The following is a 56842-nucleotide window of genomic DNA, read 5'->3' on the forward strand; positions in this document are numbered from 1 at the left end:
GCGACCTGAATATTCGTCAGGCCTTTGCCGAGCTGGGCAATCTGCCGGACTTCACCGGCGCGCTGAGGGGCAGCACCTTCTGGGCGGGTAAACGCTTCGATCGCGATAATTTCGACATTCACTGGCTGGATTCCGACGTGGTGTTTCTCGCCGGAACCGGCGGCGGCGTGTACGACGTGAAGTGGAACGACACGCTGCGCAGTAACTTCTCTCTCTATGGCCGCAACTTCGGCAGCGAGGAGGAGATCGACAACAACGTACAGAACTACATCCTCAGCATGAATCACTTCGCCGGGCCGTTGCAGGTGATGGTCAGCGGCCTGCGGGCAAAAGATAATGACGACCGTAAGGACAGCAACGGCGATGCGATTAAAACCGACGCGGCGAATAACGGCGTGCATGCCCTGGTCGGTCTGCATAACGACAGTTTCTACGGCCTTCGCGAAGGTTCCGCCAAAACGGCGCTGCTCTACGGCCACGGTCTGGGTGCAGAGGTGAAGAGCATCGGCGCTGACGGCGCGCTGCTGTCGGAAGCCGATACGTGGCGCTTTGCAAGTTACGGTGTCACGCCGCTGGGCGGTGGCTGGCACGTTGCGCCCGCCGTGCTGGCGCAGAGCAGCAAGGACCGCTACGTGAAGGGCGACAGCTACGAGTGGGTCACGCTTAACGCCCGCCTCATCAAGGAGGTTACCCAGAATTTCGCCCTCGCGTTTGAGGGCAGCTATCAGTACATGGATTTATCCCCTGAAGGCTACAAGGATCGCAGCGCGGTAAACGGCAGCTTCTACAAGCTAACCTTTGCCCCGACGCTCAAGGCGGGCAAGATTGGCGATTTCTTCAGCCGTCCGGAGCTGCGCCTGTTCGCCACGTGGATGGACTGGAGCAGCAGGTTGGATAACTATGCCAGCGATGACGCCTTTGGCAGCAGCGGCTTCAACGCAGGCGGGGAATGGAACTTTGGGGTACAGATGGAAACCTGGTTTTAACCCTGTACGCTCCCGCACCGCGGGGGCGTTTTGAACATCATAAAAAGAGGTCAGGAAGAGGTATCTATGGATTTTAATCAAATTGCCCGCGAGCTTATTCCGCTGCTCGGCGGCAAAGAGAACATCGCCAGCGCGGCGCACTGCGCGACGCGACTTCGTCTGGTCCTGGTCGATGATGCGCTTGCCGACCAGCAGGCCATCGGCAAGGTTGAAGGCGTAAAGGGCTGTTTTCGTAACGCCGGACAGATGCAGGTGATCTTCGGTACGGGGGTGGTGAATAAAGTTTACGCGGCGTTTATTCAGGCGGCAGGGATTAGCGAATCCAGCAAGTCGGAGGCGGCGGATATAGCGGCACGCAAGCTGAATCCGTTCCAGCGCATCGCCCGTTTGCTCTCCAATATCTTCGTGCCGATTATTCCGGCGATTGTGGCCTCCGGCCTGCTGATGGGCCTGCTCGGGATGGTGAAAACCTACGGCTGGGTGGATCCGGACAACGCGCTTTATATCATGCTGGACATGTGCAGCTCGGCGGCGTTTATCATTCTGCCGATCCTGATTGGCTTCACCGCCGCGCGCGAGTTTGGCGGCAACCCGTATCTGGGGGCTACGCTGGGCGGCATTCTGACGCACCCGGCGCTGACTAACGCCTGGGGTGTGGCGTCCGGCTTCCAGACCATGAACTTTTTCGGCCTTGAAATCGCCATGATTGGCTATCAGGGGACCGTGTTCCCGGTGCTGCTGGCGGTGTGGTTTATGAGCATCGTGGAGAAGCAGCTGCGCCGGGCGATCCCGGACGCGTTAGATCTGATCCTGACGCCGTTCCTGACCGTTATTATCTCCGGCTTTATCGCGCTGTTGATTATCGGCCCGGCGGGACGCGCGCTGGGCGACGGCATCTCCTTCATCCTCAGCACCCTGATTGCGCACGCGGGCTGGCTGGCGGGACTGCTGTTTGGCGGCCTGTATTCGGTCATCGTCATCACCGGTATTCACCACAGCTTCCACGCCATCGAGGCCGGGCTGCTGGGCAACCCGTCGATAGGCGTTAACTTCCTGCTGCCGATCTGGGCGATGGCGAACGTGGCGCAGGGCGGGGCGTGTCTGGCGGTGTGGTTCAAAACTCGCGATGCCAAAATCAAAGCCATCACGCTACCGTCGGCGTTCTCGGCGATGCTGGGCATTACCGAGGCGGCGATTTTCGGCATCAACCTGCGCTTCGTGAAGCCGTTTATCGCGGCGCTGATTGGCGGCGCGGCGGGCGGCGCCTGGGTGGTTTCGGTGCACGTTTACATGACCGCCGTCGGGCTCACCGCCATTCCCGGCATGGCGATCGTACAGGGCAGCTCGCTGCTCAACTATATTATCGGCATGGTGATTGCCTTTGGCGTGGCGTTTACCGTCTCCCTGCTGCTGAAGTATAAAACGGACTCTGAATAATGACCTCTGCTTCCCGCTGGCCTGCCGTGCTGCAGGCCGTAATGAAAGGCCAGCCGCGCGCGCTGGCGGACAGCCACTATCCCCAGTGGCATCCTGCGCCGGTGACGGGGCTAATGAACGATCCGAACGGCTTTATCTGGTTTGCCGGACGTTACCACCTGTTCTATCAGTGGAACCCGCTTGACAGCGATCATCGCTACAAGTGCTGGGGCCACTGGAGTTCAGCGGATATGGTGCACTGGCGGCATGAGCCCATGGCGCTGATGCCCGACGAAGACTATGACCGTAACGGCTGTTACTCCGGCAGCGCCGTGGATGATAACGGCGCGCTGACCCTGTGCTATACCGGCAACGTCAAGTTTGACGATGGCGGCCGTACCGCCTGGCAGTGTCTGGCGGTGCAAAATGACGATGGCACTTTTAGCAAGCTGGGGCCGGTGCTGCCGCTGCCGGAAGGGTATACCGGACACGTCCGGGATCCGAAGGTCTGGCGCCAGAACGGGCTGTGGTACATGGTGCTCGGCGCGCAGGATCTGCAGAAGCGGGGCAAGGTGCTGCTGTACAAATCCGGGGATTTACGCTGCTGGCAGCCCTGCGGTGAAATTGCCGGACACGGGGTGAACGGGCTTACGGATGCCGGGTATATGTGGGAGTGCCCGGATCTGTTTGCGCTCGACGGCACGCACGTCCTGATCTGCTGCCCGCAGGGGCTGGCGCGCGAGGCGCACCGCTATCTCAACACCTATCCGGCCGTCTGGATGAGCGGGACGTTTGATGAGGAAACGGCTGCCTTTGCGCACGGCGAGCTGCACGAGCTTGATGCCGGTTTCGAATTTTACGCGCCGCAAACCGCGGAGGCAGAGGACGGCCGACGTATTCTTATCGGCTGGATGGGCGTGCCGGACGGGGAGGAGATGCTCCAGCCGACCCGCGCGCACGGCTGGATCCATCAGATGACCTGTCCTCGAGAGCTACGCTTTCGCGACCGTAAGCTCCTGCAAACTCCGGTGCGCGAGCTGGAAACGCTGCGCGAGGAGGAAAATTACTGGCAGGGTCGCGCCGACGATGCGCCGGAACTGGACGGAGCCCGCCTGGAGTTCGAGCTGAGCGCCTCGCGCGTAAGCGTGGATTTTGCCGGGACGTTGCGGCTCGCTGTCGATGACGAGGGTATACGCCTGGAGCGGGCCAGCCTGAAAACCGGAGAAACGTTAACCCGCTACTGGCGGGGAGAGGTGCACCATCTGCGCGTGCTGTGCGACCGTTCCAGCGTTGAAATTTTCATCAATCACGGTGAAGGGGTCATGAGCAGCCGCTATTTTCCCGACCATCCGGCACGGGTGCGCGTCGAAGGTGCGTCCGACATCACATTACGCTACTGGTCGCTGCGCAGCTGCATGATAGAATAGCGGTTTTGGCAGCCGGAACCAGGTCGTTGTGAGAAAAACAAAACGCGTTACCATTAAAGACATTGCGGAGCTGGCGGGGGTGTCAAAAGCCACCGCCAGCCTGGTGCTGAACGGCCGCAGCAAAGAGCTTCGGGTGGCGGAGGAGACGCGCGAGCGCGTGCTGGCGATTGCCAAAGAGCACCATTACCAGCCCAGCATTCACGCCCGTTCGCTGCGGGATAACCGCAGCCACACCATTGGTCTGGTGGTGCCGGAAATCACCAACTACGGTTTTGCCGTCTTTTCTCACGAACTGGAGACCCTGTGCCGCGAGGCGGGCGTTCAGCTGCTGATCTCGTGTAGCGATGAAAATCCGGGCCAGGAGACGGTGGTGGTCAATAACATGGTGGCGCGCCAGGTGGACGGGCTGATCGTCGCCTCCAGCATGCTTAACGACGCGGACTATCAGAAGCTGAGCGAACAGCTGCCGGTGGTGCTCTTTGACCGCCATATGAACGACAGCTCTCTGCCGCTGGTCATCACCGATTCGATTACCCCTACCGCTGAACTGGTAGCCGAAATTGCTCGCCAGCATCCAGATGAGTTCTATTTCCTCGGCGGACAGCCGCGGTTATCCCCGACGCGAGACCGCCTGGAAGGGTTTAAGCAGGGGCTGCGCGACGCCGGCGTTGAGTTACGCCCGGAGTGGATCATTCATGGCAATTACCACCCGAGCTCCGGCTACGAAATGTTTGCTGAACTGTGCGCGCGCCTTGGCCGCCCGCCTGAAGCCCTCTTTACCGCCGCCTGCGGTCTGCTGGAAGGGGTGTTACGCTACATGGGCCAGCATAACCTGCTGCAAAGCGAAATACGCCTGGCCAGCTTTGACGACCACTATCTGTATGATTCTTTAACCCTTCCCGTTGATACCATCCGCCAGGACAATCGCCAGCTCGCCTGGCACTGCTTCGATCTGATTGGCAAACTGATTGAAGGAGAAACGCCGGAGCCGATCCAGCGGAAGCTGGACGCCACGCTGCGGCGGCGATACAGCGGCACGAAATAAAAGCGACTTACGGATACATCAATAACTTTAATTAATTAAAGATCTGATTCAGCCGATAACCAAAGGGAAATTATATCTCTGAGGTGTGTTATGTCGTTGAAAAAATCATCACTGATTGTCCTGTTTTCCCTGCTTTTCTTCTTTGTGGCCAGCACCATTACCAGCGTTGGGCTCATCATAAAAAGTAATAATTCGCTGGATAACGTGAACAAAGAAATTCAGGTCGTGCTGTCCATCATCGACCCCATCAACCACAGCCGGACCCTGCGCGTCAGGGTTATGGAGTATGTGAAAATGGTGGAGGCAGGGGATACCTCGGATCGGTCTGCGAAGCTGGCATCGGTGAAAGAGGCGCTGACCAAAGCCGACGGCGCCTTTTCGGCATTTATGGCCGCGCCGCGTTTGCAGGATGAAGCCTCACTGATTACCGCCTACCGGGACGCGTGGCAAAACTACCGTAACCAGGGGCTGGAGCCGCTGATCGCCGCAGCCGCTTCTCAGGACGTGGCGCGATTCAACGCGCTCATTCCCGTGGTGTCTCAGCTCGATCGCCAGTATGAGATCGTGCTCGACCAGATCCTCTCCGTTCACCAGACGTACGCCAAAAGCCTGAACGAGGATGCGAGCAGCAATTTCGTGTCAGGGCTGGTTATCATCGCCAGCATTGCCCTGCTGTTTGTGGTGGTGATTATCGCCGTCAGCGTCCTGATGAAACGGGTCGTCTTCGCGCCGGTCAACCTGGCGCGCGAGCACTGTAGCCAGATTGCAGCCGGGAAGCTGGACGTTCCGGTACCCGTTAAGCCTCACTCAGACAATGAAATCGAACGCCTGATGGGATCGATGGAGCAGATGCGCCAGGCGCTGCTCGCGACCATTTCTCAGGTGCGCGATGCCAGCCATACCGTAACGCACGCGGCGCAGGAAATTGCCTCGGGCAATATCGACCTGGCCTCGCGCACTGAACAGCAGGCTTCCGCCTTAACCCAGACGGCCGCCAGCATGGAAGAGCTGAGCGCGACGGTGGCGAACAATACTGAAAACGTATTCCAGGCGGGTAAGCTGGTGCAGGACGCGGTGAAAAATGCGCGTACCGGAGAAGCGGTAACCCGCGACGTTATCGAAACGATGAATACCATCGCCTCTAACTCGAAGCGCATTGAGGATATCACCAGCGTGATTAACAGCATTGCGTTCCAGACCAACATTCTGGCGCTGAACGCGGCAGTTGAAGCGGCGCGCGCCGGCACGCAGGGGCGTGGCTTCGCGGTGGTGGCAAGTGAAGTTCGCACCCTGGCGCAGAAAAGCGCGGTGGCAGCGAAGGATATCGAACATCTCATCGCCCAGTCCGTTTCCAGCGTGAAGAGCGGCGCGGAGCTGGTTAACCGCTCGGGAGAGGTAATCGATTCTATTATTTCATCGGTGAATAAGGTTAATAGCCTGATGGAGCAAATTTCGGTCGCCTCCGAGGAGCAGAGCCGCGGGATTGGTCAGGTCGGGCAGGCCGTGACCGAGATGGATGGAGTAACTCAGCAGAACGCGGCGCTGGTGCAGCAGTCCGCCGCCGCCGCGGCCTCGCTGGAGGAGCAGGCGCAGCAGCTGTCGCAGAGTATTTCGAGTTTCAGCCTGCCCAGGACGGCATGACGGACAGGCGTTGACAGGGCAATAAACTTCGACCACTCTAAAAACAATATCTTAGAGAGGTCGTTATGCTTCAACGGTTTGCAAAGAAAAAGGCGCTGTTACTTTCTGCTCTGCTGGTTTCCGGGCTGGTCAGGGCAGAAGAGTCGCTTCCTGACGTGGTGAAGACATTCAGCGAGCAGCAGGACATCAAAATCATCAAGAAAATTGACGCCCCCGGCGGCGCGCCAGCGTGGCTGGGGCAATATCAGGATATGGGCGTCACCCTCTTTTTGACCCCTGACGGGAAGCATGTGGTGTCGGGCTATCTGTATGATGAGAAGGGAACAAACCTTAGCGAGGCCCTGTTCCAGAAAGAAATCTACGCGCCGTTGGGCCGCGAAATGTGGAAAAAGCTTAACGCGGCGCACCCGCTGAAAGAGGGCGCAGATACGGCGCCGCGTAAGGTCTTTGTCTTTGCCGACCCGTTCTGCCCGTACTGCAAGCAGTTCTGGGCTGAAGCGCAGCCGTGGGTGAAGGCCGGCAAGGTCCAGCTCAACACGCTGCTGGTCGCGTTCCTTAACCCGAAAAGCGGGCGTAACGCCTCTGCGATCCTGAATGCCAAAGATCCGGTATCGGCATGGAAAGCGTACGAACTGTCCGGCGGCAAAAAGTTGCCTAAACCTGACGGGGCGGCATCCCGGGAAACCGTTGAGATCCTGCAAAACCACCAGACGCTAATGGACAGCCTCGGTGCGAACGCGACGCCGGCTATTTATTATCTGAACGAGCAAAACGAACTGCAGCAGGTCGTGGGCATGCCGGACGCAAAACAGCTTGAGGCGATGTTCGGGCCGAAGCCGTAAGCGCGCAAAAGAGAGGCAGAAACGGGGCGTTTCTGCCTGTTCTCCTTCAGCTTCCCCAGCGCCCGCGAAGGTAATTCACCGCCTCCTGGGTCTGGGGCTGGTTAAGATAGTCTTCGCGAAACAGGATCGTGCCCTTCACGTCCGGCAGTGAATCATTCAGATCCAGCTGTTTTTTCAGCTCCGGCACGCCGCCGTTCACCGTCCAGTCCGGTTCGTTTCGGGAAGGCGCGCCGACTTTATAAAACGCAATACCGATATAGAGGCGGGTATGGGTCGGCTTCACCACGTCGGCCCACCATTTTGTCAGCACATCGTAGCGCGCGGCATCCCGGGCGAACGGCCAGTAGATCTGCGGCGCGATGTAGTCCAGTAAGCCCTGCTGTACCCACTTGCGGGTGTCCGCGTAGGATTCATCATAGGCTGCCGCGCCGCGCGTGTCCGAGCCCGCCGGGTCGAACGAGCGGTTGCGCCAGACGCCTGCCGGGCTGACGCCAAATTCAACCTCAGGTTTAGCCTGCTTAATCGCCCGCGAAACCTGCACAATCAGCTCCTGCGTGTTGTGCCGCCGCCAGTCCGCTTTTGACGCAAACCCCTCGCCGTAGCGCCTGAAGGTGTAAGCATCGTTCAGGGTGGAGCCGGGCGTCTCCGTGTAGAAATAATCATCGAACTGTACGCCGTCAATGGCGTAGCGATCCACCACCTCCATCACCACACGGGTTATCCAGTCCCGCACTTCCGGAATGCCCGGATCGAGGACAAAGCGATCCCCTGAGGTGCGTATCCATTCGGGATGCTGCACGTAGACGCTGGAAGGGCGAAGCGACGAGGTCCGGTTAAGCGCGGCGATGGTCGAGGGCCTGGTGTTAGTGGAAACGCGATACGGGTTAAACCAGGCGTGAACCTTCATGCCGCGCCGGTGGGCCTCATCCAGCATAAACTGGAGCGGATCGTAGCCCGGGTATTCCCCGATAGTCCCCGTCAGGGTATCTGACCACGGCAGTATGTCGGAGGACCACAGCGCCGTACTGTCCGGTTTGACCTGGAAGAAGACGGTGTTAATTCCCAGGCTTTTCAGCTTGTCCAGTTTGTCCGTCAGCGCACGCTGCTGTTGGGCGATACGCTGCTCCGCGCTGCGGCCATTTACCGACGATACAGGCGGCCAGTCGAGGCGGGAGACGGTCGCCAGCCAGATCCCGCGCATAGGCTGGTTGGCCTGCGGTAGAGGTTTATTTGCCTGCGGCAGTGGCGTAACGAGCGACTTCGGCGGCGTGGAGGTGCAGCTTACAAGTAAAAGCGCGCAGCCAAGCAGCGCGCCGGTCCGTTTTACATGTCGCATCATTGGCGTATCAGCTCCTGGGTGTCCGGCTTTCCGTCCAGGGATTAAAGGCCGGTTCGTCCTGTTCTGCGGGACCGTCATCATGAAGGGAGTCAAGATAGAGGGCTTCAACTTCCGCGCGCGCCCACGGGGTGCGGCGCAGGAACTTCAGGCTCGACTTAACGCTCGGGTCTTTTCGAAAACAGTTAATTTTGATGCGGTTGCCCAGCTCGTTCCAGCCGTAGCGCGCAACAAGCGCGTTAACCTGCATCTCGAGCGTTACGCCATGCAAAGGATCGTTGGAAACAGGTGCAGTCATAGGCGTCCGGTAGTCTCATTTATTATGGGGAATGGAATAATCGATGAAAGGTTACAAGAAAGCAGGGGAAGCGGCAATTTAAGCGTGAGGTTCTTCACCCCGCAGGGCTGAGGGTTCCCCACAAATTAATGCGAGCACTAAGCAATCCCCTCGCCCCTCCGGGGAGAGGGTTAGGGTGAGGGGAACATACGGCGGTGGTGGTGATTCCGTTCACGTTATGTTCCTTGCTACTCTGTAACGACATGACCGGTGAACGTGCCAGGGTGGCTCAGTCGCCACCATCCTGGCGACCCGGGCTCCCGGCGGTAAATCGCCGCTTCGCGGTGCCCTCGGCTTATTCCTTCCGGCTTATCGGGTACGGGCGGATGTAACGTCCCTGTAAAGCCGCCCTCTCGGCGCATCCCTGCGCCTCGCCCCGGCCTGCAGGAAACGCCTCAGCGATTTACAGCCGGACCAGGGCATCGCTGACAGCCCTCAGTCATTCAGAAAGCAACATTATTGCTTCTGCTTAAAAATAACTGGGGAACCCTCAGCCCCGCAGGGGGGGGAAGAGAGGAGATTGCAGGGATAACCTTATTTTTTAAATAGCTCTGGGGCCCATGGCGTAGGATCTACCTCCATAAATGGCGCGCGTTCGAAGCGGGACTTCAGCGCCCAGGGCACCGTACAGTCAAAGATGGTTTTGCAGGTGATGCCGTTTCCACGAATGGAGGTGCTGTAGTCCGGAGCCTGAGACGGATCCAGCTGGTGGCCGCGGATCCCCGGCAGGTTGGTGATGCTTACATCTCCCTGCATGCGGGTGGTCATGGCCCACAGGAGGTCATCGCTGTCGAAAATATCCACATCCTCGTCTACGAGAATAATGTTCTTAAGCTCGGAGTAGGTGGCTAACGCGATCAGTGCCGCCTGGCCCTGGCGTCCTTCGTCTGAGGGCTGACGTTTTTTCACCTGCAGCACGCCAAGGAATTTGCCGCCGCCTGCGGTATGCGCATAGACGTTTTGCAGAAAACCGGGGATGGCTTCTTCCACCGCGTTGCGGATGCTGGCTTCGGTCGGTAAGCCCGCGAGCGTGGTATGCTCTTCGCCCGGCCCGACCAGCGTTTGCAGGATCGCCCGATGGCGCATGGTAACGGCTTTTACCTTAATCACCGGTAAGGAAGGGTTGGCCTCGCCGCAGTAGCCGGGGAATTCCGGCATCGCATGGCCGGTATGGGTGTGCTGGTCCTCTTTAACGCGCACGCCCGGCAGCAGCTCGCCTTCAATAACGATCTCCGCCCGGGCAATCGCTTTTTCCCGCACGGCCACGCCCTGAACCAGCTCAACCGGGGACTGACGCAGCGCGCCGGCGACGCCCAGCTCGTTATAGCCGAAGGGCGTGGTAGGGGCCTCAAAGCACGCGCCAATGTAGATAGCCGGATCCAGGCCCATATTGATGGTGACAGGCAGCGGTTTCCCGGCCTCTTCAGCTTTTTTGCGGAACACTTCGATATGGCGGCCCGCGGCAAGGAACATGGAGAGTTCGTCGCGCTCCTGAACGCAGAGGCGGTGAATGGTGACGTCGGTGAGCGACGCGTCTTCCGGGTCGCTTGCCAGCACCAGGCCCAGGCAGAAGAACGGGCCCGCGTCTATCGGGGTGTTCGTCGGTGCCGGCAGCAGCCTGCGCAGATCGAAGTCAGGATCGTCGGCATAAAACACCTGCTCCTGACACGGGGCCTGCGCCGCCGGAACGACAACCGGCGCCAGCGGATTTTTTACCGCATGACCGACGTGCTTCGCCAGCTCAGAAGGTTCGCAGCCCAGCAGCAGCGCCGCACGTTCACGGCTGGCGTGCATCCCCACCAGGATCCGGGAGCCGGGATAGCCTTTCACGCTATTAAACATCATGGCGGGCCCGGTGCGGGTTGGGCGTTTGACCGTGCCGCCGGCACCGATATGCCGGTATACCCCCGCCAGCTCCGCGTTGGGATCGACCGGATGGTTAGTTTCGATGTACTGGCCGTCGTGGCGCTGGAGCAGTTCGATGGCGCTTCTGAGATCGTTGATTGGGTTTTCCATATTTTCCTCCCTCGGATGAATTCGTCCATTGTCGGTGGAAGCAAATTCACCATCAATTGCATCATTCATGCTATTTTGATACGTATTTTCATATCAATTATTGGGGCACGTTATGCAGTTTCGCCTGATGCGCAATTTTATTGTGGTGGCTGAGGAGCTTCACATGCACCGGGCGGCGGAGCGTCTGAATATGGCGCAGCCGGCGCTGAGCCAGCAGATCAAAACCCTGGAAGAACGTCTGGGCGTGACGCTCTTCAGCCGGGCAAACCGTCGTCTGACCCTGACGCCCGCCGGTGAGGCTTTTCTTAACAAAGCCCGGGTCGCAATAATGATGACCGAGCAGGCTATCCTGGACGCCAGGCAAACCGCCAGAGGCGAGCAGGGGGTATTAAACCTTGGCTGCGTTTCGAGCGCGATGTTCGACAGCAAACTGCCCGCGGCCCTTCGCCAGCTTCACGCGAAATGGCCGGACATCACGCTGTCGGTCATGACCGGGAATGTGCAAACCCTCTACGGCGCCGTACAAAGCAACCAGCTGGATATCGCCATCATCCGCTCGCCGCTTCCGCCGCTGCCTGAGGATCTGCAAAGCCGTCCGTTTACCACAGAGAAGACGGTGCTGGCGCTGCCGGGCCAGCACCCGCTGGCGGGTTCGGCAGCGCTTACGCTTTCATCGCTGAAGGAGGAAAAATGGATTGCCCTGCGCGATCCGGAAGGCATGGGGCTGGAGCAGTACTTCTATGACGCCTGCCGCGGCGCGGGCATCCGGCCCAGCGTCGTGCAAAGCGCCACTGACGTCCCCACGGTGATAAGCCTTGTCTCCGCGGGGTTTGGGATTGCCATGCTGCCCGCCTCGGCAAAGGCTATCCGCATCGAGAACGTGGTCTGCGTGGAGATCCTCGACCGGCTCCGGGAGAGCGAGTTGACGCTGGTATGCCACCGGATCATACGCTCCGAGGTGCTGAAAAAGTTTCTCAGCCTCCTCGATCACGTCGGCCGTCCGGCGGCCTGAAGGAGCTGTTCGCGCAGCCAGACGTTAGCCGGATCCTGGCCGTTTTTCGGGTGCCAGTACATGCCTATGACGATCGGCTGGAGAGGCAGCGGCGGCGGAAACAGATCGAGCGTTTGCGCGAAGCGTTGCAGCATGCGCTTTGGCAGGGTACAGAGCAAATCAGTCCCGGCCACAATCGCAGGCGCCACGGCGTAGCTTTGCGTGGACATTACCACGCTTCGCTGGCGTCCAAGCCCGGCCAGATTCTGGTCGACAAAGCCTGCGAAAGGATCGCCTTCGGATGACACCACCAGGTGGGAAAGGGCGCAATAGCTGTCCAGATCCAGCTCCCCCGTTCCGCGCGGATGGCCCTTGCGCTGTGCCGTGGCGTACTCATCGTCAAACAGCCTGCGCCTGACCCACGCATCGTGCGCCCCCGCGTCAACGCCAACGTAAATATCCACCTCTCCGCTTTCCATTTGCGCGGGCAGTTTCTGGATTTCTCAGGCAGCGCAAAACGCAGGCGAACGCCCGGCGCCAGCGTGCCGATCTGATTCTGTAGCTCAGCCCCAAGCATCAGCGCCGGGTTTTCGTGCAGGCCGATAACGCCGGCTGGCTGATGCCCAGCCGCGCGGCCGCATGGGTAATGTTCCTGTCCCGGAGTAAGGCATCCAGCGCCAGGATCAGGTCCATATCCATATCGGAGGATGTCATCTTACTTTGCATCACGGTTGGTATAGGTAACGGGAACCCACGCGTAGCCTTCACGCTCGCCCCTGGTGACGTAACCAATACCCGGGAAAGGCAGATGCGGAGCCGCAATCAGCGCGCGGTTTTTGACAAACTCCGCGAACGCAGCGTTGCGAACCCGGGAGGCGCCGTCCTGATCTTCATCGTAGGCGATGGTTACATCAGGCTGAGGAAACTGAACCGCGGCGACGTGAATGATATCGCCGACAAAGGTTATTTTTTCACCCTGACGCTCAAGCGTATAGAACGCGGAGCCGGGAGTGTGGCCCGGGTGAACCGTGCCGCTGATCCCCGGCAGAAGCTGCTCCGTCCCGGAGAATGGCGTCACCTTTCCGGCGTCCAGATAGGGCTTCAGGGTCTTCTGTGCAATATCAAAGTAGTTCTGGTCATAGCCTGATTTTTTCTGATTCTCGTCGTTAAAGAAAAAATCGATGTCCGGCTTGCCGACGTACACCTGCGCATTGGCAAATACGCGCTGGCCGTCCTTCACCAGGCCGCCGGCATGGTCGGAGTGCGCATGCGTGATCAGAATGTCGGTAATATCCTGCGGCCTGATGCCCTGCGTCGCCAGGCTTTCAATCAGCCGTCCACCGTTTCCGGGGCCAAAGAGCTGGCCTGAGCCGGTGTCCACCAGGATCCGGTGGCCGGGCAGGGCGATATAAAACGCGTTGATGGACGCTTCAACCGGATTGGCCTGGAAGTTTTTAGCCAGTAGCGCATCGGTATTTTCCGCCGTCGTCCGGCGCAGCAGAGTATGAAGATCCTGCGGAACGCTGCCGTCCGTAAAGGCGGTGACGATCGTGTCGCCAACCTGCACGCTGTAGCCGCCAGCCTGCTGTTTAACCACATGCTGCGGGACATTCGCCGCCGCGTGGAACGCCGGAAAGAAAAGCGCAGAACCGGTCAACAGGGTTGATATAGCAAGTTTTTTCACAGTAAACATGATGGGCTCCTCAATAGTAAGTTCATCATAGTTCAACTGCGATTTTTGAGAACGGCCGGGAAGTGAATGTGACCTATCCATGGAATGGATAGGTCTGGGGAAGGGAATTACAGCACGCCCGTACCGCCGTCGGAACACCATACCTGACCGGAAGCGTATGAGCAGGTATCGGAGGCAAACAACACGTACAGCGGTGCGATTTCAACCGGCTGGCCCGGCCTGCCCAGCGGCGTATCTCCGCCGAACTGCTGTACCTTGGACTGAGGCTGACCGCCGCTGGACTGTAGCGGTGTCCAGTACGGCCCCGGTGCGACAGCGTTCACCCGAATGCCGCGCGGCCCCAGCTGCTTGGCCAGAGACTTGGTAAAGGCCACGTTACAGGCTTTGGTCTGGGCGTAGTCCACGAGGATCCCGCTCGGTTTGTACGCCTGAACGGAAGAGGTGTTGATGATTACCGCCCCTTCCTGCAGGTGGCGCAGCGCCGCTTTGGTGATCCAGAAAGGCGCATACACGTTGGTTTTGAACGTCGCGTCAAAATCAGCCGTGGTGAGGTTATCGATCGACTCGCAGTACTGCTGGCGACCGGCGTTATTCACCAGGATATCCAGGCCGCCCAGTTCGGCAACGGCTTTTTCCACCAGCGTATCGCAGAACGATTCCACGCGAATGTCGCCGGGAATGGCGACCGCTTTACGGCCTTCGGCCTGAATCAGCGCGATAACCGATGCGGCATCGGACTCTTCTTCCGGCAGATAGCCGATGGCAACATCCGCACCTTCGCGGGCGTAGGCGATGGCCACCGCGCGGCCAATACCGGAATCACCGCCGGTAATGAGCGCTTTTTTTCCTGCCAGCTTTCCCGACCCGATATAGCTTGTTTCACCATGATCCGGTAATGGCTTCATTTCCGATGCCAGCCCGGGGGCCATTTGCGGTTGTTCTGCAAACGGCGGACGAGGGTAATGCAGCGTGTGATTATTTCCTGTAGACATACCGGCCTCCTTAAATAGTGAATTCCAAGATTAGTCGCTAATTAAGCGCAAGCGGGCAAAACTGACAAATTCAGACAAATCTATATTCCATTACCTGCGGTAAATAATTCTTCAGGCCAGCATGTAATACCAGAAAAGCGCGACCTCATCTTTTTCCGGCAGCGCGTTGTAAAGATAGCGATCGTAACCGCCCAGAATAAAACCGTATTGCCGGTAAAACAGGCAGGCTGAAACGTTGACGTTCTGCGTCTCCAGCCGTAACCCGGGCGCGTTGATGCTGCGTGCCCACACGTGCGTGGCGGCCATCAGCTTGTGCGCCGCGCCCGTTCTGCGCTTTGAACGTTCTACCGCAACGTAATCCACGGAAATAAATTTATTCCAGTTGCAGGATGCGGTAATAAATCCGGCTATTTCTCCGTCATCCGTTTCGGCAATCAGAAATATGGCATCGGGATTAACGCGATGATTTTCCAGCGTCTGGAGATCGAGCTCATAGATTTTAAGATAAGGCTCGGCAAGCGCTTCGATATGCAAATCGCCATGGATAAACGGCTCTCTGGCAATGCGATCGACCGTGAAGGAAAAATCACAACATTCAAGACGGGGGAGGTCCGTACTTAATCCTTTTCGAATCTGCATGGTATTCCTTAAGTAAGAGTTATAAACAGATAATAGACGAAGCGGCATAACCTGCTGGCATAACACTCTGTTCATCCTGGTCTAAGCTTGTATCTCGTTCCGCGTAAAATGTGGTCATTCGAGGACAGTGAATGGAATTCAGAACATGTCGCAGGCACTGGGGTGCTGAATATATTTCCGATGACGTTGTACGTTTTCGCGTCTGGGCTGAAGGGCAAAGAGATCTCACGTTGCGTTTAACCGACACCGACATTCCGATGGCGGCGGTGGGCGACGGCTGGTTTCAGGTTGACGTGCCCGGCGTCACGCACGGTACGACGTATCAGTTTGTTTTACAGGACGGTATGGCGGTGCCGGATCCCGCCTCACGCGCGCAGCAGGGCGACGTCAACGGCCCGTCGGTCGTGATCGACCCGCGTCGCTACACCCCCGCTCAGGGCGAATGGAAAGGGCGCCCGTGGGAAGAGACGGTGATCTACGAGCTGCATATCGGCACCTTTACGGAGGAAGGGACGTTCAGGGCGGCCATCGAAAAACTGCCGTATCTCGCTGAACTCGGCATTACGCAGCTGGAGGTGATGCCCGTGTCCCAGTTCGGCGGATCGCGCGGCTGGGGCTATGACGGGGTGCTGCTGTATGCCCCGCACTCCGCCTACGGCACGCCGGATGACTTTCACGCCTTCATCGATGCCGCCCACGCGCTCGGGCTTTCGGTGGTGCTGGATATTGTGCTCAACCACTTCGGCCCCGAGGGCAACTATCTGCCGTTACTCTCGCCGGCGTTTTTCCATCAGGATCGTATGACCCCGTGGGGCAACGGGATTGCCTACGAGGTTGACGCCGTCCGGCAATACATTACCGAGGCGCCGCTGTACTGGCTGTCGGAGTACCATCTTGACGGCCTGCGCTTTGACGCCATCGACCAGATTAACGACGACGCAGAACCCCATATTCTTCCCTACATTGCGCAGCGGATCCGCGACGCGTTTCCGGATCGCCATATCCATCTCACCACCGAGGACAGCCGCAACGTGATTTTCCTGCATCCGCGCGATGCGAAGGGCAATACGCCGCTGTTTACCGCCGAATGGAATGATGATTTTCACAATGCCGCGCACGTTTTCGCGACCGGGGAATCGCACGCCTATTACCAGGACTTTGCCTTTGAGCCCGAGAAAAAGCTGGCGCGGGCGCTGGCCGAGGGGTTTGTCTATCAGGGGGAGATTTCGCTTCAGACCGGCAGGTCGCGCGGGGTTGAGTGTCGCGAGCAGCCTCCGCAGTTTTTTGTCGATTTTATTCAAAATCACGATCAGATCGGCAACCGTGCTCAGGGAGAAAGGCTCATTACCCTGGCGGGAGAGGATAAAACGCGCGTCCTGTTCGCCGCGCTGCTGCTCTCCCCGCATATTCCGCTGCTGTTTATGGGCGAGGAGTATGGCGAAACCCGTCCGTTCCTCTTTTTCACCGACTTCCACGGGGACCTGGCGAAGGCCGTGCGGGAAGGGCGCGCGAAGGAGTTTACGGGCCATACCGGCCACGATGAAGCCGTTCCGGATCCCAACGACGTCGATACGTTTATCCGCTCGAAGCCCGGCTGGGATAAGGCGCAAACCGAGGAAGGCAGAGCGTGGCTGCAGCTAACGCGCAAGCTTATCGCGCTGCGTCAGCGCCATGTCGTCCCGTTACTGAAACAGCCGGGCGCCGCAGAGGGTAACGTCCTGCAAACGGCGCTCGGCATGGTCGCGGTGAGCTGGCGTTTTCCAGCCGGGACGCTGTCGCTGGCGCTGAATATCGGTAAAAAGCCGCTCGCCTTACCGGACCTGCCGGGAAAAACGATCTTTAGCTGGCCGGAGGCAGAGGAAAACCTGCCGCCGAACAGCATTGTTGTTCGCTTTGCTGATGGAGAAGCAGCGCTATGATCCCGTCCTCAACCTATCGCATTCAGTTTCGCAACGGCATGACCTTCGATCGCGTAGTGGACCTGATACCGTACATGAAAGATCTCGGTATCAGCCATCTCTATGCGTCGCCGGTCTTCACGGCCACCACGGACTCCACTCACGGCTATGACGTGACCGACCCCAATAAAATCGACCCGGCAATTGGCGGGCGCGCAGGGTTCGACCGCATGGCGGCGGCCCTCCGGCAGGCGGGCATGGGGCTGATTCTGGATATCGTTCCTAACCATATGTCCACCTCGCTGGAAAACCGCTGGTGGCGCGACGTTATCGAAAACGGCAAACAGAGCCGCTACGCCGCCTTCTTTGACATCGACTGGTCCCGACCGCTAACGCTGCCGTTTCTTGGCGACACCTTTGAAGCGGAGCTGGAGCGGGGCGCTATCACAATAAAACGTGACAGTGTCACCGATAAGGCGGCGCTGGTGTATTACGACACCGCCTATCCGCTCAATCCCGGCACGTATAGTGAGGATAAGAGCATCGCTGAGATCCACGAGGCGCAAAGCTGGCGCCTGATGTCCTGGCGTGAAGCGCCGAAGCAGCTGTCGTGGCGACGCTTTTTTGAAATCACCGGGCTGGTGGGCGTGCGGGTTGAGGATGAAGCGGTCTTCGCGGATACCCACCGCCTGATCCTGGAGCTTGTTCACGCCGGGGTGGTGGACGGCCTGCGCATCGACCACGTGGACGGGCTTGCCGATCAGCTGGCGTATCTGCAGCGCCTGCGCGCGGCGACCGGGCCGGACTGCTACATCACGGTTGAGAAGATCCTCGCCAAAGGGGAGCAGCTTCCCACCGAGTGGCCCGTGTCGGGCACGACGGGCTATGAGTTTATCGCCTCCCTTGCCGAAGTGCTGGTGGACGATAACAACCTCTCGCGGCTGGAGGCCATCCACGCCGAAACGCTGGGCGCGCCCGTGGACACGCATGTAGAGCTGCGCAAGGCCAAAGGCCTGATGACCGATCGTAATTTCGAAGGCGAATTTACCACGCTGCTTGCTATTGCCTGCGAGCTGGCCCGGCACAACGGCGCCGAGGTGCAGCGCGACGATATCCGGCATGCCCTGCGCGAGCTGCTTATCGCCTTTCCGGTGTACCGCACCTACGGCACCGGCGAGGGGCTGACGCCTGCGGACGTGGCGCTGCTCGGCCGCGTGGTCGCCAGCGTTAACGCGTCGGAGCCCGCCCTGAGCCTGATCGTGCGTATTCTCACCGGCGATCTGCCGGAGCAGTATCGCGCGCTGGCCTCGCTTTTCCGCACCCGTTTTCAGCAGCTGACCGGGCCGCTGATGGCGAAATCGGTAGAGGATACGTTGTTCTTCCGCCACAACCTGGAGCTGGCCCTGAACGAGGTCGGCGCCGACCCCGCGCCGCGCGCGTTTTCACTCTCCCGCTTTCACCAGGAGATGCGCATTCGGCTCGCCCGTCAGCCCGACGCGCTGCTGGGCACCTCGACCCACGACACCAAACGCGGCGAGGATGCGCGGGCGCGGCTGTACACGCTGACGGAAGCGCCGGATCTGTGGGGGGAGAGCCTGGCGCGCTGGCGGCAGATGAACCAGACCCAGGTCCGGTTCCTGAATGACGGCACCGCGCCGAACGCCGCCGATACCTGGATGATCTTCCAGGCGCTGGCGGGCGTCTGGCCGGCATCGCTGTCGCCTGACGATCGCGACGGGCTTCAGTCGCTGGAGACGCGCTTCCTCGGCTTTCTTGAGAAAGCGCTGCGCGAGGCCAAGCAGCGCACCGACTGGATCGACAGCAACGAAAGCTACGAGAGCGTGGTGCTGGACTATGCGCGCCATCTGCTCTCCCCGGATAACACCCTGTTCCTGCACGATTTCAGCCAGGCGCTCCAGCCGTTTATTCGCGCCGGACTGATGAACAGCCTGAGCCAGACGGTCATCAAGCTGACCGCGCCCGGCGTGCCGGATATTTACCAGGGCAGCGAAGCGCTGAACTTTAGCCTGGTTGACCCGGACAACCGCCGGGAACCGGATTTCACCGCGCTGGCGGAGAACCTCAGCGCGGCGGATGGACACATCTTTAACGACGAGCAGCGCTGGCGAGACGGCAGCGTGAAGCAGTACGTCACCGCCACGCTGTTACGGCTTCGCCCGCATTACCCCGAGCTTTTCCGCTACGGCGACTGGCTGCCGCTGAAGGTAACCGGCGAGCGCGAGGAGAATCTAATCGCTTATGCCCGCCTGAAAGACGGCGAGGCGCTCATCGTCGCCGTTCCGCGGCTGGCGTTTGGCGTTAACGACAACGAGAAGCTGTGGGTTAATACCACATTGGCCATACCTCAGGAGCTGGCCGGGAAGCGCTACCGGGATCTGTTTACCGGTGAGAGTCGCGTACTGCACGAGACGCTGGATTTAACGTCTGAAAAGGGATGTTTGTTGGTTCTGCTTACCTGCGAATAATCGAGGAGAACAAAAATGCCAAAGGATACAACGTTTGAAATTCGGGCCGGTCACGGCCAGCAGCTGGGCGCAAACTATGACGGCAAGGGGGTTAACTTTGCGCTGTTTTCCGCGCACGCGGAGCGGGTGGAGCTGTGCCTGTTTGACCCTTCCGGGAAAACAGAAATCGCCCGCCTGCAGCTGCCGGAATACACCCATGAGGTGTGGCACGGCTATGTGCCCGACCTGAAGCCGGGGGCGCTGTACGGTTACCGCGTTTACGGGCCATACGATCCGGAGAACGGTCACCGCTTTAACCCGCATAAGCTGCTAATCGACCCGTATGCCCGCGAGCTGGCAGGGGATATCGAGTGGAACGATGCCCACTTCGGCTATGAGCTGGGGCACGACGAGCTCGATCTCAGCTTCGATACGCGAGACAGCGCGGCGTTTACGCCGAAATGCAAGGTCATCGACCCGAACGCCGTCGACTGGCAGGACTCGCGCCGGCCTGACGTTCCGTGGCCGCGCACCGTCGTCTACGAAAGCCACGTGAAGGGCTTTACCCAGCTTAACCCGGCCATTCCGCCCGAGCTGCGCGGTACGTTTGAGGGGATGGGGCATAAAGCCTCCGTGGACTACATCAAAAGCCTGGGCATTACCTCGGTGGAGCTGCTGCCGGTCCACTGGTTCCCGGACGATCGGCACCTGCTCGATCGCGGTCTTAAAAACTTCTGGGGCTATAACTCGCTCGCCTTCTTTGCGCCAGCGTCCCGCTATTACGGCCCGGCGGGGATCCAGGGCTTCCGCGATATGGTGCGCGCGTACCACGACGCGGGCATCGAGGTGATCCTCGACGTGGTCTATAACCACACGGCGGAGGGCAACGAGCTGGGGCCAACCCTGTCGTTTAAGGGGATTGATAACTTCTGCTATTACCGCACCATGCCGGATCGGCACCGGTACTACATCAACGACACCGGCACCGGCAATACCGTCAATACCTCGCATCCGCGCGTATTGCAGATGGTCATGGACTCGCTGCGCTACTGGGCGGAATCGATGCAGATTGACGGCTTCCGCTTCGATCTCGGCACTATTCTCGGGCGCGAGCCGGAAGGGTTCGATCCGCGCGGCGGATTTTTCGATGCAGTCACCCAGGATCCGGTGCTGTCGAAGCTGAAGCTCATCGGTGAGCCGTGGGATATCGGCCCCGGCGGGTATCAGGTGGGCGGCTTCCCGCCGGGCTGGGGGGAGTGGAACGACAAATACCGCGATACGGTACGGGAATACTGGAAGGGCGATAACGTCTCCACCGATTTTGCCGCACGCCTGCTTGGCTCCGGTGATTTGTACGATCTGCGCGGGCGTCGCCCGTGGGCCAGCGTCAACTTCATCACCGCGCATGACGGCTTCACGCTCAACGACCTGGTGTCGTACAACGAGAAGCACAATGCCGATAACGGGGAAGATAATAACGACGGCCATAACGATAACCGGTCATACAACTACGGCGAAGAAGGCCCGACGGAAAACCCGGAGATCATCGCGACCCGCGAGCGGCAAAAGCGCAACTTCCTCACCACGCTCTTGTTCTCCCACGGCACGCCGATGCTGCTGGCGGGAGATGAGTTTGGCCGCTCGCAGAAGGGCAATAATAACGGATACTGTCAGGACAGCGAGATCTCCTGGATAAACTGGGAAGGGCTTTCTGAAAACGACGATAGGCTGCGCGAATTTACCCGTCGGCTGATTGCCCTGCGCGCGGAGCAGCCATTGCTGCGGCGTGAAAACTGGCGCGACGGGCTGGAGATCCGCTGGTTTAACGCCGGCGGGGGGCTGCAGCAGTCGGAACAGTGGGACGAGGGCTCCACCCTTGGCCTTGCCATCAGCCGACCGGATCTCGAAAAGGAAGAGGGCGTCTGGCACGACGTGCTGATGCTGTTTAACCCGTTTGAAGGCACGGTCCCGTTCCAGATCCCGCAGTTCGGGGAAGGCGGCTGGGTGCTGGAGCTGTCAACGGCGGATGATGCCCCCATCGGGGAGATCATCACGGAATCCGTCGATTATGAGCTGGCCGGGCGGAGTATCACCCTGTTCCGCCGTCCTTAAAGCGAGGCCGCCGCGCGTGCGGCGGTATCATACAGGGACGAGATCGCGCGAAGCAGCTGCGCGGTCTCGCCAATCGACGTTCCCGGAATGCCGCTTTCCGCATGAATGGCGATCAGGCAGGCCTCCCGCACGTCCCGGTACTTCATGCACAGCGCTTTGCCTTCCTCCGTCGTCGAGAAAAAGAGCTCTTTCCCCGCTTTTTCACTGGTGACGTAACCCGCCTTTACCAGCTTTTTCAGCGCATACGTCACCACGTGGGTATCTTCCATGTTCAGCACAAAGCAGATGTCCGCCAGCTTTTTCTTGCGGTTGCGGTGGTTTACGTGGTGCAGAAGCGAGACGTCAAAGGCGCCCATATCCGGCTCGCCCGCCGCCGTCATGCAGCGCACCATCCACTTGTTGAAGGCGTTGCTGGTCATGATCAGCGCGTATTCCAGCTCCGATAGTTCGGCACACCGCTCTGAGACCAGATGACGGGAGGAGACGATACGCCCGTCCGCAATATCGTCGTGGCCTGGCGCCGTCTTCGTTTTGTCTTTTGTCATACCGATCCTTCTCCCGAAATGTAAACCCGTCGATAAAATAAGAACATTTTATTGATAAATTGTTTACATGTTTTTGACGTTCAGATATAGCTTTTTAGTGCAGGTTCTGTGGAGCCTGACGCAAAACACAACATCGCGCGCCGTAATGCACCGGCTTCGCTCTGCTGCGAAGTATAAAAAATAGCCGTCGGCGCGCAACGCTCACTTTGGATAGGGTAACGTTTATGGACAGTTCTACACTGTTGCCGCTTATCGGGATACCGGTGGTGGTTATTGGTTTTGCACTGCGCTTCAACCCGCTGCTGGTTGTCGTGGTGGCGGGGCTGGCGACGGGCCTGCTGGTTGGCATGGATTTCGGTATGCTGCTGGAAACCTTTGGCGAAAAGTTCGTGAATAGCCGATCGCTTGCCACCTTCATTCTGATCCTGCCGGTCATTGGCCTGCTGGAGTATTACGGGCTGAAGGAGCGGGCCCAGGCCTGGGTGGCGAAGATCGCCAGCGCGACCTCGGCGCGTATCCTGATGCTCTACTTTGTCGCCCGCGAGGGGACGGCGGCGCTGGGGCTGATGTCGCTGGGCGGCCACGCGCAGACGGTGCGCCCGCTGCTGGCGCCGATGGCGGAAGGGGCGGCGCTGAACGAATATGGCGAGCTGCCGCAGACTATCCGCGACAAAATTAAGGCGCACGCCGCCGCCTGCGACAATATCGCGGTGTTCTTTGGGGAAGATATCTTTATCGCCTTCGGCGCGGTGCTGCTGATTGACGCGTTTCTTAAAGAGAACGGGATCGAGGGGATCGAGCCGCTGCACATCGGCCTGTGGGCCATTCCGACCGCCATCGCTGCCCTGATTATTCACATGACGCGCCTGCTGCGCCTCGACGCCAGCATTCGTCGCGACGTGATGGCCTGGAAAGCAGAGCAGGGCACGCAGGAGATCGCATCATGATGACGCTCATCACCATTAACCGCGTGTACTACCTGATTGGCTTTGTTGTGATGCTGCTGGTCGTTATGACCCTTCGCGACCGCGCCAACCCGAAACGTTTTACCACCGCGCTGTTCTGGTTCCTGTTTGGCGGGATCTTCCTGTTTGGCGATCTGATGGTGCAGGAGCTGGGCAAGTCGCTGGCGTATCGCATCATTGGCGGCGCCGTTATTGTGATTGCGCTGCTGGCGGGTTTTGGGATGGTCGGGAAGGGGCATTATAAAATGTCCACCGAGGAGGAGCGCGTCGCCTCGTCGAACCGGCTGAAAAACTGGCTGTTCCTGCCGGCGCTGATGATCCCCGTGGTGACGGTCATCGGGACGCTGTTCCTGAAGGGCGTGTCGATTGGCGGCGTTTATCTGCTCGACCAGAAGCAGCTTACCCTGGCGGCGCTGTGCGTGGCCTGCGTGGCGGCAATCCTCACCGGCTGGTGGCTGACGAAAGGCACGCCGCTGCATGCGGTCCGTCAGTCTCGTCGGCTGGTGGATACCATCGGCTGGGCGGTGATCCTGCCGCAGATGCTCGCCATGCTCGGCGGGGTATTTGTGGTGGCCAATACCGGCGAATCGGTCCAGAAGGTGGTCAGCCTGTTCGTCAACCCGGACAGCCGCTTTATGCTGGTGGTGATTTACTGCGTGGGGATGGCGCTGTTTACCATGATCATGGGCAACGCCTTCGCCGCGTTCCCGGTGCTGAGCGCCGGTATCGCCCTGCCGTTCCTGATTAACGTTCATCACGGCAACCCGGCGCCGCTGCTGGCTATCGGGATGTACGCGGGCTATTGCGGCACGCTGATGACGCCCATGGCCGCCAACTTCAACATCGTGCCCGCCGCGCTGCTGGAGCTGAAGGACAAATATCAGGTCATCAAGATCCAGATCCCGACCGCGTTAACCCTGCTGGTGGTAAACGTGTTCTTAATGTATTTCCTCGTGTTTCGCTAAGGAGCCGCTATGGAATTAACGCAACAACAGGCCGACGCGTTCGCCAGAATGCCGTTGACCTATTTACGTCAGGAATACCCGAACCACATCATGCATCTGCTGAACGATGACGGCGACGTTCTGCCGCCCCGCGAGCTGCACCCGATTTTTTACGGCTGCTTTGACTGGCACTCGGCGGTGCACGGCTACTGGCTCCTGCTGCGCTGCCTGCGCCTGTATCCCGAGCTGCCGTGCCGGGAAGAGATCGTCGCCCTGTTTGAGGAACACCTGACCGACGAGAAGGTGGCGAAAGAGCTGGCCTATTTCAACGCGCCGTTCCGCGCGTCGTTTGAGCGACCTTACGGCTACGGCTGGCTGCTGGCGCTGGCGCAGGAGCTGCAACAGTCCTCGCTGCCGCAGGCGGCGCGCTGGTACCAGACGCTGCAACCGCTCACGCTGGATATTCGTCAGCGGCTGGTGGATTACCTCAGCAAGTTAACCTACCCAATCCGCGTCGGGACGCATTACAACACCGCGTTTGCGCTCGCGCTGGGGCTGGATTACGCCCGGGCGGTGCAGGATAACGCGCTTGAGCAGGCTATCCTGGACGCGGCAACGCGGTTTTATCTCGCGGACACCCGTTATCCCGCGCACTATGAGCCGGGGGGCGACGAGTATGTTTCCGGGGCGCTTACCGAAGCCCTGCTGATGAGCAAGGTGACGGACAATTTCCCGGCCTGGTTCGATGCGTTTCTGCCGGACGCGGGCGCCGTGTCGGCGCTGATGTACCCGGCAGAGGTGAGCGATCGCACCGATCCGAAAATTGCGCACCTGGACGGGCTCAACCTCAGCCGCGCCTGGTGCATGAAGCACATTGCGCGCGCCCTGCCGGAAAGCCATCCGGCGCAGCAGGCACTGCGCGATGCCGCCGCGCGCCATCTGGCGGCAAGCGTGGAGCATGTTGTCGGCAGCCACTACAGCGGCGGGCACTGGCTGGCGAGCTTTGCGCTGCTGGCGCTGGAGTAGCCCAGGCTAGCGCTTATTTTATCAGCCTCAGCGACCGTAACCGGCTTACGCTAACGAATACGGATCCCGCTGAGGCTGCCGTGGCGATCCACAGCGCAGCATGAACCGGTCTTCCCTCTGCCGTCAGCATAACCCCCACAACCGCTGCACCGAGACACTGCCCGAACGTCCGCATGATGGACAAAACGCCTGAAGCGAAGCTCGCATGGTCACGGGCAACGTTTGAGAGCATCTCCCGGTTATTGGGGCTCTGGAAGCAGCCAAACCCAATACCGCACACCAGGCACCGCAGGCAGATATCCCACATGGCTGGGCTGGCAGGGAGCGTCGCCAGCAGCCCCAGCCCCACAGCGAAAATCATCAGCCCGAGAGTTGAGATCGGCGGAGCCGAAATCGTGTCCGCCCACCGGCCGGCATGGGGAGCAATGAGCACGATCCCCAACGGCCACGGCGTAAACAGCAGGGCAGAGACGAGCGGGCTATAGCCATAGACGCTCTGAAACAGGAACGGCAGAGCAATGAAGGCGATCCCCTGGCTGACGAACGCAGTCATCGACGTAAGGGCCGCGAGGGTAAAACGCGCATTTTTAAACATTGCTGGCGGCAGCAGCGGGTTTACCGTACGGCGGATCTGCCAGATAAAGGCGATGCCGCTCATCGCAGCGATCGCCGCCCAGCAAAGGCAGATTGTGTGATGTGCTGCGCTCTGGAAACTGTTCGTCGCCACGATCGTTGAGCCCAACATCAGCACCGATAAAATGGCCCCGAGCGAATCGAAGGGCGCCCGAACGCAGACAGCCTTGCGCGGCAGCGCTCCGGTTGCCAGCAGCAGGGCCACCGCACCGGGAATAACGTTTACGGCAAACAGCCATTGCCAGCTCAGGGTGTGTAGAAGGGCGCCGCCCAATACCGGCCCGAGCGCCGAGCTGGAGGCGATGAGCAGGGCGTGTAAACCCAGAACGCGGCCAAGCAATCGCTCGGGAAACACGGACCGCAGTATCGCGGGCGCGATGCTCAGCGTCGCCGCGCCGCCGATCCCCTGCAGGATACGCATCACGATAAGCATTCCGGGGCCCGTTGCCAGCGCGCAGCCCAGCGATGTCAGGGTAAAGGTCATAAGGCCTGCCAGAAATACGGGGCGGTAACCCAGACGTGCCGCCAGCGCCGCGAATAGCGCCAGCGTCATGGCCGCCGCCAGCAGATACCCGTTGGCAAACCAGACGGCGGCACTGGCGGGTACCTGCATCGCCTGCGCCATGGACGGCAGGGCGACGTTAATCATGGTGCCGTCAAACACGCCCATTAGCGTGGTGGTCATTACCGCGGCCAACACCCGGGCGCGTGCCGGGCCCGGCAGGCCGTCATCGGCGGGTTGGCTGGAAAAGAGCGTCATCTTGCTGTCTCCTGAAAAGGATGGTGGATGACGGAACTATAAAGATGGCTTTTACGTGGCGGAAGGCGCACCATTTGCACTTTATCATTGCATGAAACGCCTTATCTGAATCCTGGGAGATTAGTCATGTCCGATCCCGATTTCAATCTGCTGGTTGCCCTCGACGTATTGCTGAGCGAAGCCAGCGTTGCGGGCGCGGCCCGCCGTTTACGCCTAAGCACCTCGGCCATGAGCCGCACCCTGAGCAGGCTGCGCGACGTAACGGGAGATCCAATCCTGGTGCGCGCCGGACGCAACATGGTACTGACGCCCTGGGCGCAGGCAACCCGGGAGCGCGCCCGGCTCGCGGTGCACGAGGCGAAGGCGGTTTTGCAGCCATCCACTGAAACGTTCAGCGTCGAAGATCTTTCGCGCCTTTTTACCATTCGGGCAAACGACGGTTTTGTGGTGGCGTTTGGCCCGGCGCTTATTGCGGCTGTGGCCGATGCCGCACCGGACGTCTGCATACGCTTTGCGCCAAAGCCTGAAAAAACGTCGCGCTACCTGCGGGAAGGTCTGGTCGATCTGGAGATTGGCGTGCAGAGCAATATGGGGCCTGAAATACGTCTGCAAAGACTGTTTGAGGATCGGTTTGTGGGCGTGGTGCGTAAAGGGCATCCGCTGGCCTCCCTGGCAGAAAAAAACCTGGAAGACTATGTCTCCTGGGGCCACGTGGTGGCGTCCCCCGAAGGCACGCTGCACGGCTTCGTCGATGACGTGCTGGCAGAGCGGGGAATGACGCGAAAAATCGCGAGCGTGGTGCCGGGATTTCCGACGGCGCTTTCCGTGGCGCTGGCGTCCGATCTAATCGCCATGATACCCGCACTCTATTTAGCTAATCAGCAGGTTACGGAACAGGTTCACGTTTTTGAGCTGCCGTTCAAAAGCCGGCGCATTACGGTGTCGCAGATGTGGCACCCAAGGATGGAGCGCGACCCGGGTCACCGCTGGCTGAGAGAGAAAATACTTGCGATATGTAGCGTGCAGACAATAAAGCTTATAGAAGATCAAAAGGATGATGATATTGCCACTATCAGGAGTAGAACATGAACAAAATGATAATGGCGCTTACGCTTTTATTTATCATACTCATTGTGCAAGGGTGTAAAGAGAATATGCAATATGAACCAAAAGATTTTTTTGATGGCCAACAGCTGAAAATTGCTCAGATTATTTATGACGGTAACGAAGAACAACTTAGCCAAAAACTGATGACCGTCAGTAAAGACGAGTTGAATCGTCCAGCGAAAGCCGAAATGACGTTGCTATTCTGGTCAGTGCTCAACTCAACCTGGGATGATACCGCTCCGGCAAGGTTAAAAATAATAACAGATCTGGTTAAGGCCGGAGCAGATCCGTTGCAACCCAGATCGGAAGGTGGGAGCAGTCCCGCTGAGTTTGTTCTTCAGGGAGACAAAGGGATCTGGATAAAAGCTATGCTGGACGGTGGACTTTCTCCAGACGCCAGGAATACGGCTTTTGATAAGCCAATAATATTCGAAGCATTAAAAGCAAAAAATACTGAGACCTTAAAAGTCATGCTTGAATCGGGAGCAGATATCAATGCGAGAGGAGCAATGGAACGCACTTTACTAATTAATGCCTTGTATGCCGGAAAAATCGACCATATTAAGCTTTTATTAGTTAAAGGAGCGGATCCGCAGCTCTGTGATTCATTTGACGAGGACTTTGTATTTTTAATTAATAAAGAAATATCGCTAAAAGACAATAATAATGAGTATGTGAAAAGTTTGATTCAGATTCGCGATACAATGTTACCCAATAGTCCAGAGTGACGTCAGGCTGTACATATCAACGGGAGTAAAGAAATCCCGCCGGTAGCGGCGGGATTTTTATGGCATGAATGTTTAGCGCGTCTGGCTGATAAGCTTGCGCCAGACTCTGTTATGCAATGTAAATAGCAGCATCTTATAGAAAGCGGTAGAAAGGATACAGCTGCCGCTAAGCCCCAGCATGACAATACTCACCAGCGCCGCGGTCAGGCTGACGCCCGGAAAAGAACTACCGCTCAGCGCGGCCAGCAGATAGGCTGCCGTTAATACCAGGCTTAGCACCGCCAGCGTAAGATGTAACCGCACGGCGCGCATGCTGCCTTTGCCAATCATAAACATCGTCACTCCGTTGATGCCGGCGAAGAGCAGGGCGATCGGCACAACCCAAACGAATACGTGTTCTGCTGGCTGGCCAAGTGCGGCGATTACGCCATACACCAGCCACAGTTGAGGAATGGCGAAACTGACAATCACCCCGAGCGTACTCATCACCACAGGTGATTTAACATAATATACATTATGCGCACTTAGGTTGTAACGGCAAAGTTGTAATGTCCGTTCTGGGCTAAGTTAAGATGTCCGTCACGTAGATTCACCATCGAGGGATTCTGATGACGGCACACTCCGCGGAGTTTTTCACTTTGGACGAAGTTAACCGATTCAAAATCATTCAGGACGTTGTCGACCGGCGTCTGACCACACTGATGGCCGTGCAGCGCCTTGGTATTTCCGATCGTCAGTGCCGACGCCTTCTGTCGCGTTACCGTGAATATGGCCCACTGGGTATGGCTAGCCGTCGTCGTGGAAAACCCAGCAATAACCAACTACCTGATGGTCTTGCCCAGTACGCACTCAATATTATCCGCGAACGCTATACCGACTTTGGGCCTACGAGAGCTTAATGTCCGCTTTGAGCGAAGAGCGGACATTATGACCTTATCACTCTCTGCAAAAGTTGAACTTATCATTCATGACATAAGTCTCTTCAGCGAAGACTTTAAAGCATCTAGAAAGACAGTAACGCGGCATGGCAGGTAGCGCTTTGTCGGAAACAGCGCCCATATTGCCAGCATGTGGCATTCCGCATCACTAAGTGTTATTTCGACGAGTTCTCCGGTTGCAAGTTCAGAGTGAATATCTGCTTTTGTTAGTTGTGCCAGGCCCGCTCCGGCCTTACACATACTTCGGACACCTTCTACATTGTTACAAATGAACCGTGGCTCAAATAAATGACTGAGTAGGTTCCCATCTTTCACAAATGTCCACTGAGACACCATTGCCGTTCTCAAACACAGATGATTGGTCAGTTCTGCCAGAGTGGCGGGAATCCCGTGCCGGGAAAGATAAGCAGGTGAGGCACAGAGGACCCGGGGGTTGCTGCTGAGTCTGTGGGCAATCAGGTTCGAATCCCTGAGCGGGGCAACCCTGATGGCCACATCGTATCCCTGACCCACGATATCCACTACGTCATCGCTAAGGTTGAGGTCGATTTTCATCTTCGGATTCCGTTCCATGAGTTCAGGCAGCAGGGGAAGTATGCAACGGCGGCCGATGCCGGAGGGTGCCGTGATCCTCAAGAGGCCTGTTGCCCCGCCAGCGTCCTCACTGAACATAATCCGCGCGCCCTGCTCTGCTTCCATCATGGTTCTGGCATAGGGAAGAAATTCTTCACCCTCACTGGTCAGCGACACCGCGCGGGTCGTGCGCTGAAACAGACGCGCACCTAAATGCTTTTCCAGCTGGGCGAGATGTCGCGACACGCTCATCGTGCTCATGCCAAGCCTGCGTGCGGCCTGAGAAAGATTGCAGGTTTCCGCAAGTACGGTAAACAACTCGACGTCCCGTAGATTCATTATATCGATTCTCGTTATACAGTGATGCATTTTTTACCAGTATAACGTTCATCACAACGGTATTATAATCATTTTTATTATAATTATTTCCGAGGAGTCACCATGCGCCACGCATCATTATTCGAAGCCACATCCATAAACCGTGCCCTGTTCCGCAATCGCATCATGGTTGCCCCTATGACGCGTATCTCCGCGTCTGAAACCGGCGTACCGGGTGAAAAGATGCAGGATTATTACTCCCGCTTTGCCCGGGGAGGGTTCGGCGCCATCATCACCGAAGGTATCTATATTGACCAGGCGTGGTCGCAGACCTATGCGTTTCAGCCAGGCATCGTGAATGAAGAACAGCTCTCCGGCTGGAAACATATTGTCGAAAAAGCGCATCAGAACGGTGCACGCGTTATAGCCCAGCTCATTCATGCCGGTGCGTTGTCTCAGAAAAATATCTACCGTCCGGACTCTGCCGGTCCTTCTGCCGTAAAACCTAAAGGTCAGCAGCTTGAGTTCTATCATGGTTCCGGTGAATACCGTACACCCCAGGCACTCAGTGAAGAGCAGATCCACGACATCATCTCCAGTTTTGCCGACAGCGCTGAGCGTGCCGTCAGTGATGCAAAATTTGACGGGGTTGAGATCCATGCGGCGAACGGGTACCTGCTTGATCAGTTCCTGACAGACTATACCAACCAGCGTACTGATGGATGGGGTGGTTCCCTGGAAAACCGGCTGGCCATTACGCTGGAAGTTATCCGTGCCGTACGCAGCAAAATTGGCGCAGAAAAGGTGCTCGGTGTCAGAATTTCGCAGGGAAAAGTAAACGATTTTCATCATAAATGGAAAGAAGGTGAGGCCGGTGCCAGGAAAATCTTCGGTCTGCTCGCCGATGCCGGCGTGGACTATATCCATGTGACCGAATACAAATCCTGGCTACCTGCATTCGAGAACAGCGACAAGAGCCTTGTTGAGCTTGCCCGTGAAGCCGCTCCGGAGACCATCATCATTGCTAACGGTGGGCTGGATGACGGTGAAACGGCAGAAAAGCTTCTGGGTATGGGGGCAGACTTTGTTTCCATTGGCAAAGCTGCGCTTGCCAATTCTGACTGGCCACGAAAGGTCAGCAGCGGTCTGCCACTCCACGATCTGCCTGGCGATATTCTTTCACCGGTTGCGGACATTAAGGAAAAAGAGCGTTTTTAATTGTTATCACCAGCTGTACTGAAACCAGGGAGTTAACATGACTGACAAGTCGAAAAAAACCATCAGGATCTTATTTCCACAGTGGCAGGGTGGCAACCAGGAGCTCTACGGGTTTGGTGCCCGGCTGCTGCACTGGCTCTCTCCGGAGTCACGCTCCCCTCTGCATACTATCAGCGTGCCGGAGTTTAACCCGGACACGCCTGAGCCTGAACAGGGGCTGCTTTATCGCCGGCAGTTACTCAGCCAGCATGATGAGGCCTGGGCAGTGCTGGAAAAAGAAGAACCGGATCATATCGTGGTGTTTGGAGGTGACTGCCTTGTAGACCAGGCCCCCTTTGCCTGGATGAACGAGAGGCACAATGGCGAAATGGGCGTACTGTGGATCGATTCACACCCGGATGTGAAGACCCCTCGCGATTTTACCAACGGCCATACCATGGTACTGGGCAATCTTTTAGGCGGTGGCGATCCGGAGTTTGCTTCAAAAGTGAAGACCCCGGTCGCCCCCTCACGCGTCATGTATGCCGGCCTGATTGAAGAAGGGCTGACGGAGCAGGAATCGTCCGCTATCAGCGATCTTGGTTTGCAGATCGCACGACCTGAAGAACTTTATGAAAACAGTGACAGGATCACTCGCTGGATAAAAAAACAGAACATCTGCAAACTTGCCGTGCATCTGGACCTGGATGTCCTCAATCCGGACGTCTTCCGTTCGCTGCTGTTCGCGGAGCCTGAACCTGAGTTTGACTGGCAGGCGGTGTATCCGGTAGGGAAACTGAACCTTACGCAGACGCTTAGGATTATCCGTGATGTCTCTGCCGAGACAGAAATTGTGATTATAGGTATTACCGAACATCTGCCATGGGATGCCTGGAATCTTAAAGAGTTTCTTAAAAAGCTTCCTATAATGAACGAGTAAGAGCCCAGATCTAATTTTGTCAGCACGTCATCTTGAGGATATACGGACTTCTAACATAACCTATTGGCATTACTGATACTTTTCCTGTCACATCGTCCGCTTCTGGCACAGAGCGGACATTTGAGCTTTGCCCTGCCTCGGACATCTGAACTTAGCTTTGACATAGGTTATGATAGCCAAATAATGACATCCACCTAAGGCCAATCTCCCCAATCATGTCACTACTCCTTTCCGCTATTCGGGCATAAATCCAGCGTCATAAACCGGCTGTTTGGATCAGGCTGATAATCAGCGAACGGCTCGCAGTCAACAAAACCGTGTTTGCTATAAAGTTGATGACATGCGGTAAATCCTGGCTGCGTCCCCGTTTCTAAGCTCAGACGTTTCAGGCCTTTGGCACGCGCAACCTGTAAGATATGCAGCAGAAACAGATTTGCTACACCGCGGCGCAAATAATCAGGTGCGGTACGCATTGATTTCAGCTCGCCATGGTCCTCATTGAGCACTTTCAGCGCGCCAATTCCCGCGAGCCGCTCCCCGTCCCATGCTGACCAAAATATGACTGCCGGATCGCGTAGCTTTTGGACATCCAGCGCATGGCTGCTTTCCGGCGGGGATTGTTCCAGCATGCCGGAGATATGATAGGCAACTAATGCCTGCACGGCTGGATGCGAGAGATCGTCCGTTTTGATAGTAAACATGAATTATTCCAGATGGTTGGCTACAGTTTGTTAACATACAAACAAGCGCCGCCCTCAATGTCTAATACATATTTCTTATGTGACTAACCCTGCATGTCGAAGCCGGATTTTTGAAAATCCCGGTAGACTTCCGGATTGTTAAAGGCCGGGAATGTGGCTTTCCGTGCGGCTGATTTTATCGCTTCACAATAGCCTTTATTGCCGTTGCTGGTTGATATGCTTAGCGCCGTGCCGTCCCGGGAAAACTCCATGTGCAGCCGGCATTTCTTCCCTTTCCATTTTTGTGGCTCATCAAGCTTATCGTTAATGTCCGCCCTGATTGCCCGCGCTTGCGCACCCCATTCATCCGCATCGTCCCAGCGTCCTGAACTGCAACTGCCCGTGGCCGTGGTCTTATGGCAGCCGGAAGGATGTAACGGCGCGCATCCCGCGGCCAGGCTGACCACAACGGCCAGCATAACGAATTTCTTAACGGTGTCTGACGATCCCACTTTTTGTTCCTCAATCCATTGTGCACAGGCGCATATTATTGCCCTTCATCTTCCTTACCGTAGTAAAGTTGACCAAGTTTGATGAGCGGCCTGCCCTGCGATTTACGGTGCATATTCGTATCGCGCAGTGAATAAACGCAGCCACAATACTCCTGCTGGTAGAACTGTTCGCGCTTGCTTATCTCAATCATGCGCGACGATCCTCCCTGCTTACGCCAGTTGTAATCCCAGTACACCATTCCCGGATAATGCGCGGCAGCCCGCTGTCCGCAGTCGTTGATCTGCTGCATATTCTTCCAGCGGGAAATTCCGAGCGAGCTGCTGATCACGCTGAACCCATTTTCTGCGGCATACAGCGCCGTGCGCTCAAAGCGCATATCAAAGCACATGGTGCAGCGAACGCCGCGCTCGGGCTCCCACTCCATGCCTTTCGCGCGCTCAAACCAGTTATCGGTGTCGTAATCTGCGTCGACGAAGGGCACGCCATGTTTCTCAGCGAAACGAATATTCTCCTCCTTGCGGATGAGATACTCTTTCTGGGGATGAATATTCGGATTGTAAAAGAAGATGGTGTAATCAATGCCCGACGCCTGAATGGCCTCCATGACCTCACCGGAACAGGGGGCGCAACAGGAGTGCAGCAACAGCTTATCTGCACCGTTTGGAAGCTGTAGTTTCGGACGTTCAAAATTAGTCATAGCCATCAGTCATTTGATTCAGGAAAATTATGGTTGCGGACAGTGTAGCACTTATAAGATTACTGTAAAAAATGCGATAAGCCTCGTGCCCTCAACGCTCATAAACGTCATTGCTGTCCCGCGTCAACGCCCTTGCCGTGACCAGGACATCATTAAAGCGCAGCCCGTCAACGCCCGAAATCTTGCCGAACTCGGTGGCATCAATCGTAATACCGTCCAGCGTTAACCCGCTCACGGGACGTTCCGGATACCCTTCGATGAAAAATGCCCGCGAGAAGCATTGGTCGTCCGAGCGCCTCGCCGTGATGTTTTTAATCGTCAGGCCGCTGACTTCGGTAAGACCGGCTTCTCCCTCGACGCCATCGGCCAGTTTGCGCCAGTGTTCTGGCTTATCAGAGAGATTATCCTGGCTGCCGTAGCTGTACTGCGGGAACCAGTTTAGCTGGATCAGCACCGGAAAACGCACGTCAGTTAGCTGCAAATTCTGAACGGTGATGTCCCGTATAAACCCGCCCCGGTTGCGGGCAGACTTTACGCGAAACCCGACGCCCGTCCCGTTAAACGCATTATTTTCGATCAGGACGCGCTCGATGCCGCCTGAGGTTTCGCTCCCCAGCGCGATCCCGGAACCCTTGTTCAGCGTGCAGCCGCGAATAACGATATCCCTCGCGGCGCGCGCGTTTTGCGCCGCCTCGCGTCCTCGTCCAGATTTAATGCAGATATTGTCGTCATTACAGGAGACGATGCAGCGCTCAACCCGAACCTGTTCGCAGGAGTCTATGTCTATTCCGTCGGTGCTTGGCCCTGCGGAATTAGTAATTTTCACATCCTCAACCGCAATATGGCGCGAATAGCACAGATGCAGATTCCAGAAACCGGATTCCCGGCTGGTGAACTCGCGAAGCGTAATATTCTGGCTCTCAAAGACCAGAACGTTGCGCGGACGCTGGCAGTCATAATCAACAACCCAGCGCAATCCTCTGGCACCGTAGTCCCCGACCATTCCGCCGCGCTCGTCATCGCCCCAGAAGCGTCGCCACCATATCTCACCCTGCCCGTCTATCGTGCCCGTGCCGGTAATGCTGACGTTTTCACAATCGATAATATTAATGATGCCTGCCGGCCAGCGCATGTCGATACCGGCCACGCGGGTAGTTATAAGCGGATAGTCAGCCAGATCCTGGCTTCCCGCGAGGCAGGCACCGGCGTCCAGGCGAAGCGAAACGCCGCTTCTAAGAAACAGCGCTCCGCTCAGATAGCGGCCTTGCGGGATGATGATAACGTCGCCGCGGTGAGCCGAGTTTATTGCCTGCTGAATGGCGGAGGTTGATGGGCGTTGCGCGGCGGGGTCCGCGCCATACGCCAGAACAGAGATCTCTGTCATGGGCGATCCTTAAGCTGATAAAAGCTTCAGTCTAAGGATCGGCATGGCGGATAACCTTTCTCTCGTTGACAGCCGCGCGGTCTGGCTGGCAAAAAAGCGGATATTTACCGGCTGGCGATCACCGCAACGCCCTTTTCTTTCATGGCGTTGACCCAGCGTTCATCCGTCGTGTCCTCAACGACCAGAGTATTCACTAACGACAAATCGCCGATCGCAAACGCAGAGGCGGAGTTGATCTTTTCCGGTGAAGCCAGCACCACCGTTTCCGCCGCCCTGCCGGAAAATGCGCGTTTGATGCACGCTTCTTCATAATCTCCGGTGGTTAACCCTGCGTCAGGATGAACGCCGGTTACGCCCATGAAGAACAGATCCGCATGAATAGCGTTGATACCTTCAATAGCGGCCGCGCCGACCGTGACGATGGAGTGTTTATACAGGCGTCCGCCAATCAGGATCACCTCAATACAGGGATGGTCGACCAGACCCAGCGCGATGCCGGGGCTGTGCGTCACCACGGTAATGCGCAGATCTGGCGGCAGGAAGGTAATGAGTTCAGAGGTTGTCGTCCCGCCATCGATGATAACGACCTGCCCCGGTGAAATTAGCTGCGCGCCCCGGCGGGCCACGCGTTTTTTGGCATCCATCTTTACGGACTGACGTTCAGCGAACGGGGCAATCGCGGAGGATGCCGGAAGCGCGCCGCCGTGAACGCGCTGTAGACGCCCTTCTGCCGCCAGCTCGCGTAAATCACGACGGATAGTGTCTTCGGACACTGAAAAATAGTGGCTGAGCGCCGTGGACTGAACCTGGCCTTCCGCCTCCAGCTTTTCAAGTATTAACTGTTTACGCTGACTGGTAAGCATTTTCTTTCCTGATATTGCACGATAACTCTTGTATGTGCGTGAAGTTGCTGTTTATGATGCTTACTCTACGAGAGGAGGACGAAACGTGCAATCAAAACGTGCAGATATGCGCATCATCAGCAGTGAAACCTTGTCCGATAATTGGTACATCCTGAAAAAATACACGTTTGATCTTCAGCGCAGCGATGGCGAATGGCAGCGACAGGTGCGTGAAGTGTATGACCGCGGCAATGGCGCGACGATCCTGCTCTACAATCGCGACAAAAGGACGGTCATTCTGACCCGCCAGTTCCGCTTTCCGGTCTTTGTAAACGGTCACGAAGAGGATCTCATTGAGGCAGCCGCGGGGCTGCTCGACAACCTCGATCCGGAAAGCCGCATCAGGGCCGAAGCGGAAGAAGAAACCGGGTTTAGGGTGTCCCGCGTGGAGAAGATTTTTGAGGCCTACATGAGCCCGGGCTCCGTAACCGAAAAGCTCTACTTCTATCTGGCGGAATATCACCCACAGGACCGGACCGGCGCGGGCGGCGGCGTCAAATCAGAGGGCGAAGATATCAAGGTGCTGGAAATGACGCTCGACGACGCGCTTCGGGGCATTGAGAACGGCCAGATCGTGGACGGGAAAACTATCATGCTGCTTTATCACGTGGCCCTGAAAGGGATTATGTGATCCGTCGGAAACCAGATACCTGCCCCGGTGCAGGTATCTCCCTGTGCTATTCTTGCTGAACACCTCAACGCGGAGATGCGAAAATGGCAGACTGGGATCCCTCTCTTTATCTACAGTACAGCGCAGAGCGCACGCGACCCGCAGCCGATCTGCTTGCCCGGGTGCCGCTTGCTGACGTGACGTCTGCCGTTGACCTAGGCTGTGGGCCCGGCAACAGCACGGCGCTGCTGCGACAGCGCTGGCCTTCAGCCCAAATTACGGGAGTGGATAACTCTCCGGCGATGCTCGAGGAAGCCCGAAACGCCCTGCCGGACTGCCAGTTTGTTGAAGCGGATATCCGCCACTACAAGCCGGTGCAGCCTGTGAACCTGGTCTATGCCAACGCCTCCCTTCAGTGGATCCCGGACCATTACCATCTTCTGCCGCATCTGGTTTCGCTGCTCCAGCTAAACGGCGTGCTGGCGGTGCAAATGCCGGATAACTGGCTTGAGCCAACGCACGCCTTAATGCGCGAAGTCGCCCAGGAACAGGGCTACCCGGATCGGGGCCGCGAGCCGCTGCCGGGCATCCATGCCTTTTACGATATTCTGACGGAAGCGGGATGCGACGTGGATATCTGGCGCACCACCTACTTCCATCATATGAGTTCGCATCAGGCCATCGTAGACTGGGTAAGCGCGACGGGATTACGTCCGTGGATTCAGGATCTCAGCGAGAACGAGCAAAAAAAATTCCTGGAACGCTACCATGAGCTTTTGCAGGGGCAGTATCCGCTTCAGGAAAACGGGCAGATACTGCTGGCCTTTCCCCGCCTGTTTATCGTTGCTCATCGGGTGCCGTAGGGCGATTCAGGAACGCGCCTCCTTGAGCAGCTGCTGAATAACGGCCTCCTGCCTGTCGTAGTTGCCTTCGCCAAACGAGGTGTAGCGCAGCTGCCCTTTCGCATCGAAATAGTAATGCGCGGGCCAGTACTGATTGCCGAACGCGGTCCAGATCTTATAGCCGTTGTCCGTCACCACCCGATACGGCAGCTGCCACTTGTTCACCGCGTTTTTCACCGACGATAACGGTTTTTCCCACGGGTATTCCGGCGTGTGTACGCCAATCACCACCAGGCCTTGAGACTGATACTTCCTGGCCCAGTCGCGCACGTGCGGGAGCGCGTGCTGGCAGTTAATACAGCCCCAGGTCCAGAAGTCGATGAGGACAACCTTACCCCGTAAGGATTCAGGCGTGACAGGGTCACCGTTTATCCAGCCCGTTCCGCCGCTCAGCGACGGCAGCTGGCTGCTGGGGGTCGTTTCCACTGCCGGCTGCAGCTTCACCTGCGACGGTGCCGGTTTCGCCAGGTTCAGGAGCGCGTTTTCCAGACGGTCGGCAATGCCGTTGGCCCCCTTCAGCGCCGACGTCATTCCGGAAGCATTAAAGGCAATGGCGGCTAGCATCATCACTCCCGCCCCCTGGCGCAGACGCGCCATCAGCGCGGATTTGGATCGTAACGGCGCGATCAGCTTGCGGCTACCTGCTGCCAGCAGCCCCAGCATCAGCGCGCATCCTGCGCCGTAAGCGGATAACAGCGCGCCGGTGGCGACGGGCGAGTGGCCCGCAATATTGATGCTGAAGATCGCCCCGAGAATCGGCCCGGCACAGGGAGACCAAAGCAGTCCTACGGCAAGCCCTGCCAGAAACGTCGACAGCATACCGCGCGTCTGCGCGCTGCGGGTGTTAAGCACGTTCCCGGCGCTGACCGCCGGGCTGGCAATGCGCTGGGCGAGCTGCGGGAAAATGAGGGCCAGTGCGGCGATGCCCAGCACCAGAAGCGCAATCCAGCGGCCGATAGCGGTAGCGTCAGCGATCCACTCGCTGGCAGCCGTCACCACCATCGCCACCAGGGTGAACATTACAATCATGCCCGCCAGAAGCGCCAGAATGTGCTTGCGTTGCCCCTGAAATCCGGCGAACAGCAGAGGAATGACGGGAAGCGTGCACGGGCTGAGCAGGCTAATCATGCCGCCCAAAAAAGCGATTATCAGAAACATAAGGACCTCACGATACCGTTGCTGCGAAGGTGCAGTGAGGTCATTTCACCGTACGAATGTGTTCGGGCCGTGTGCAAAAAGCGTAATTTTGTCTGCCAGCGTATCGGCGCCGCAACCGGATACAGACGCGTACAATTAGCCGCGCGGCAGCGTCACGCTCACCATCAGCCCGCCCTCCTCACGGTTGGCAAGATGCAGTTTGCCGCTGAGCCGGGCGGTGAGCTGCGCTGCAATGGCAAGGCCTAACCCCGTACCGCCAGTTTCGCGGTTGCGCGACGTTTCAACCCGGTAGAACGGCTGTAAAACTGCCTCAAGCTCGGCATCCGGGATGCCCGGTCCGTTATCCATGATGCGGATTGCTACCTGTCGTTCGTCCTCAGCAATCTCGATCGTCGCGCTATCGCCAAACTTCAGCGCGTTATCCAGCAGGTTGGTCATTACCCGACGCAATGCCTGCGGGCGCGTAACGATCGGCAGGCGAATATCGCGTGCATGAAACTGCACGTTTTTACCAATATCCTGATAATCGCTGGCGATGCTGTTGATCCACGCATTCAGCTCCAGCTTCAGCGTCGTCTCCTCAAGCGATTCTGATGACCGGGCATAGGCAATCCCCTCCCGTACCAGACGCGACATATTGTCGAGGTCGCTCAGCAGCTTATCGCGGAGCGCCGGTTGCTCCGTCATTTCGACCCGCAGCTTCATGCGCGTGATAGGGGTCTGAAGGTCGTGAGAAATGGACGCCAGAATCTGGGCGCGCTCGCGCAGGTGCGCCTGTATCCGGGACTGCATCTCATTGAAGGCATGCGCCGCCTGGCGGACTTCGACCGGCCCTTTTTCCGCCATCGGAGAATGTGCCGCCGGGTCAAGCGAGTCGACCGCGCGCGTGAACTGCATGAAGGGCCGGACGACCTGGCGGACTGCGATCCATGCGCAGAGCGCGACCAGTAACAGCTGAAGTATCAGCACCGCGGGCAGCCAGCTGGCGACGGGCGGCATGCGCGGGATCAGATCGATAGTCAGCGGCGCGCCGTCGCGAAGCGTCAGATGGGCCTGGATATGGGATACGGGCCCCGGAACCGCCGTAAACGTGAGCGGGTAGCGTTCAGCCAGCGTCGCTTTGAGGGTACGAACCGCGTCCCGCGAGCGCTTATCCGCTGGCGCGGCGCCTGACTCGCCGGGGCCAAGGATATACCGGTAATTGCCGCGATTGAGTTGTTCCAGCCACCCGGGCCGCTCGCTGGCCGGAAGCCGGTCGAGAATGGCCACGCTGGTCGCGACGTCGTTCTCGAGGTTGCCCAGCATCACGGCGCGGGCGCTGCGCATTCGCTCAACCATGACCAGCGTCAGGCTGAGCGAGTTGGCCAGCAGGAGCCCAAGCAGCACAACGATCAGCAGCCGGGCCAGGAGCGTGCGCGGCCACAGCGTCATTCATTGGCCTCGACGATGGTCACCGGCATGGTAAACACGTAGCCTTCGCTGCGCACGGTTTTGATATAGGCTGGCGTGCGCGCATCTTCATTCAGGCGCTGACGCACGCGGCTTACCAGAAGATCTATCGAGCGTTCAAACAGCTCGGCATCGCGTCCCTGCGTCAGGTTCAGCAGCTGGTCCCGCGTCAGCACCCGTTGAGGATGATCGAGAAACACGCGCAGAAGACGGTATTCTGCCCCGCTTAGCGCCACAATCATCCCCTCGTTGTCAATCAGATGACGCGCCACGGTATCCAGCTGCCATTCTCCGAATACCACCAGGCGCCCTGCTTCGGTCACCTGGAGATTGGGCGGCATGGCGCGAAAGCGACGCAGGATGGCTTTGATACGCGCCAGCAGTTCGCGGGCTACAAACGGCTTCACCACGTAATCGTCTGCACCCATCTCCAGCCCCAGGATCCGGTCCGTGTCCTCGTTCCGGGCGGTGAGCATCAGGATCGGCAGATCCTTATGCCTGCTGCTGCGCAGCTGTCGGCACAGCGTCAGGCCGTCATCGCCGGGCATCATCACGTCCAGCACCACCAGGTCGATATGCTGTTTGTCGAGCACCGCGCGCATCTCTTTGCCGTTGGCCGCGCCGGAGGCGTGATAGCCCGACTTCACGAGATAATCGACAACCAGTTCACTAATATCCCTGTCGTCATCGACGACAAGGATGCGATCAATATGCTCCACCGCAGGCTCCTGAATAAGGGGTAACGGATTGAAAATAGCACATCTCAGAGCTTGTCAGCGTCTACTACCGCCTTTACGAAGTCCTGCGGATCTTCCTGAGGCGGGTTGTGGCCAACGGTAGCACCGAAGGTACGGTGCTCATATTTCCCGGTAAATTTTCCGGCATAGGCAGCGGGCGCAGGATGAGGCGCCCCGTTGTTACCGCCCTCGATGGTTATCGTCGGAACCGTGATATTCGGCAGCGTCGCCAGCTTTTGCTCATAGGCGTCATATTTTTTCTCTCCTCTTTCCAGCCCCAGACGCCAGCGGTAATTACTGAGCGTGACGGCAACGTGGTCAGGGTTATCGAGGGATTTAGCGCTGGCTTCAAAGGTGGCATCGCTGAATTTCCAGTCTGGCGAGGCCTGCGACCAGATCAGGCGAGCAAAATCGTGCGTATTTTTGGCATAGCCTTCCGCACCGCGCTGCGTGGCGAAGTAGAACTGATACCACCACTGCACCTCCGCCTTCGGCGGTAAGGGTTGCTTACCAATCGCCTGGCTGCTAATCAGGTAGCCGCTCACCGAGACCAGCGATTTCACGCGCTCCGGCCACAGCGCGGCGACGATATCCGCCGTGCGCGCGCCCCAGTCATACCCGGCAAACACCGCCTGCCGGATGTTGAGCGCATCCATCAGGTTAACAATGTCTTTTGCCATTGCCGAAGGCTGACCGTTACGCGGCGTTTTATCAGAAATAAACCGCGTGGTGCCGTAACCGCGCAGGGACGGCACAATGACACGGTACCCTTTCGCGGCCAGCGCCGGGGCAACCTCGGCGTAACTGTGAATGTCGTACGGCCAGCCATGCAGCAGGATCACCGGTTGCCCGTCTTTCGGCCCGATATCGACATAACCGACGTTAAGATCGCCGGCGTTAATTTGTTTTACCTGCGTAAAGGCAGACGAATAATCGTTGCCGGTCGCTTCTGCCTGACAGGACATCACGGTACCAAGCGAAACGCTCAGCGCGACGGCGGAAAAGGCGAGTTTGTTAAGCATGATGTTATCTCCGGGTAAGTTCAGTTGACGGGGATATAACACCATGCGTTTGTATAGCGAACGTGTGCGAAAGCCGTTTTATTGCATACCTGTGTACGTATCTCACTCACAGATACAGTGTGATACAAACTCGTGACGATCGGCTAAAGCGACAGGCGGTAACGAACGTAATCGTCGGCTTCGGCGTATTTGTCATACAGCTTACGGGCCGGATTGTTCTCGCGGGTGACCCAGTAGAGTTTTGACCAGCCTTCCCGCCTGCCTTCATCGATCAGGGCGTCGATAAGCGCCTTACCCGCGCCTGCGCCACGTTCCGCTGCGTCAACAAACAGATCCTCCAGATAGCAAATGGGCGCGGTTGACCAGGTGCCTTCATGCAGGATACACATGGCGAAGCCGATGACCTTGCCGTCCTTCTCCGCGACCCGGCAAAACAGGGATGATGAGCCAGAAAGCGCCCTTTCCCACGTTGCTGCGGTAATGGATTCCTCAAGGTAACACTCATAAAAATGGGTATAGCCGTCCCACAGCGGTCGCCACTGCGGGTAATCTTCGGGGCGTAAAGGACGTACGGTTAGCGTCATGGGATCCTCACATTATCCTTGCTGCTTTTTAAGCGCATTTTATGGGCCAGAGCAGCAAGACGCTTCGTCCGGCAGTAAAGGGTAAAGAGTGCAAAGCCTTGACTGTTTAATAACCATCGAATGATTACCATAGCGATCGTGGCGATCAACAGTTGCCAGCTGCTGCCGTCAGAAGTGAACAGGTAATAAATCCACTGAAGCATCGTCACCGCCAGCAGGAAGATGAAAAGCGCTAACAATCCTGACAGCCCTGATGTGTAACCTCTGGCCAGCAGAGTACTGGTGGATATCAGGTAGATAAGTATGGCTATCGACGGGGCAAAAAAACTCAGTGCATGAAGCGCAGGCGACATACTGGAAATCGCCTTGAGAAAAGGCAGCATATTAAACGCAAACACCGCGAGGAATAGCGGCAATAACATGGCAACAGGATAAGGATTTTGCCCCGGCAACTCGCTAAGCGGGCGTGAAAAATAGCGCTCCAGTGCGGGAGTCGAATGGTTTAACAAAACGTTGCCATGGGCAATGGCTTCATCTATCTCTTTTCCATGTTGCAGCAGATCGTATGAAATGCGTCCGGTTAGCAAAGGCAAAATTTTCATCAAAACCGCCAGGGAGAAACAGCACCAACATTACTGATTTGAAATAATTATATTAAGATGAAAATACCAGAAGCCAGACAAAAGCATAACGCTTAAATATGGAGATTGCCGGATGACGATACCCACGCTAACGACAGATCGCTTGCTGCTTAAACCCCTTGTCGCTGAAGATGCCGTCCAGATACAGAAGCGTTATCCGCACTGGGAAATCGTTCGCTATATGGTGGCCTCCGTTCCCTGGCCCTATCCCGATGACGGGGCTGAAAGCTACGTGAACCAGGTTGCGCTGCCCGATATGGCTAAAGGGATTGCGTGGTTCTGGACCATTCGCCGCCGCGAAGCGCCTGACGAACTGATGGGGCTGATTTGCCTGTATGACGTGGAGGATAACAACCGGGGCTTCTGGCTGGCGCCGGAGTTTCAGGGCCAGGGATATATGCGGGAAGCGAGCATTGCGGCAACGGATTACTGGTTTAATACCCTTAACAAACCGGTATTGCGTGCGCCGAAAGCGGCCGCCAATAGCCGCTCCCGCCGTATTTCCGACAGCAGCGGCATGCGGCTCATCAGGACGGAAAAGAAAGCGTACGTGAGCGGCGTGCTGGACTCCGAACTGTGGGAAATCACCCGCGAGGAGTGGAACGCCCGTCAGGTCAGCTGATAATGCTTGTCCGGCATTAGCCTTTCAGGGATGTTCTCTTCATCGTTCATCTGCAGCAGGTCGCGTTCCATCATGTTGCAGATGGCGTCCAGCGGCAGATCGTTATCTTCCGTACCAAACGGATCTTCAAGCTCTTCCGCCAGCGTGTCCAGAGAGATAAAGGTGTAAGAAATCAGCGCAGAGACGAACGGCGTCATGTAGTGCAGGTCAACAACCAGCGCAAACGGCAGCATGATGCAGAACAGATATACCGTCCGGTGCAGGATCAGCGTATAGGCAAACGGCACCGGCGTGTTGGCAATGCGTTCGCAGCCAGCCAGCACGATGGACATATCGTTCAGGCGGTTATTCAGGCTGTGAAACAGGATGTCCGAAAGGTGTCCGCTGCGCCGCCGAACGGCGAGCCACTCCCCCATTATCAGCAGGATACGGTTCGCCGGGGAATTGGCATTCATTACTTTGCGCAGGTCGTCAGGGGCCAGATAGCGAGAGAGCTGCTCGGCGTTGATTTCTTTGCGCAGGGTCATGCGCAGACAGTTAGCAAAGGCAATTTGCAGGCGAACAAACTCTCCAAGCTGCCTATCTTCCGGTAAGGTATTTTTTACCTCGCGAAACAGCGAGCGCGCCGCTATCATCAACTGCCCCCACAGCAGGCGAGCCTCAACGTAGCGCGAGTAGCAGGCGTTGTTGCGAAAACCCAGGAAGATGGCGATAGCCACGCCGAGAATGCTAAACGGCGCAACGGTGAAGCGGATGCCCAGCGAGGTGTACCACGGCAGCATCACGATGACGGCGATAGAAAGCAGGAAGTTCAGCAGCAGTCGGGTATAAATTTTAGGAAGTACCGAACCGTGCCAGACGAAAATCAGTTGTAGCCAGTGCTGTTGAGGACGAACAATCATAATCAGCTTCAGAAAAGTAAAGAGCGCGGCTATTAAACGTGATCGCCCTCACAGTTGCAAGCATGTTAATGGTTCATTGCATTTTCTGACCTGTTTAGCCTAACGCGCACGGTGCTGCATAGTATTTTTAAAAAAGGACCTATAGTATGTTGTAACTAATGAAATCGTATTTAAAACCCGGCAAACGCCGGGCGAAGATATCAGCAGAGCGGTTTTACCGCCTCGCGCATCCCTTTATGGAGAATCGCATCCAGATCCTGCGCAACCTGTTCTACCAGTCCGCTCACCTGGGTCAGGTCCTGCTCCCAGTGCTCGCGCACGCTTAGCACCGCGGATACCAGCTGGCGGATGTTCAGCTGTTTATCATGATATTGCGTCCACAGCTGCTGGTAACGTTCCAGCCAGTGCGCGTCATCCTGCACCGGATAGGCTTCACCGCTACGTTCGCCGCGGTAAAAGGCAATCAGCGCCGCCAGCGCAAAGGTCAGACGAGCGGGCAGTTTACCGGTCGCCTTCTGCCCTGCCAGCAGCTGCGGCAGAATACGGGTGCGGTATTTGGTCATCCCGTTTAGCGCAATCGACAGCAGCTGGTGCTTGATGTACGGGTTACGGAAACGCCCCGTTACGGCACTGGCAAAGGAGTGCAGCTCGTCGCGCGGCAGATCCAGCACCGGAATAATCTCCTCATAGATTGCCTTCTCAACGAACGCGCAAATCTCCGCGTCGTTCATCGCTTCCCCTACCGTATCCAGCCCGGCCTGAAACGCGACCGGCACCAGCGCGGTATGCGCACCGTTCAGGATCGCCACCTTACGCTCTTTATACGGCCTGATATCGTCCACAATCCGCACGTTAAGCGGGTATTTATCAAGGCGCAGCTCCGCTGAAAGGGATTTTGGCCCCTGAATAACAAACAGGTAGAAATGCTCCGCCGTGTCCAGGAAGCTGTCGCGATAGCCCAGTCCGGCTTCCAGCTCCGCCACCTCATCACGGGGATAGCCGGTAACGATGCGGTCAACGAGCGTCGAGCAGAAGGTATTCGCTTCGTCCAGCCACGTAATAAATGCCGGCGGCAGCGCCCACTCCTGCGCATAGCGCAGCACCAGCTCGCGCAGCGCTTCGCCGTTGTAGTCGATAAGTTCGCAAGGAATGACGATCCAGCCCTTATCCGCCGCGCCGTCGAAGTGGCTGAAGCGCTCAAACAGGAGTCGCGTCAGTTTTGCCGGATAGCTGACGGCTGGCGCATCTTCAAACCTGTCGCCCGCGTGATAGCTGATGCCCGCTTCCGTCGTGTTGGAGAAAACAAACCGCATGTCCGGGTTATGGGCGAGCCTGAGAAATTCATCGTACTGGCTGTAGACGCTGATTTCGCGGTTCACGGAGCGAATAAGGCGCGCGTCGCTTACCGCTTCCCCCTGCTCGTTCAGGCCGCGAATAATGGTGGTGTAGAGCCCGTCCTGGGTGCTCAGCGACGGCGGGAAATCGCTCTGGATCGGGCGAACTATCACCACGCCGGAATTGAGATCCGTATGCTCGTTTAACAGGTCAATTTGCCAGTCAACGAACGCGCGAAGGAAGTTACCTTCGCCAAACTGGATGATACGTTCGGGATAGCGCGCACCGGGGAAATCACGACGGTTGAGTGTGTTCACAATGGGGGTCCTTTATGATTAGTCATACAGCCTGATAAGATTGGTGTAATAACTTATCAAAACTTAACAACCAGAACCCCTGTCTGGATCAACTCATACCGCTTTTGTGAAAATTAATCACAAAAACTTATAAAACACCGAGGTAGAAGCCATTTCCCCGCCCGGCATCAGCGCGTAGCGCGGGATCTCCCCAACCTTTTGCCAGCCTGCACGCTGATAAAACGTCTCTGCGCCGCTACCGGTCGCCGTATCAAGCACCAGCACCGAAAGCACCTTCTCGCGCGCAGCGGCTTCCAGCGCTTCCATAAGCGCCATAGCAGCCCCTCTGCGACGCGCCTTTTCATGAACCAGAAGTTTTGCCACATCTGCGCGGTGCGGCTGATTTTCAGGCTGATCGGTGATGAGCTGTACCGTTCCGATCAGGCCCAGTGCCCCATCGAAACAGCCCAGCACGGTGCGCTCACCGCGCCCCACGCTGTCGGCAATTCCACGCCAGAAAGCGTGGCCTTTATCGGAGGTAAAAGGCAGCATAAAGCTGACGGATGCGCCGCCGTTAACGCAGTTGACGAGGATATCGGTTAGCGCATCAATGTGGGAAAGAATATCCTGCCGGGAGAGAGGTTTAATAAGCATGGGAGAGTTCATCGTTGTTCCTCTGAGTGAATCTCTCCACTATGCTATTAACATTTTTGCAACGCAACTTGCGCAGGCATAGGATTTTGTTATGTCATCCCTCACCATGGTGCTGTTTCTTCATGGCGTACATTGCCTCATCGGCCTGTTTTAACCACGCCTGCATATCGTTCCGGGTATGATCGAACTCGCTCAGTCCCCAGGAGAACTGCAGCGACCACGGATGCAGCTGGCGCGCGTTAAAGCTTTCCGTTTGCTCAACGAGGTACTGCATGGCAATCCACGCCCCGGGCTCATCGGTATCCGCGAACAGTACCGCGAACTCGTCCCCGCCGTAGCGCACCAGCAGATCGGCCTCGCGGAAGGAGGAACGCATCAGGGCGGCCATCGCTTTCAGCGCCTTGTCGCCCTCCTGGTGCCCGAAGCGATCGTTGATCGCCTTGAACTGGTCCAGATCCAGCCAGCCCAGCGTTAAGGGTTCCGCCCGACGCCGCGCCACGGATAATGCAAAGCGCGCAAACTGGTTAAACCCGCGACGGTTAAACAGCCCCGTCAGCTCATCGGTTGTGGACGCGCTTACTGCCGCAAACTCGTCTTCTGCCAGCGCGCTGAGATCGGCCAGCGCGGCGGAATCGCCTGCCGTAAATTCACGGGGCGCGTAATCAATCAGGCACAGCGAACCGACGCTCGAACCGTCACGCAGGCGGAGCGGGAAACCGGCATAAAAGCGCACGCCTGGCTCTCCCGTCACCTGCGGGTTATCCGCAAAGCGCTCGTCAAGCCGCGCATCCTCAACCACCAGCGGTGCTTCGCTCAGGATGGTATGGCCGCAAAAGGAGAGCTCCCGTGGCTGGCTGCCGGATACCTGGCCGTCAGCCGATTTCACGACCACGGAACGATCGTCCACCAGGGTGATCATCGCCAGCGGCACCTTGAAAAAGCGTTTTGCCAGCCGCGTGAGCCTGTCGAACGCGGGATAACCGTCGAGTTCAAGCAGGCCGGATTCGCGCAGAGCGTTCAGACGCTCGGTTTCATTAACAGGTATTGCAGGTGCTTTCATAACGTCTCCTGACGCTGAGCATTAGTAAAAGCGTAGCTTAAACAGAGACATTGTCAGTTCATCCGGCACGATTTACCTCGATGACCAGCCAATGATGAATAACGTTAACGATATACTGCTGTTGCTGCGCATTCAGCGGCACGCCCTGCGGGATGGCATGCCATTTGGCCAGACAGCCCCGACAGCAGGTTGCCGTGGCGTGCTGGGCGATAAAGACCGGATGGCCGCGCATCGGCGTCTGCTTGCCGTCATTCAACGGGTGCGCAGGCGCCAGCCGCTTTGCGACAAAATCGGCGGCATGACGATCGATAGTTTCCACGCCTTTATCCCAGCAGTATTGCCGCTCTTTAGGACCTAAGCGAAAGCGCGAGCGGAACGTGGAGCGGGCCAGGCGCGCGAATAAAGGATCTAACGTTGACATCAGTATACGGAACGTCCCAGACGTTTGGTGAGCTGCTCCAGCGCCGCCACGCCTGCCAGTGAATTTCCCGTCTCATCCAGCTCCGGGCTCCAGACGGCAATGGCCATCTCGTGCGGAACGATGGCCACAACCCCGCCGCCTACGCCGGATTTAGCCGGAAGCCCCACGCGCCAGGCAAATTCCCCGGCATTCTGATACATCCCGCTGGTCGCCATGAGGGCGTTAATCTGCCGGGCCTGCATCGGAGAGACAACGTCCTCGGCCAGGTGCGGGGCGTAGCCCTGATGCGCGAGGAACAGGAAGGTCTGCGCCAGCTCAACGCAGTTCATCTTCAGCGCGCAGTAGTGGAAATAGTTTTGCAGAACCGTGGCGACGTCGTTATGAAAATTGCCGAAAGACTTCATCAGCCAGGCAATGGCGGCGTTACGCGCGGAGTGTTCAAACTCAGAGCGCGCCACCACCGGATCGTAGGCGATGTCCTGCACCCCGGAAAGCTGACGCACAATTTCGAGCATCCGCTGACGCGGCGCGCTCAGCCGGCTTTGCAGCATATCGCACACCACCAGCGCACCGGCATTTATAAAGGGGTTTCGCGGCTTGCCCTGCTCAATTTCGAGCTGAAGAAGGGAGTTAAACGGCTGGCCGGAGGGATCTTTGCCTACCCGCTGCCAGATCTCCTGCTCGTCATACTGGCGCATGGCGGCAACCAGGCTAAGCACCTTTGAGATCGACTGAATGGAAAAACGCTCCAGCGCGTCTCCCGCCTGGAAACGCTGACCGTCTATCGTACAAATGGCGATGCCGAGCTTGTTACCGCTGACCGAGGCCAGCGCGGGAATGTAATCGGCAACCTTACCCTGCCCCAGTAATGGACGAACCTGCGCCAGAATATCGTCCAGCATCTCATTATGAATGACCGCAGCCACACTTTGCTCCTTGCCCTCAGGCTAAAACGGGCTGCGAGTATAACAGAGGCTTATATGTCGCGTCAGGCAGGGAGGCGAAAACGCGAGACGGCCTGCAGCAAAAGATCCGACTCCTGATGCAGGCGTTCCGATGCCCTTGACGCTTCAGCCACCAGCATATCCGTCTGACGCGAAACCTGGTTCAGCCCCTGGAGCTGACGCGTCATCTGATGAATGCTTTCCCCCTGATTCAGGGTAGCCATAGAAATATCGTTCAGCAGGCTGCTTAAGTTCGCCACCAGGCCGGTAACCTGCTGCAGGTTATCCTCCAGACGATTCACGACCTTAGAGCCCTCCTCAATGCCCTGCAGCGAGTGGTTAATCAGCGCCTGGATGGTTTGCGTGGAATGGCTGCTTTTTCTGGCAAGCAGCCCTACTTCCCGCGCCACCACCGCAAACCCGCGCCCCTGCTCCCCCGCATGGGCGGCTTCAATGGCCGCGTTGAGGGCCAGAATGTTGGTCTGAAACGCCACGCTGTCGATCATCGCGACGATCCCGCGCATCTCGGCGGATCGGTCGACGATCGTCTGCATAGACCCATTCACGGCAGACATCATTTGCTCTCCGCCGGCGGCGGCCTGTCGGGCATCATCGGCGCGCGTGCTGGCGAGTTTTGCATAGCCCGTATTCCCCTCAACGAGGGTTTCAAGATCGGCAATATGCGCGGTGACGTCTTCCAGCTCTTTGGCCTGCCGCGCCGACTGCTGATAAAGCTTCTGATTACCCTGCGCAAGCGATCCGATATTTTCCACCATCGCGGTGGTGGCCTCGCTGACCTGCGTCACCAGCTGCTGAAGCCCGTACTGCATGGCGGTAATACTGTCGCTGAGCTGGCCTATCTCCCGGTTGAAGCGCACCACGTCGTGCGGCGTGCCTGACAGGTCCCCTGCCGCAAGCAGATTAATATGCGCAATCAGGCGGCGCAGCGGGGTTATTACCCACTTCGCCATCCCGAACCAGACGGCGATGGCAATACCCAGCAGCACCAGCGGGGCAAACAGGAACAGCCGTTGCAGACCCGAAAGCTGGTCCATCAGCGACTGACGGCCCTTTGCCGCCCGCGTCTCGCTCTGAAGCTGGTAGCGGGCATAATTGTCGTTAAAATCGGTCTGAAAGGCCTGGGCTGGCACGGCGAAAAAGAGATCGATGCTGTTTGTTTTTACAAGCCCTTCCGCCTGCTCGCTTATCGCGCCGTAGAACAGCTGGTAGCTATTCACCAGCGCCTCGTCCCGGGGCGGATTAAGCGCGAGCCAGGCTTTCCACGCCTGCTGAGAAGCCGCCAGCGATTTTTGCGCTTCGTCCATCAGGCTATGCCAGCTCCCTTCCGAGCCGGTCTCTTTATCCTGCATGAAGTATACGCCGGAGCGGTTAAGCAGATCGCTTGCCGCCAGCAGGGTGACGCGCGCCTGATCCAGCTTACCCTGCTGCTGCAAGGCCAGCTGATTGCGCTGTTCGTTACGCTGGGCCTGATTCAGGGAGGCGGTAAGCAGAATGGAGGATGAGAGCTGCAGGGCGGAGAAAAGGCCAATAATACAAAAGATGCCGGTCAGCAGGCCAAACTGACGGGGAATAATGCGCGGCGCAACACGGCGATAAATTTGCGTTAGGTTCATCATTTTCTTCTATAACAATACGTTAGACGCGAGCGAGTCTACGAAACGAAAATGACAGAACCATTGCAGAATAATGACAGGGGTTGTTAAGCGCCGGGGGGCAGCCCTGCCACACCCGGCCTGAAAACTAGACGCGATCCTTCCACACCGTCTGCACGTTACAAAACTCATGCAGGCCAAAATGAGAAAGCTCCCGCCCGAAGCCGCTCTTCTTCACGCCGCCAAACGCCACGCGCGCATCGCTGGCGCTGTAGCCGTTGATAAACACCCCGCCGCACTCCAGCTCGCGGGAGAACGTCTCGGCCAGCGCCTCGTTCGCGGTAAAGACCGTCGCGGATAAGCCAAAGTCGCTGTCGTTCGCCAGATGCAGGGCGTGGGCAGCGTCCTTCGCCACGGTAATAGCGGCCACCGGACCAAACAGCTCCTGGCGGAAGGCCGTCATCTCCGGCGTGACGTCGCCGAGCACCGTTGGCGCATAATAGTTACCTGCGCCGGCAACCTTCTCCCCGCCAAGCAGCAGCGTTGCCCCTTCCGCCAGCGTCGCCTGCACCTGCTGGTGAAGTTCGTCGCGCAGGTCGAACCGCGCCATCGGGCCGAGGTAGGTCTGTTCCTCATCCGGCGCGCCCATTTTGAGCGCCGCTACCGCCTCAACGAAGCGACGGGTAAACTCTTGCGCAACACCTGCTTCCACAATAAAGCGTTTCGCCGCGGCGCAAACCTGCCCGGTATTCTGATAACGTCCGGCCACGGCAGCGTTAACGGCCAGATCCAGATCGGCATCGTTGAGGACGATAAACGGATCGGAGCCGCCAAGCTCAAGCACGCATTTCTTCAGCGCCGCGCCTGCCTGAGCGCCAATCGCCGCCCCTGCCCGCACGCTGCCGGTGACCGTCACCGCGGCGATACGGCGATCGTTAATCGCCTGGCTTACCCCGTCATTGGTGGCGTTCACCCAGCCAAAAACACCCGCCGGGAAACCGGCATCCGCGAACAGCTGCCCAATCAGCGCCGCCGAGCCGAGCACGTTTGGGGCATGTTTAAGCAGATAGCTATTTCCCGCCAGCAGGACCGGCACCGCACCGCGCAGCACCTGCCAGAGCGGAAAGTTCCAGGGCATCACCGCCAGAATCGGCCCCAGCGGACGATATTCAATGACGGCGTTTTCGACCTGGGTAGATTCAGGGCTCAGCATCGCCGGGCCGTGTTCTGCATACCAGTCACAAAGGCTGGCGGACTTGGCGACCTCCGCACGCGCCTGGGCAATCGGCTTGCCCATCTCCCGGGAGATGGTCTGGGCCATCTCCTCCGCGCGGTTACGCAGCGCCGCGCCGAGGTCGCGCAGCTTCTGCGCCCGGTGCGCCGCGCTCTCGCGTCGCCACTCGCGAAAAGCGGTATTCGCTTGGGCAATTGCGCGATCGACCTCCTGAGCCGTTGCCCACGGACGGGCTGCCAGCGTTTCGCCGGTCGCCGGGTTTACAGAGAGGGCATGGGTTGCAGGCGAATAGTTCATGATGTTCTCCACGTAATAACGGTTGATTCATTGTGGCCCACTCTGCTATTTCTTAAAAATGAATAATATTTACCACCCTGTTCACGAATCGAGAATGGCATGGACTTAACACAGCTTGAGATGTTTAACGCCGTCGCGCTGACGGGCAGCATTACCCAGGCGGCGCAGAAGGTGCATCGCGTACCGTCAAACCTCACCACCCGCATACGTCAGCTTGAAGCGGACCTCGGCGTGGCGCTGTTCATCCGCGAGAATCAGCGGCTGCGGCTTTCGCCCGCCGGGCACAACTTCTTGCGCTACAGCAAACAGATCCTGGCCCTGGTGGACGAGGCGCGCATGGTGGTCGCCGGCGATGAACCGCAGGGGCTGTTCTCTCTCGGCGCGCTGGAAAGTACCGCCGCCGTGCGCATTCCGGAAACGCTGGCGCGGTTCAACCAGCGCTATCCGCGCATACAGTTTGCGCTCTCCACCGGCCCCTCCGGGACGATGATTGACGGCGTGCTGGAAGGGACGCTCAGCGCCGCGTTTGTCGACGGGCCGCTCTCGCATCCGGAGCTGAAGGGCATGCCGGTTTACCGGGAAGAGATGATGCTGGTTACGCCTGCGGGACACGCGGAAGTGTCAAAAGCCACGCAGGTGAGCGGCTGCGACGTTTACGCCTTTCGCGCCAACTGCTCTTACCGTCGGCATCTCGAAAGCTGGTTTCATGCCGACCGCATAACGCCGGGGCGTATTCACGAGATGGAGTCATACCACGGGATGCTCGCCTGCGTGATTGCCGGAGCCGGCATTGCGCTGATGCCCCGCTCGATGCTGGAGAGCATGCCGGGGCACCATCAGGTGGCGGCGTGGCCGCTGGCGGAAAACTGGCGCTGGCTCACCACCTGGCTGGTGTGGCGTCGGGGGGCGATGACCCGCCAGCTTGAGGCGTTTATCGAGCTGCTGAACGAACGTCAGCCATCCGCGCCTTCTTCATAAACAGGCTCGCGGGTCAGGAGGCCAGCGTCAGCCGGGTATTCAGCTCTCCCAGCCGCGCGCGGGTCTCGTCGTCCAGCCGGTTGTCGGTGACGATATCCGTCAGGGTGTGCAGGTGCGCCACGTTAAACAGCGACCAGGCACCGTATTTGGAGCTGTCCGCCAGCAGCACGCGACGCTTAGCGTTGGCGATCAGATCGCGCTTCAGCGCCGCCTTCTCTTCCGTCGGGGAGGTGATCCCGCGGGTGATATCCCACCCGTTACAGCTGACGAAGGCCACGTCCGGCCAGACGTTTTGTAACAGCCGGCGGCCATGTTCACCGATACAGGACTGGCTGGAATCATCGATCCGTCCGCCGATAATCGTGACTTCAATCTGCTTAAACTCGGAGAGAAACAGCGCGATATGCAGGTCGCTGGTGATGACGCGCAGCGGCAGGTGCGTGAGCTGGCGCGCCAGTTCAATCATCGTGGTGCCCGCGTCCAGCACGACGGCATCCCCCGCCTTGACGAAACTTGCCGCCGCGCTGGCGATGGCATGCTTCTCCGCCAGGCTGCGCTGCATTTTTTCATGGGTCGTGGGCTGGGAAGGAATAAACCGGTTAAGGGTTACGCCGCCGTGGGTGCGGCTTATAACGCCCTCCTGGTCGAGCTTAATCAGATCCCGGCGGATCGTCGCCGGCGAGGCGTCGGTGATCGCCACCAGCTGGTCGACCGTCACCAGATTATGCCCTTTAAGGTAATCCATTATCTGCTCTAACCGGTTATATCCCTTCATCTTATTCCCGTGTGATTTGCATAGCTAACTGGATAGATACCGTCATGCTCTCGGACTTCGCCTTCCCGGTCCATGCGATATCGAACGCGGTACCGTGGTCTGCGGAGGTGCGGATAAACGGCAGCCCGGCGGTGATATTCACCCCATCATAAAAGCCGAGTAATTTTAACGGAATATGCCCCTGATCGTGATACATCGCAACGACCATGTCGTACATTCCTTCGTGGCATTGCATAAATACCGTATCCGGCGGACAAGGACCGGTAACGTTCAGCCCCTGCGCCTTCATCGCCTCGACGGCAGGCCCGACTATCCCAATCTCTTCATCGCCAAACAGGCCGTTTTCACCCGCATGGGGGTTAACCCCTGCCACCGCAATGCGCGGCTGCGCAAACCCCACGCGCCTGAGGAAGGTATCGGCAATGCCGATCACGGTTTTTACCCGATCCTCACTGAGCGTATCAAGGAATTTACGCAGCGCAATGTGGGTGGTGATATGTATGACCTTAAGTTTATCGGTGTATAGCACCATGGCGAAATCTTTACTGTTGGTCAGATGCGCCAGCAGCTCCGTGTGTCCCGGATAGTGATGCCCGGCCAGGTGCAGCGCCTCTTTGTTCAGCGGCGCTGTCGCGATGGCCTTTACCTCGCCCGCCATCGCCAGCGCGGTGGCGCGCCTGACGCAGCGATAAGCCAGGTCCCCCGCCTGGGCCTGCACAACGCCCGGCCTTAACCCGTCAGGATCGTCGAGCGGCTCGTCCAGCACGTTAATCACTCCCGGCGCAAACTGCGCATCGCTGACCTCACTGATAACGCGTATATCGGCATGGCCGGCAATACCCTGCTCAAGCACCCGCCGTAGCGTGCGGGCGCAGCCCACCACGACGACGGGCGCTCCCGAGAGTTCGTCCCCGGTGAGGGATTTGATAATGATTTCCGGGCCAATGCCTGCCGGGTCACCCATGGTTACTGCAATAATGTTAGTCACTCAGTCTCTCCTCGATAAAATGCAAAACCTCACGCAGCGTCTCTTCCCTTCCGAAGCCCCCTGCTTTGGTCATTACCGGCCGGTGCCAGGCGCACCCCAAAAACCTGCCGTAGGGGACGCAACGTGAAATGCGTCCCGTAATCTCAAACCCCTCTGCCCCGAGCGCGCTGGCCGCGGCCATTGCCACGTCGCCGCCCGAAACGTACAGCGCGTCCGGCGCCTGCGCGTTCAGCACGTCACGGGTCAGCGCGCCCAGATACGCACAAATCGTCTCCCCCAGCGCCGCGCGTGTCACGCCGTGTTCCCGGCAGAGCAATTCCACCTGATGCCGGGCCTCCAGGTCCGGACAGGTATGAACGATGCAGTGATGGCCCGCCCGAAGCGCCTGCGTTATCTGCGTGATGTAGCCTGATGCCGTGCCGGCCATAATGTCGTTCACGTCGATGAACACTGACGACACGCCGGGCGCTTTCAGGGCACAGGCAATCTGCTGCTGCGCGATTTCGCTCATCGAGCCCACTACCGCCAGAAGCTGCTTGCGCCGTACGGGTGCGAGATGGCGGGCCAGCGCATCACACAGCCCGGCAGACCCCACCAGCAGCGGCGTCTGCTCACACGACAGCGCGGCAGCGATAATGGCGTCAAGCTCGCCATCACTTTCCGCATCCACGACCAGTAACCCGTCTCCCTGCGCCAGCGCAGAGGTCAGGCCGTTTACCGTTACGGTTTTAACCGCCCGTCCGGGAAACAGATCGGCGACGCTTGCCGACGGGACCGGCGTTTTTGGATCGCTGGCAAATTCGGTTTCATTCACCGGAATACCGTTGACCAGACACCTGCCGTGGCGCGTGATGCGCCCGGCGGCGGGATACGCCGGGGCCACAATGACCTGCCGCTTGCCGCTCAACGCCATCAGTGCCAGCGTTTCTGCCGC

At 58.0% G+C, this 56842-nt stretch carries 53 protein-coding genes and 2 pseudogenes (2 of these 55 only partly in view); 22 read left to right on the forward strand and 33 right to left on the reverse strand.

From position 1 onward, the window contains the following. The 6 genes from OWK27_RS00245 to dsbG all read left to right on the forward strand — a co-directional run. Positions 1-986 carry the 3' portion of a carbohydrate porin gene (locus tag OWK27_RS00245; protein ID WP_267589493.1) on the forward strand. The gene continues 532 nt to the left of window position 1, outside the view, so 986 of the gene's 1518 nt are visible here — the last part of the coding sequence; the start codon falls outside the window, past its left edge; it ends in the stop codon at positions 984-986. 66 nt (positions 987-1052) lie between these two features. After that, positions 1053-2423 (forward strand): sucrose-specific PTS transporter subunit IIBC, encoded by a 1371-nt coding sequence (locus OWK27_RS00250; protein WP_148419823.1) that lies wholly within the window; start codon positions 1053-1055, stop codon positions 2421-2423. Next, a complete protein-coding gene (locus OWK27_RS00255) occupies positions 2423-3829 on the forward strand; it encodes a sucrose-6-phosphate hydrolase (protein ID WP_267589494.1) in 1407 nt (468 codons plus the stop codon). The genes OWK27_RS00250 and OWK27_RS00255 overlap by 1 nt, the downstream gene beginning before the upstream one ends. Before the next feature lie 28 nt (positions 3830-3857). Then, positions 3858-4874: a LacI family DNA-binding transcriptional regulator gene (locus OWK27_RS00260; RefSeq protein WP_252003735.1), complete on the forward strand. Its 1017-nt coding sequence runs from the start codon at positions 3858-3860 to the stop codon at positions 4872-4874. A 90-nt stretch (positions 4875-4964) separates the two neighbouring features. After that, positions 4965-6515: a methyl-accepting chemotaxis protein gene (locus OWK27_RS00265; protein WP_193355150.1), complete on the forward strand. Its 1551-nt coding sequence runs from the start codon at positions 4965-4967 to the stop codon at positions 6513-6515. A 65-nt stretch (positions 6516-6580) separates the two neighbouring features. Further along, the gene (gene dsbG, locus OWK27_RS00270) at positions 6581-7357 is read left to right on the forward strand and encodes a thiol:disulfide interchange protein DsbG (RefSeq protein ID WP_267589495.1); all 777 of its coding nucleotides are present in this window, start codon (positions 6581-6583) and stop codon (positions 7355-7357) included. A gap of 46 nt (positions 7358-7403) precedes the next feature. On the opposite strand, the gene OWK27_RS00275 is transcribed toward dsbG, so the two are convergent. The 3 genes from OWK27_RS00275 to OWK27_RS00285 all read right to left on the reverse strand — a co-directional run bounded on the left by OWK27_RS00275 (position 7404) and on the right by OWK27_RS00285 (position 11046). Continuing rightward, positions 7404-8696 (reverse strand): glycoside hydrolase family 10 protein, encoded by a 1293-nt coding sequence (locus OWK27_RS00275; protein WP_267589496.1) that lies wholly within the window; start codon positions 8694-8696, stop codon positions 7404-7406. A 7-nt stretch (positions 8697-8703) separates the two neighbouring features. Then, a complete protein-coding gene (locus OWK27_RS00280) occupies positions 8704-8991 on the reverse strand; it encodes a VF530 family DNA-binding protein (protein WP_148419829.1) in 288 nt (95 codons plus the stop codon). 573 nt (positions 8992-9564) lie between these two features. Beyond that, on the reverse strand, positions 9565-11046 hold the full coding sequence (locus tag OWK27_RS00285) for a UbiD family decarboxylase (protein ID WP_267589497.1): 1482 nt from the start codon (positions 11044-11046) through the stop codon (positions 9565-9567). A 112-nt stretch (positions 11047-11158) separates the two neighbouring features. Here OWK27_RS00285 and OWK27_RS00290 point away from each other — a divergent pair, with 112 nt between their 5' ends. Further along, positions 11159-12058, forward strand: a complete 900-nt coding sequence (locus OWK27_RS00290) for a LysR substrate-binding domain-containing protein (protein ID WP_267589498.1) — start codon at positions 11159-11161, stop codon at positions 12056-12058. On the opposite strand, the pseudogene OWK27_RS00295 reads toward OWK27_RS00290, so the two are convergent. From OWK27_RS00295 to OWK27_RS00310, 4 genes and pseudogenes are all read right to left on the reverse strand, one after another. After that, a pseudogene (locus OWK27_RS00295) lies at positions 12034-12751 on the reverse strand (LysR substrate-binding domain-containing protein). The gene OWK27_RS00290 and the pseudogene OWK27_RS00295 overlap by 25 nt on opposite strands. A gap of 1 nt (position 12752) precedes the next feature. Continuing rightward, positions 12753-13730: an MBL fold metallo-hydrolase gene (locus OWK27_RS00300; RefSeq protein ID WP_193355144.1), complete on the reverse strand. Its 978-nt coding sequence runs from the start codon at positions 13728-13730 to the stop codon at positions 12753-12755. A 107-nt stretch (positions 13731-13837) separates the two neighbouring features. Then, entirely contained in the window at positions 13838-14722 is an 885-nt protein-coding gene (locus OWK27_RS00305) for an SDR family oxidoreductase (protein ID WP_148422675.1), read from the reverse strand. Between the two features lie 111 nt (positions 14723-14833). Further along, a complete protein-coding gene (locus tag OWK27_RS00310) occupies positions 14834-15361 on the reverse strand; it encodes a GNAT family N-acetyltransferase (protein WP_267589499.1) in 528 nt (175 codons plus the stop codon). 131 nt (positions 15362-15492) lie between these two features. On the opposite strand from OWK27_RS00310, the gene treZ reads away from it, so the two are divergent. The 3 genes from treZ to glgX are packed head-to-tail and all read left to right on the forward strand — an operon-like array spanning position 15493 to position 21836. Continuing rightward, positions 15493-17280, forward strand: coding sequence for a malto-oligosyltrehalose trehalohydrolase (treZ, locus tag OWK27_RS00315; protein WP_267589500.1), 1788 nt, complete (start codon positions 15493-15495; stop codon positions 17278-17280). Beyond that, on the forward strand, positions 17277-19745 hold the full coding sequence (gene treY, locus OWK27_RS00320) for a malto-oligosyltrehalose synthase (RefSeq protein WP_267589501.1): 2469 nt from the start codon (positions 17277-17279) through the stop codon (positions 19743-19745). The genes treZ and treY overlap by 4 nt, the downstream gene beginning before the upstream one ends. Before the next feature lie 15 nt (positions 19746-19760). Continuing rightward, entirely contained in the window at positions 19761-21836 is a 2076-nt protein-coding gene (gene glgX / locus OWK27_RS00325; protein ID WP_267589502.1) for a glycogen debranching protein GlgX, read from the forward strand. Here glgX and OWK27_RS00330 read toward each other — a convergent pair. Next, positions 21833-22381: a winged helix DNA-binding protein gene (locus tag OWK27_RS00330; RefSeq protein WP_267589503.1), complete on the reverse strand. Its 549-nt coding sequence runs from the start codon at positions 22379-22381 to the stop codon at positions 21833-21835. The two genes, glgX and OWK27_RS00330, sit on opposite strands and share 4 nt — an antisense overlap. Positions 22382-22605: 224 nt before the next feature. Between OWK27_RS00330 and OWK27_RS00335 the strand changes: the two genes are divergently transcribed. The 3 genes from OWK27_RS00335 to OWK27_RS00345 are packed head-to-tail and all read left to right on the forward strand — an operon-like array spanning position 22606 to position 25316. Next, positions 22606-23328: a DUF969 domain-containing protein gene (locus tag OWK27_RS00335; RefSeq protein ID WP_148422681.1), complete on the forward strand. Its 723-nt coding sequence runs from the start codon at positions 22606-22608 to the stop codon at positions 23326-23328. After that, positions 23325-24311 (forward strand): DUF979 domain-containing protein, encoded by a 987-nt coding sequence (locus OWK27_RS00340; protein ID WP_267589504.1) that lies wholly within the window; start codon positions 23325-23327, stop codon positions 24309-24311. Before OWK27_RS00335 ends, OWK27_RS00340 begins: the two co-directional genes overlap by 4 nt. A 9-nt stretch (positions 24312-24320) precedes the next feature. Next, positions 24321-25316, forward strand: coding sequence for a DUF2891 domain-containing protein (locus OWK27_RS00345; RefSeq protein WP_267589505.1), 996 nt, complete (start codon positions 24321-24323; stop codon positions 25314-25316). A 13-nt stretch (positions 25317-25329) separates the two neighbouring features. On the opposite strand, the gene OWK27_RS00350 is transcribed toward OWK27_RS00345, so the two are convergent. Further along, positions 25330-26709, reverse strand: a complete 1380-nt coding sequence (locus OWK27_RS00350) for an MFS transporter (protein WP_267589506.1) — start codon at positions 26707-26709, stop codon at positions 25330-25332. 126 nt (positions 26710-26835) lie between these two features. Here OWK27_RS00350 and OWK27_RS00355 point away from each other — a divergent pair, with 126 nt between their 5' ends. Further along, positions 26836-27798, forward strand: a complete 963-nt coding sequence (locus OWK27_RS00355) for a LysR family transcriptional regulator (RefSeq protein WP_267589507.1) — start codon at positions 26836-26838, stop codon at positions 27796-27798. Beyond that, a complete protein-coding gene (locus OWK27_RS00360) occupies positions 27795-28544 on the forward strand; it encodes an ankyrin repeat domain-containing protein (protein WP_267589508.1) in 750 nt (249 codons plus the stop codon). The genes OWK27_RS00355 and OWK27_RS00360 overlap by 4 nt, the downstream gene beginning before the upstream one ends. 72 nt (positions 28545-28616) lie before the next feature. On the opposite strand, the gene OWK27_RS00365 is transcribed toward OWK27_RS00360, so the two are convergent. Next, complete coding sequence (locus OWK27_RS00365) at positions 28617-29030, reverse strand: hypothetical protein (RefSeq protein WP_176678621.1); 414 nt, start codon at positions 29028-29030, stop codon at positions 28617-28619. 122 nt (positions 29031-29152) lie between these two features. Here OWK27_RS00365 and OWK27_RS00370 point away from each other — a divergent pair. After that, a pseudogene (locus tag OWK27_RS00370) lies at positions 29153-29440 on the forward strand (helix-turn-helix domain-containing protein); the annotation flags it as partial. Positions 29441-29509: 69 nt separating this feature from the next. Here the strand turns inward: OWK27_RS00370 and OWK27_RS00375 are convergent. Further along, positions 29510-30394: a LysR family transcriptional regulator gene (locus tag OWK27_RS00375; protein WP_267589509.1), complete on the reverse strand. Its 885-nt coding sequence runs from the start codon at positions 30392-30394 to the stop codon at positions 29510-29512. 102 nt (positions 30395-30496) lie between these two features. Here OWK27_RS00375 and OWK27_RS00380 point away from each other — a divergent pair, with 102 nt between their 5' ends. Beyond that, positions 30497-31591 carry an NADH:flavin oxidoreductase gene (locus tag OWK27_RS00380; protein ID WP_267589510.1) on the forward strand — a complete coding sequence of 365 codons (1095 nt, stop codon included), beginning with the start codon at positions 30497-30499 and terminating at the stop codon, positions 31589-31591. A gap of 37 nt (positions 31592-31628) precedes the next feature. Continuing rightward, on the forward strand, positions 31629-32510 hold the full coding sequence (locus OWK27_RS00385) for an arginase family protein (protein WP_267589511.1): 882 nt from the start codon (positions 31629-31631) through the stop codon (positions 32508-32510). A gap of 221 nt (positions 32511-32731) precedes the next feature. Here the strand turns inward: OWK27_RS00385 and OWK27_RS00390 are convergent, their stop codons facing one another. From OWK27_RS00390 to OWK27_RS00410, 5 genes are all read right to left on the reverse strand, one after another. Next, positions 32732-33211: a GNAT family N-acetyltransferase gene (locus OWK27_RS00390; RefSeq protein WP_148419549.1), complete on the reverse strand. Its 480-nt coding sequence runs from the start codon at positions 33209-33211 to the stop codon at positions 32732-32734. A gap of 83 nt (positions 33212-33294) precedes the next feature. Then, the gene (locus tag OWK27_RS00395; protein ID WP_420712928.1) at positions 33295-33669 is read right to left on the reverse strand and encodes a cell envelope integrity TolA C-terminal domain-containing protein; all 375 of its coding nucleotides are present in this window, start codon (positions 33667-33669) and stop codon (positions 33295-33297) included. Between the two features lie 68 nt (positions 33670-33737). Continuing rightward, entirely contained in the window at positions 33738-34400 is a 663-nt protein-coding gene (locus OWK27_RS00400) for an epoxyqueuosine reductase QueH (RefSeq protein ID WP_375603228.1), read from the reverse strand. A gap of 91 nt (positions 34401-34491) precedes the next feature. Further along, complete coding sequence (locus tag OWK27_RS00405; RefSeq protein ID WP_267589513.1) at positions 34492-35784, reverse strand: glycoside hydrolase family 28 protein; 1293 nt, start codon at positions 35782-35784, stop codon at positions 34492-34494. A gap of 104 nt (positions 35785-35888) precedes the next feature. After that, positions 35889-36647: a DeoR/GlpR family DNA-binding transcription regulator gene (locus OWK27_RS00410; RefSeq protein ID WP_193355129.1), complete on the reverse strand. Its 759-nt coding sequence runs from the start codon at positions 36645-36647 to the stop codon at positions 35889-35891. Positions 36648-36732: 85 nt separating this feature from the next. On the opposite strand from OWK27_RS00410, the gene OWK27_RS00415 reads away from it, so the two are divergent. Then, positions 36733-37317 carry an NUDIX domain-containing protein gene (locus tag OWK27_RS00415; protein ID WP_267589514.1) on the forward strand — a complete coding sequence of 195 codons (585 nt, stop codon included), beginning with the start codon at positions 36733-36735 and terminating at the stop codon, positions 37315-37317. 83 nt (positions 37318-37400) lie between these two features. Further along, complete coding sequence (gene tam / locus OWK27_RS00420; protein ID WP_267589515.1) at positions 37401-38159, forward strand: trans-aconitate 2-methyltransferase; 759 nt, start codon at positions 37401-37403, stop codon at positions 38157-38159. A 6-nt stretch (positions 38160-38165) separates the two neighbouring features. Here tam and OWK27_RS00425 read toward each other — a convergent pair whose 3' ends face one another. The 6 genes from OWK27_RS00425 to OWK27_RS00450 form a co-directional block, all read right to left on the reverse strand. Further along, positions 38166-39356 carry a cytochrome c biogenesis protein/redoxin gene (locus OWK27_RS00425; protein WP_267589516.1) on the reverse strand — a complete coding sequence of 397 codons (1191 nt, stop codon included), beginning with the start codon at positions 39354-39356 and terminating at the stop codon, positions 38166-38168. 135 nt (positions 39357-39491) lie between these two features. Continuing rightward, entirely contained in the window at positions 39492-40787 is a 1296-nt protein-coding gene (locus OWK27_RS00430; RefSeq protein ID WP_267589517.1) for an ATP-binding protein, read from the reverse strand. After that, positions 40784-41524 carry a response regulator gene (locus OWK27_RS00435; RefSeq protein ID WP_267589518.1) on the reverse strand — a complete coding sequence of 247 codons (741 nt, stop codon included), beginning with the start codon at positions 41522-41524 and terminating at the stop codon, positions 40784-40786. The genes OWK27_RS00430 and OWK27_RS00435 overlap by 4 nt, the downstream gene beginning before the upstream one ends. Before the next feature lie 44 nt (positions 41525-41568). Beyond that, a complete protein-coding gene (locus OWK27_RS00440) occupies positions 41569-42564 on the reverse strand; it encodes an alpha/beta fold hydrolase (protein WP_267589519.1) in 996 nt (331 codons plus the stop codon). Between the two features lie 143 nt (positions 42565-42707). Next, positions 42708-43148, reverse strand: coding sequence for a GNAT family N-acetyltransferase (locus OWK27_RS00445; RefSeq protein WP_267589520.1), 441 nt, complete (start codon positions 43146-43148; stop codon positions 42708-42710). After that, positions 43145-43750, reverse strand: a complete 606-nt coding sequence (locus OWK27_RS00450) for a hypothetical protein (RefSeq protein WP_267589521.1) — start codon at positions 43748-43750, stop codon at positions 43145-43147. Before OWK27_RS00450 ends, OWK27_RS00445 begins: the two co-directional genes overlap by 4 nt. Before the next feature lie 112 nt (positions 43751-43862). Here OWK27_RS00450 and OWK27_RS00455 point away from each other — a divergent pair, with 112 nt between their 5' ends. After that, the gene (locus OWK27_RS00455; RefSeq protein ID WP_242172791.1) at positions 43863-44411 is read left to right on the forward strand and encodes a GNAT family N-acetyltransferase; all 549 of its coding nucleotides are present in this window, start codon (positions 43863-43865) and stop codon (positions 44409-44411) included. Here the strand turns inward: OWK27_RS00455 and OWK27_RS00460 are convergent. From OWK27_RS00460 to sad, 8 genes are all read right to left on the reverse strand, one after another. Then, positions 44399-45313 (reverse strand): bestrophin family protein, encoded by a 915-nt coding sequence (locus tag OWK27_RS00460; protein ID WP_267589522.1) that lies wholly within the window; start codon positions 45311-45313, stop codon positions 44399-44401. The genes OWK27_RS00455 and OWK27_RS00460 overlap by 13 nt on opposite strands. 200 nt (positions 45314-45513) lie before the next feature. Continuing rightward, the gene (locus OWK27_RS00465; protein WP_267589523.1) at positions 45514-46965 is read right to left on the reverse strand and encodes a tagaturonate reductase; all 1452 of its coding nucleotides are present in this window, start codon (positions 46963-46965) and stop codon (positions 45514-45516) included. Between the two features lie 117 nt (positions 46966-47082). After that, on the reverse strand, positions 47083-47610 hold the full coding sequence (locus OWK27_RS00470) for a GNAT family N-acetyltransferase (protein WP_267589524.1): 528 nt from the start codon (positions 47608-47610) through the stop codon (positions 47083-47085). Positions 47611-47692: 82 nt separating this feature from the next. Continuing rightward, positions 47693-48658 carry a sensor domain-containing diguanylate cyclase gene (locus OWK27_RS00475; protein ID WP_267589525.1) on the reverse strand — a complete coding sequence of 322 codons (966 nt, stop codon included), beginning with the start codon at positions 48656-48658 and terminating at the stop codon, positions 47693-47695. 58 nt (positions 48659-48716) lie between these two features. Then, positions 48717-49079 carry a DUF4186 domain-containing protein gene (locus OWK27_RS00480; RefSeq protein WP_148419532.1) on the reverse strand — a complete coding sequence of 121 codons (363 nt, stop codon included), beginning with the start codon at positions 49077-49079 and terminating at the stop codon, positions 48717-48719. Next, positions 49079-50005, reverse strand: coding sequence for a glutaminase B (gene glsB / locus OWK27_RS00485; RefSeq protein WP_193355119.1), 927 nt, complete (start codon positions 50003-50005; stop codon positions 49079-49081). Before glsB ends, OWK27_RS00480 begins: the two co-directional genes overlap by 1 nt. Positions 50006-50067: 62 nt before the next feature. Continuing rightward, positions 50068-51657, reverse strand: a complete 1590-nt coding sequence (locus OWK27_RS00490; protein ID WP_267589750.1) for a methyl-accepting chemotaxis protein — start codon at positions 51655-51657, stop codon at positions 50068-50070. A 127-nt stretch (positions 51658-51784) separates the two neighbouring features. Next, positions 51785-53167, reverse strand: a complete 1383-nt coding sequence (gene sad, locus OWK27_RS00495) for a succinate-semialdehyde dehydrogenase (protein ID WP_267589526.1) — start codon at positions 53165-53167, stop codon at positions 51785-51787. 99 nt (positions 53168-53266) lie between these two features. Between sad and ptrR the strand changes: the two genes are divergently transcribed. Next, a complete protein-coding gene (gene ptrR, locus OWK27_RS00500; RefSeq protein WP_267589527.1) occupies positions 53267-54145 on the forward strand; it encodes a putrescine utilization regulator PtrR in 879 nt (292 codons plus the stop codon). Between the two features lie 13 nt (positions 54146-54158). Here ptrR and OWK27_RS00505 read toward each other — a convergent pair whose 3' ends face one another. The 3 genes in view from OWK27_RS00505 to dtnK are tightly spaced (at most 1 nt apart) and all read right to left on the reverse strand, a layout consistent with a single transcriptional unit that may run on beyond the window. Next, positions 54159-54920: a DeoR/GlpR family DNA-binding transcription regulator gene (locus OWK27_RS00505; protein ID WP_193355116.1), complete on the reverse strand. Its 762-nt coding sequence runs from the start codon at positions 54918-54920 to the stop codon at positions 54159-54161. A gap of 1 nt (position 54921) precedes the next feature. After that, positions 54922-55908 (reverse strand): D-threonate 4-phosphate dehydrogenase, encoded by a 987-nt coding sequence (locus OWK27_RS00510; RefSeq protein WP_267589528.1) that lies wholly within the window; start codon positions 55906-55908, stop codon positions 54922-54924. Further along, positions 55901-56842, reverse strand: the 3' portion of a protein-coding gene (gene dtnK, locus OWK27_RS00515; protein ID WP_267589529.1) for a D-threonate kinase. The gene runs 276 nt beyond the window's last position; 942 of the gene's 1218 nt are visible here — the last part of the coding sequence; its start codon lies beyond the right edge, outside the window; its stop codon occupies positions 55901-55903. Before dtnK ends, OWK27_RS00510 begins: the two co-directional genes overlap by 8 nt.

It is taken from the genome of Enterobacter cloacae complex sp. 2022EL-00788 (genome assembly GCF_026627565.1).
Taxonomy (GTDB): Bacteria; Pseudomonadota; Gammaproteobacteria; order Enterobacterales; family Enterobacteriaceae; genus Enterobacter; species Enterobacter pasteurii.

Bases quoted from the DNA above. Each gene is read 5' to 3' on its own strand.
- OWK27_RS00400 (WP_375603228.1), bottom strand. From the start codon at position 34,400: ATGACTAATTTTGAACGTCCGAAACTACAGCTTCCAAACGGTGCAGAT.
- OWK27_RS00350 (WP_267589506.1), bottom strand. From the start codon at position 26,709: ATGACGCTCTTTTCCAGCCAACCCGCCGATGACGGCCTGCCGGGCCCG.
- OWK27_RS00430 (WP_267589517.1), bottom strand. From the start codon at position 40,787: ATGACGCTGTGGCCGCGCACGCTCCTGGCCCGGCTGCTGATCGTTGTG.
- OWK27_RS00345 (WP_267589505.1), top strand. From the start codon at position 24,321: ATGGAATTAACGCAACAACAGGCCGACGCGTTCGCCAGAATGCCGTTG.
- OWK27_RS00450 (WP_267589521.1), bottom strand. From the start codon at position 43,750: ATGAAAATTTTGCCTTTGCTAACCGGACGCATTTCATACGATCTGCTG.
- OWK27_RS00380 (WP_267589510.1), top strand. From the start codon at position 30,497: ATGCGCCACGCATCATTATTCGAAGCCACATCCATAAACCGTGCCCTG.
- OWK27_RS00305 (WP_148422675.1), bottom strand. From the start codon at position 14,722: ATGTCTACAGGAAATAATCACACGCTGCATTACCCTCGTCCGCCGTTT.
- OWK27_RS00375 (WP_267589509.1), bottom strand. From the start codon at position 30,394: ATGAATCTACGGGACGTCGAGTTGTTTACCGTACTTGCGGAAACCTGC.
- OWK27_RS00280 (WP_148419829.1), bottom strand. From the start codon at position 8,991: ATGACTGCACCTGTTTCCAACGATCCTTTGCATGGCGTAACGCTCGAG.
- tam (WP_267589515.1), top strand. From the start codon at position 37,401: ATGGCAGACTGGGATCCCTCTCTTTATCTACAGTACAGCGCAGAGCGC.
- OWK27_RS00405 (WP_267589513.1), bottom strand. From the start codon at position 35,784: ATGACAGAGATCTCTGTTCTGGCGTATGGCGCGGACCCCGCCGCGCAA.
- OWK27_RS00395 (WP_420712928.1), bottom strand. From the start codon at position 33,669: ATGCTGGCCGTTGTGGTCAGCCTGGCCGCGGGATGCGCGCCGTTACAT.
- dsbG (WP_267589495.1), top strand. From the start codon at position 6,581: ATGCTTCAACGGTTTGCAAAGAAAAAGGCGCTGTTACTTTCTGCTCTG.
- OWK27_RS00330 (WP_267589503.1), bottom strand. From the start codon at position 22,381: ATGACAAAAGACAAAACGAAGACGGCGCCAGGCCACGACGATATTGCG.
- OWK27_RS00505 (WP_193355116.1), bottom strand. From the start codon at position 54,920: ATGAAGGGATATAACCGGTTAGAGCAGATAATGGATTACCTTAAAGGG.
- OWK27_RS00355 (WP_267589507.1), top strand. From the start codon at position 26,836: ATGTCCGATCCCGATTTCAATCTGCTGGTTGCCCTCGACGTATTGCTG.
- glgX (WP_267589502.1), top strand. From the start codon at position 19,761: ATGCCAAAGGATACAACGTTTGAAATTCGGGCCGGTCACGGCCAGCAG.
- OWK27_RS00250 (WP_148419823.1), top strand. From the start codon at position 1,053: ATGGATTTTAATCAAATTGCCCGCGAGCTTATTCCGCTGCTCGGCGGC.
- OWK27_RS00310 (WP_267589499.1), bottom strand. From the start codon at position 15,361: ATGCAGATTCGAAAAGGATTAAGTACGGACCTCCCCCGTCTTGAATGT.
- OWK27_RS00475 (WP_267589525.1), bottom strand. From the start codon at position 48,658: ATGAAAGCACCTGCAATACCTGTTAATGAAACCGAGCGTCTGAACGCT.
- OWK27_RS00490 (WP_267589750.1), bottom strand. From the start codon at position 51,657: ATGAACCTAACGCAAATTTATCGCCGTGTTGCGCCGCGCATTATTCCC.
- treZ (WP_267589500.1), top strand. From the start codon at position 15,493: ATGGAATTCAGAACATGTCGCAGGCACTGGGGTGCTGAATATATTTCC.
- sad (WP_267589526.1), bottom strand. From the start codon at position 53,167: ATGAACTATTCGCCTGCAACCCATGCCCTCTCTGTAAACCCGGCGACC.
- OWK27_RS00390 (WP_148419549.1), bottom strand. From the start codon at position 33,211: ATGTTTACTATCAAAACGGACGATCTCTCGCATCCAGCCGTGCAGGCA.
- OWK27_RS00275 (WP_267589496.1), bottom strand. From the start codon at position 8,696: ATGATGCGACATGTAAAACGGACCGGCGCGCTGCTTGGCTGCGCGCTT.
- OWK27_RS00470 (WP_267589524.1), bottom strand. From the start codon at position 47,610: ATGAACTCTCCCATGCTTATTAAACCTCTCTCCCGGCAGGATATTCTT.
- OWK27_RS00460 (WP_267589522.1), bottom strand. From the start codon at position 45,313: ATGATTGTTCGTCCTCAACAGCACTGGCTACAACTGATTTTCGTCTGG.
- OWK27_RS00265 (WP_193355150.1), top strand. From the start codon at position 4,965: ATGTCGTTGAAAAAATCATCACTGATTGTCCTGTTTTCCCTGCTTTTC.
- OWK27_RS00290 (WP_267589498.1), top strand. From the start codon at position 11,159: ATGCAGTTTCGCCTGATGCGCAATTTTATTGTGGTGGCTGAGGAGCTT.
- OWK27_RS00480 (WP_148419532.1), bottom strand. From the start codon at position 49,079: ATGTCAACGTTAGATCCTTTATTCGCGCGCCTGGCCCGCTCCACGTTC.
- OWK27_RS00340 (WP_267589504.1), top strand. From the start codon at position 23,325: ATGATGACGCTCATCACCATTAACCGCGTGTACTACCTGATTGGCTTT.
- OWK27_RS00440 (WP_267589519.1), bottom strand. From the start codon at position 42,564: ATGCTTAACAAACTCGCCTTTTCCGCCGTCGCGCTGAGCGTTTCGCTT.
- OWK27_RS00255 (WP_267589494.1), top strand. From the start codon at position 2,423: ATGACCTCTGCTTCCCGCTGGCCTGCCGTGCTGCAGGCCGTAATGAAA.
- OWK27_RS00300 (WP_193355144.1), bottom strand. From the start codon at position 13,730: ATGTTTACTGTGAAAAAACTTGCTATATCAACCCTGTTGACCGGTTCT.
- OWK27_RS00335 (WP_148422681.1), top strand. From the start codon at position 22,606: ATGGACAGTTCTACACTGTTGCCGCTTATCGGGATACCGGTGGTGGTT.
- OWK27_RS00385 (WP_267589511.1), top strand. From the start codon at position 31,629: ATGACTGACAAGTCGAAAAAAACCATCAGGATCTTATTTCCACAGTGG.
- OWK27_RS00360 (WP_267589508.1), top strand. From the start codon at position 27,795: ATGAACAAAATGATAATGGCGCTTACGCTTTTATTTATCATACTCATT.
- treY (WP_267589501.1), top strand. From the start codon at position 17,277: ATGATCCCGTCCTCAACCTATCGCATTCAGTTTCGCAACGGCATGACC.
- OWK27_RS00285 (WP_267589497.1), bottom strand. From the start codon at position 11,046: ATGGAAAACCCAATCAACGATCTCAGAAGCGCCATCGAACTGCTCCAG.
- ptrR (WP_267589527.1), top strand. From the start codon at position 53,267: ATGGACTTAACACAGCTTGAGATGTTTAACGCCGTCGCGCTGACGGGC.
- OWK27_RS00410 (WP_193355129.1), bottom strand. From the start codon at position 36,647: ATGCTTACCAGTCAGCGTAAACAGTTAATACTTGAAAAGCTGGAGGCG.
- OWK27_RS00365 (WP_176678621.1), bottom strand. From the start codon at position 29,030: ATGAGTACGCTCGGGGTGATTGTCAGTTTCGCCATTCCTCAACTGTGG.
- OWK27_RS00425 (WP_267589516.1), bottom strand. From the start codon at position 39,356: ATGTTTCTGATAATCGCTTTTTTGGGCGGCATGATTAGCCTGCTCAGC.
- OWK27_RS00445 (WP_267589520.1), bottom strand. From the start codon at position 43,148: ATGACGCTAACCGTACGTCCTTTACGCCCCGAAGATTACCCGCAGTGG.
- OWK27_RS00455 (WP_242172791.1), top strand. From the start codon at position 43,863: ATGACGATACCCACGCTAACGACAGATCGCTTGCTGCTTAAACCCCTT.